At 67.0% G+C, this 54728-nt stretch carries 59 protein-coding genes (1 of these 59 running past the window's edge); 41 read left to right on the plus strand and 18 right to left on the minus strand.

Annotated elements, in window-relative coordinates; all coding sequences use genetic code 11:
* The coding region (locus tag AC2EBS_RS16080) for an ExbD/TolR family protein (RefSeq protein WP_484729642.1) at positions 1-179 on the plus strand (179 nt) is incomplete at its 5' end.
* A gap of 67 nt (positions 180-246) precedes the next feature.
* A complete protein-coding gene (locus AC2EBS_RS16085; RefSeq protein ID WP_484729459.1) occupies positions 247-1497 on the plus strand; it encodes a hypothetical protein in 1251 nt (416 codons plus the stop codon).
* A gap of 86 nt (positions 1498-1583) precedes the next feature.
* Here the strand turns inward: AC2EBS_RS16085 and AC2EBS_RS16090 are convergent, their stop codons facing one another.
* The 7 genes from AC2EBS_RS16090 to AC2EBS_RS16120 form a co-directional block, all read right to left on the minus strand.
* Positions 1584-2342, minus strand: coding sequence for a 3-hydroxyacyl-CoA dehydrogenase (locus AC2EBS_RS16090; RefSeq protein WP_484729460.1), 759 nt, complete (start codon positions 2340-2342; stop codon positions 1584-1586).
* A 94-nt stretch (positions 2343-2436) separates the two neighbouring features.
* Positions 2437-3090 (minus strand): adenylate kinase, encoded by a 654-nt coding sequence (adk, locus tag AC2EBS_RS16095; RefSeq protein ID WP_484729461.1) that lies wholly within the window; start codon positions 3088-3090, stop codon positions 2437-2439.
* Positions 3091-3232: 142 nt separating this feature from the next.
* A complete protein-coding gene (kdsB, locus tag AC2EBS_RS16100) occupies positions 3233-3994 on the minus strand; it encodes a 3-deoxy-manno-octulosonate cytidylyltransferase (protein WP_484729462.1) in 762 nt (253 codons plus the stop codon).
* Complete coding sequence (locus tag AC2EBS_RS16105) at positions 3991-4200, minus strand: Trm112 family protein (RefSeq protein WP_484729463.1); 210 nt, start codon at positions 4198-4200, stop codon at positions 3991-3993. The genes kdsB and AC2EBS_RS16105 overlap by 4 nt, the downstream gene beginning before the upstream one ends.
* 16 nt (positions 4201-4216) lie before the next feature.
* Positions 4217-5239 (minus strand): tetraacyldisaccharide 4'-kinase, encoded by a 1023-nt coding sequence (lpxK, locus tag AC2EBS_RS16110; protein WP_484729464.1) that lies wholly within the window; start codon positions 5237-5239, stop codon positions 4217-4219.
* 1 nt (position 5240) lies between these two features.
* Entirely contained in the window at positions 5241-5660 is a 420-nt protein-coding gene (locus tag AC2EBS_RS16115) for an ExbD/TolR family protein (RefSeq protein ID WP_484729465.1), read from the minus strand.
* A gap of 22 nt (positions 5661-5682) precedes the next feature.
* On the minus strand, positions 5683-6342 hold the full coding sequence (locus AC2EBS_RS16120; RefSeq protein WP_484729466.1) for a MotA/TolQ/ExbB proton channel family protein: 660 nt from the start codon (positions 6340-6342) through the stop codon (positions 5683-5685).
* Between the two features lie 200 nt (positions 6343-6542).
* Between AC2EBS_RS16120 and AC2EBS_RS16125 the strand changes: the two genes are divergently transcribed.
* Genes AC2EBS_RS16125 through AC2EBS_RS16135 form a run of 3 tightly spaced genes read left to right on the plus strand, consistent with a single transcriptional unit; the run spans position 6543 to position 8648 of the window.
* A complete protein-coding gene (locus AC2EBS_RS16125; protein ID WP_484729467.1) occupies positions 6543-6716 on the plus strand; it encodes a hypothetical protein in 174 nt (57 codons plus the stop codon).
* Positions 6709-8007 carry an exodeoxyribonuclease VII large subunit gene (gene xseA / locus AC2EBS_RS16130; protein WP_484729468.1) on the plus strand — a complete coding sequence of 433 codons (1299 nt, stop codon included), beginning with the start codon at positions 6709-6711 and terminating at the stop codon, positions 8005-8007. Before AC2EBS_RS16125 ends, xseA begins: the two co-directional genes overlap by 8 nt.
* A gap of 59 nt (positions 8008-8066) precedes the next feature.
* A complete protein-coding gene (locus AC2EBS_RS16135; RefSeq protein ID WP_484729469.1) occupies positions 8067-8648 on the plus strand; it encodes a superoxide dismutase in 582 nt (193 codons plus the stop codon).
* 92 nt (positions 8649-8740) lie between these two features.
* Here AC2EBS_RS16135 and AC2EBS_RS16140 read toward each other — a convergent pair whose 3' ends face one another.
* Entirely contained in the window at positions 8741-9211 is a 471-nt protein-coding gene (locus tag AC2EBS_RS16140; protein WP_484729470.1) for a DUF192 domain-containing protein, read from the minus strand.
* Positions 9212-9277: 66 nt separating this feature from the next.
* On the opposite strand from AC2EBS_RS16140, the gene AC2EBS_RS16145 reads away from it, so the two are divergent.
* From AC2EBS_RS16145 to AC2EBS_RS16185, 9 genes are all read left to right on the plus strand, one after another.
* Positions 9278-11551: a heavy metal translocating P-type ATPase gene (locus AC2EBS_RS16145; RefSeq protein ID WP_484729471.1), complete on the plus strand. Its 2274-nt coding sequence runs from the start codon at positions 9278-9280 to the stop codon at positions 11549-11551.
* Between the two features lie 13 nt (positions 11552-11564).
* The gene (ccoS, locus tag AC2EBS_RS16150; RefSeq protein ID WP_484729472.1) at positions 11565-11747 is read left to right on the plus strand and encodes a cbb3-type cytochrome oxidase assembly protein CcoS; all 183 of its coding nucleotides are present in this window, start codon (positions 11565-11567) and stop codon (positions 11745-11747) included.
* A 61-nt stretch (positions 11748-11808) separates the two neighbouring features.
* Complete coding sequence (gene ccoN, locus AC2EBS_RS16155; RefSeq protein ID WP_484729643.1) at positions 11809-13242, plus strand: cytochrome-c oxidase, cbb3-type subunit I; 1434 nt, start codon at positions 11809-11811, stop codon at positions 13240-13242.
* Between the two features lie 17 nt (positions 13243-13259).
* On the plus strand, positions 13260-13877 hold the full coding sequence (gene ccoO, locus AC2EBS_RS16160; RefSeq protein WP_484729473.1) for a cytochrome-c oxidase, cbb3-type subunit II: 618 nt from the start codon (positions 13260-13262) through the stop codon (positions 13875-13877).
* A gap of 12 nt (positions 13878-13889) precedes the next feature.
* Positions 13890-14069 carry a cbb3-type cytochrome oxidase subunit 3 gene (locus AC2EBS_RS16165; protein ID WP_484729474.1) on the plus strand — a complete coding sequence of 60 codons (180 nt, stop codon included), beginning with the start codon at positions 13890-13892 and terminating at the stop codon, positions 14067-14069.
* Positions 14066-14983 (plus strand): cytochrome-c oxidase, cbb3-type subunit III, encoded by a 918-nt coding sequence (gene ccoP / locus AC2EBS_RS16170; protein ID WP_484729475.1) that lies wholly within the window; start codon positions 14066-14068, stop codon positions 14981-14983. Before AC2EBS_RS16165 ends, ccoP begins: the two co-directional genes overlap by 4 nt.
* A 75-nt stretch (positions 14984-15058) precedes the next feature.
* Positions 15059-16453, plus strand: coding sequence for a cytochrome c oxidase accessory protein CcoG (gene ccoG / locus AC2EBS_RS16175; RefSeq protein ID WP_484729644.1), 1395 nt, complete (start codon positions 15059-15061; stop codon positions 16451-16453).
* A 42-nt stretch (positions 16454-16495) separates the two neighbouring features.
* On the plus strand, positions 16496-16738 hold the full coding sequence (locus AC2EBS_RS16180) for a hypothetical protein (protein WP_484729476.1): 243 nt from the start codon (positions 16496-16498) through the stop codon (positions 16736-16738).
* A gap of 8 nt (positions 16739-16746) precedes the next feature.
* Positions 16747-17028 (plus strand): hypothetical protein, encoded by a 282-nt coding sequence (locus AC2EBS_RS16185; RefSeq protein ID WP_484729477.1) that lies wholly within the window; start codon positions 16747-16749, stop codon positions 17026-17028.
* A 96-nt stretch (positions 17029-17124) separates the two neighbouring features.
* On the opposite strand, the gene fnr is transcribed toward AC2EBS_RS16185, so the two are convergent.
* Complete coding sequence (gene fnr / locus AC2EBS_RS16190; RefSeq protein ID WP_484729478.1) at positions 17125-17865, minus strand: fumarate/nitrate reduction transcriptional regulator Fnr; 741 nt, start codon at positions 17863-17865, stop codon at positions 17125-17127.
* Between the two features lie 185 nt (positions 17866-18050).
* Between fnr and hemN the strand changes: the two genes are divergently transcribed.
* The 3 genes from hemN (at position 18051) to icd (ending at position 21519) form a co-directional block, all read left to right on the plus strand.
* Positions 18051-19460, plus strand: coding sequence for an oxygen-independent coproporphyrinogen III oxidase (gene hemN / locus AC2EBS_RS16195; protein WP_484729645.1), 1410 nt, complete (start codon positions 18051-18053; stop codon positions 19458-19460).
* Positions 19461-19462: 2 nt separating this feature from the next.
* On the plus strand, positions 19463-20155 hold the full coding sequence (locus AC2EBS_RS16200) for a sulfite exporter TauE/SafE family protein (RefSeq protein WP_484729479.1): 693 nt from the start codon (positions 19463-19465) through the stop codon (positions 20153-20155).
* A 110-nt stretch (positions 20156-20265) separates the two neighbouring features.
* Positions 20266-21519, plus strand: coding sequence for an NADP-dependent isocitrate dehydrogenase (gene icd, locus AC2EBS_RS16205; RefSeq protein ID WP_484729480.1), 1254 nt, complete (start codon positions 20266-20268; stop codon positions 21517-21519).
* A 135-nt stretch (positions 21520-21654) separates the two neighbouring features.
* Here icd and AC2EBS_RS16210 read toward each other — a convergent pair whose 3' ends face one another.
* A complete protein-coding gene (locus AC2EBS_RS16210) occupies positions 21655-21897 on the minus strand; it encodes a cold-shock protein (protein WP_484729481.1) in 243 nt (80 codons plus the stop codon).
* A gap of 194 nt (positions 21898-22091) precedes the next feature.
* On the opposite strand from AC2EBS_RS16210, the gene clpS reads away from it, so the two are divergent.
* The 5 genes from clpS to AC2EBS_RS16235 all read left to right on the plus strand — a co-directional run bounded on the left by clpS (position 22092) and on the right by AC2EBS_RS16235 (position 27264).
* Entirely contained in the window at positions 22092-22463 is a 372-nt protein-coding gene (gene clpS, locus AC2EBS_RS16215; protein ID WP_484729482.1) for an ATP-dependent Clp protease adapter ClpS, read from the plus strand.
* Positions 22460-24784, plus strand: a complete 2325-nt coding sequence (clpA, locus tag AC2EBS_RS16220) for an ATP-dependent Clp protease ATP-binding subunit ClpA (protein ID WP_484729483.1) — start codon at positions 22460-22462, stop codon at positions 24782-24784. The genes clpS and clpA overlap by 4 nt, the downstream gene beginning before the upstream one ends.
* Positions 24785-24949: 165 nt before the next feature.
* Positions 24950-25198: a hypothetical protein gene (locus AC2EBS_RS16225; RefSeq protein ID WP_484729484.1), complete on the plus strand. Its 249-nt coding sequence runs from the start codon at positions 24950-24952 to the stop codon at positions 25196-25198.
* 123 nt (positions 25199-25321) lie between these two features.
* A complete protein-coding gene (locus AC2EBS_RS16230; protein WP_484729485.1) occupies positions 25322-26422 on the plus strand; it encodes a sensor histidine kinase in 1101 nt (366 codons plus the stop codon).
* Complete coding sequence (locus AC2EBS_RS16235; RefSeq protein WP_484729486.1) at positions 26419-27264, plus strand: LytR/AlgR family response regulator transcription factor; 846 nt, start codon at positions 26419-26421, stop codon at positions 27262-27264. The genes AC2EBS_RS16230 and AC2EBS_RS16235 overlap by 4 nt, the downstream gene beginning before the upstream one ends.
* Before the next feature lie 31 nt (positions 27265-27295).
* Here the strand turns inward: AC2EBS_RS16235 and AC2EBS_RS16240 are convergent, their stop codons facing one another.
* The 4 genes from AC2EBS_RS16240 to kynB form a co-directional block, all read right to left on the minus strand.
* Positions 27296-29107, minus strand: a complete 1812-nt coding sequence (locus AC2EBS_RS16240) for an aminopeptidase P family protein (protein ID WP_484729487.1) — start codon at positions 29105-29107, stop codon at positions 27296-27298.
* Positions 29108-29225: 118 nt separating this feature from the next.
* Positions 29226-30092 carry a tryptophan 2,3-dioxygenase gene (kynA, locus tag AC2EBS_RS16245; RefSeq protein WP_484729488.1) on the minus strand — a complete coding sequence of 289 codons (867 nt, stop codon included), beginning with the start codon at positions 30090-30092 and terminating at the stop codon, positions 29226-29228.
* Positions 30089-31387, minus strand: coding sequence for a kynureninase (gene kynU / locus AC2EBS_RS16250; RefSeq protein ID WP_484729646.1), 1299 nt, complete (start codon positions 31385-31387; stop codon positions 30089-30091). Before kynU ends, kynA begins: the two co-directional genes overlap by 4 nt.
* 80 nt (positions 31388-31467) lie before the next feature.
* Entirely contained in the window at positions 31468-32154 is a 687-nt protein-coding gene (kynB, locus tag AC2EBS_RS16255) for an arylformamidase (protein ID WP_484729489.1), read from the minus strand.
* A gap of 200 nt (positions 32155-32354) precedes the next feature.
* Here kynB and AC2EBS_RS16260 point away from each other — a divergent pair, with 200 nt between their 5' ends.
* The 15 genes from AC2EBS_RS16260 to AC2EBS_RS16330 all read left to right on the plus strand — a co-directional run bounded on the left by AC2EBS_RS16260 (position 32355) and on the right by AC2EBS_RS16330 (position 46166).
* On the plus strand, positions 32355-34673 hold the full coding sequence (locus AC2EBS_RS16260; RefSeq protein WP_484729490.1) for a bifunctional salicylyl-CoA 5-hydroxylase/oxidoreductase: 2319 nt from the start codon (positions 32355-32357) through the stop codon (positions 34671-34673).
* Positions 34670-35461 (plus strand): SDR family NAD(P)-dependent oxidoreductase, encoded by a 792-nt coding sequence (locus tag AC2EBS_RS16265; protein ID WP_484729491.1) that lies wholly within the window; start codon positions 34670-34672, stop codon positions 35459-35461. Before AC2EBS_RS16260 ends, AC2EBS_RS16265 begins: the two co-directional genes overlap by 4 nt.
* Positions 35458-36057, plus strand: a complete 600-nt coding sequence (locus AC2EBS_RS16270; protein WP_484729492.1) for a MarR family winged helix-turn-helix transcriptional regulator — start codon at positions 35458-35460, stop codon at positions 36055-36057. The genes AC2EBS_RS16265 and AC2EBS_RS16270 overlap by 4 nt, the downstream gene beginning before the upstream one ends.
* On the plus strand, positions 36054-36908 hold the full coding sequence (locus tag AC2EBS_RS16275) for an enoyl-CoA hydratase family protein (protein WP_484729493.1): 855 nt from the start codon (positions 36054-36056) through the stop codon (positions 36906-36908). The genes AC2EBS_RS16270 and AC2EBS_RS16275 overlap by 4 nt, the downstream gene beginning before the upstream one ends.
* A gap of 2 nt (positions 36909-36910) precedes the next feature.
* Positions 36911-38077: an acyl-CoA dehydrogenase family protein gene (locus AC2EBS_RS16280; RefSeq protein WP_484729494.1), complete on the plus strand. Its 1167-nt coding sequence runs from the start codon at positions 36911-36913 to the stop codon at positions 38075-38077.
* A 52-nt stretch (positions 38078-38129) separates the two neighbouring features.
* Positions 38130-39758 carry an AMP-binding protein gene (locus tag AC2EBS_RS16285; RefSeq protein ID WP_484729495.1) on the plus strand — a complete coding sequence of 543 codons (1629 nt, stop codon included), beginning with the start codon at positions 38130-38132 and terminating at the stop codon, positions 39756-39758.
* 41 nt (positions 39759-39799) lie between these two features.
* Positions 39800-40990, plus strand: coding sequence for an ABC transporter substrate-binding protein (locus AC2EBS_RS16290; RefSeq protein WP_484729496.1), 1191 nt, complete (start codon positions 39800-39802; stop codon positions 40988-40990).
* A gap of 16 nt (positions 40991-41006) precedes the next feature.
* Positions 41007-41927, plus strand: a complete 921-nt coding sequence (locus AC2EBS_RS16295; RefSeq protein WP_484729497.1) for a branched-chain amino acid ABC transporter permease — start codon at positions 41007-41009, stop codon at positions 41925-41927.
* Positions 41928-41934: 7 nt separating this feature from the next.
* A complete protein-coding gene (locus AC2EBS_RS16300) occupies positions 41935-42915 on the plus strand; it encodes a branched-chain amino acid ABC transporter permease (protein WP_484729498.1) in 981 nt (326 codons plus the stop codon).
* Entirely contained in the window at positions 42908-43687 is a 780-nt protein-coding gene (locus AC2EBS_RS16305; protein ID WP_484729499.1) for an ABC transporter ATP-binding protein, read from the plus strand. The genes AC2EBS_RS16300 and AC2EBS_RS16305 overlap by 8 nt, the downstream gene beginning before the upstream one ends.
* Complete coding sequence (locus AC2EBS_RS16310) at positions 43684-44400, plus strand: ABC transporter ATP-binding protein (protein WP_484729500.1); 717 nt, start codon at positions 43684-43686, stop codon at positions 44398-44400. Before AC2EBS_RS16305 ends, AC2EBS_RS16310 begins: the two co-directional genes overlap by 4 nt.
* The gene (locus tag AC2EBS_RS16315; RefSeq protein ID WP_484729501.1) at positions 44397-44858 is read left to right on the plus strand and encodes an acyl-CoA thioesterase; all 462 of its coding nucleotides are present in this window, start codon (positions 44397-44399) and stop codon (positions 44856-44858) included. Before AC2EBS_RS16310 ends, AC2EBS_RS16315 begins: the two co-directional genes overlap by 4 nt.
* 5 nt (positions 44859-44863) lie before the next feature.
* Positions 44864-45283 (plus strand): RidA family protein, encoded by a 420-nt coding sequence (locus AC2EBS_RS16320; protein ID WP_484729502.1) that lies wholly within the window; start codon positions 44864-44866, stop codon positions 45281-45283.
* A gap of 4 nt (positions 45284-45287) precedes the next feature.
* Complete coding sequence (locus AC2EBS_RS16325; protein WP_484729503.1) at positions 45288-45800, plus strand: class IV adenylate cyclase; 513 nt, start codon at positions 45288-45290, stop codon at positions 45798-45800.
* Between the two features lie 75 nt (positions 45801-45875).
* Positions 45876-46166, plus strand: coding sequence for a hypothetical protein (locus tag AC2EBS_RS16330; RefSeq protein WP_484729504.1), 291 nt, complete (start codon positions 45876-45878; stop codon positions 46164-46166).
* A gap of 54 nt (positions 46167-46220) precedes the next feature.
* Here the strand turns inward: AC2EBS_RS16330 and AC2EBS_RS16335 are convergent, their stop codons facing one another.
* From AC2EBS_RS16335 to AC2EBS_RS16345, 3 genes are all read right to left on the minus strand, one after another.
* Entirely contained in the window at positions 46221-46529 is a 309-nt protein-coding gene (locus tag AC2EBS_RS16335) for a P-II family nitrogen regulator (protein ID WP_484729505.1), read from the minus strand.
* Positions 46526-47479, minus strand: coding sequence for a sodium-dependent bicarbonate transport family permease (locus AC2EBS_RS16340; RefSeq protein WP_484729506.1), 954 nt, complete (start codon positions 47477-47479; stop codon positions 46526-46528). Before AC2EBS_RS16340 ends, AC2EBS_RS16335 begins: the two co-directional genes overlap by 4 nt.
* A gap of 100 nt (positions 47480-47579) precedes the next feature.
* Positions 47580-48455: a LysR family transcriptional regulator gene (locus tag AC2EBS_RS16345; RefSeq protein ID WP_484729647.1), complete on the minus strand. Its 876-nt coding sequence runs from the start codon at positions 48453-48455 to the stop codon at positions 47580-47582.
* Positions 48456-48605: 150 nt separating this feature from the next.
* Between AC2EBS_RS16345 and AC2EBS_RS16350 the strand changes: the two genes are divergently transcribed.
* The gene (locus tag AC2EBS_RS16350; RefSeq protein ID WP_484729507.1) at positions 48606-49784 is read left to right on the plus strand and encodes an acyl-CoA dehydrogenase; all 1179 of its coding nucleotides are present in this window, start codon (positions 48606-48608) and stop codon (positions 49782-49784) included.
* Between the two features lie 37 nt (positions 49785-49821).
* Positions 49822-50718, plus strand: coding sequence for a delta(1)-pyrroline-2-carboxylate reductase family protein (locus tag AC2EBS_RS16355; RefSeq protein WP_484729508.1), 897 nt, complete (start codon positions 49822-49824; stop codon positions 50716-50718).
* 24 nt (positions 50719-50742) lie between these two features.
* Here AC2EBS_RS16355 and AC2EBS_RS16360 read toward each other — a convergent pair whose 3' ends face one another.
* Positions 50743-51252 (minus strand): C40 family peptidase, encoded by a 510-nt coding sequence (locus tag AC2EBS_RS16360; RefSeq protein WP_484729648.1) that lies wholly within the window; start codon positions 51250-51252, stop codon positions 50743-50745.
* 541 nt (positions 51253-51793) lie between these two features.
* Between AC2EBS_RS16360 and AC2EBS_RS16365 the strand changes: the two genes are divergently transcribed.
* Positions 51794-53701 carry a propionate--CoA ligase gene (locus AC2EBS_RS16365; RefSeq protein ID WP_484729509.1) on the plus strand — a complete coding sequence of 636 codons (1908 nt, stop codon included), beginning with the start codon at positions 51794-51796 and terminating at the stop codon, positions 53699-53701.
* Between the two features lie 147 nt (positions 53702-53848).
* Positions 53849-54728, plus strand: partial view of a M3 family metallopeptidase gene (locus tag AC2EBS_RS16370; protein WP_484729510.1) — the beginning only. Its footprint extends 1154 nt past the window's final position; the window shows 880 of its 2034 coding nt (coding positions 1-880); its start codon is at positions 53849-53851; its stop codon lies beyond the right edge, outside the window.

Here is a 54728-nt window from a genome sequence, read left to right on the forward strand (position 1 = left end):
ACCACCAGGCGGTGGAGGCCAAGCTGGCCGAGGTGGCAGCCGAGCCCGATCAGAGCGAGGTGCACATCAAGCCCAACAAGCTGGTCGAGTACGGCAACGTCGCCGCGGTGATGGCCGCGGCCCAGCGCCTGGGCGTCAAGAAGATGGGCATGATCGGCAACGAGCAGTTCATCAACTGACGGTCAACGGATTGCACGAACGCGCTACCCGCGAGGGCAGCGCGTTTTTTCATAGGAGAGAGCACGCATGAAAGCGAAGATCCTCGCGTCGGCCACCCTCGGTGCTGCCGCGCTTCTGATGGGTACGCTGCCTGACGGTAGCCTGGGACTGGCGAGCGCCGTGGCGCAGGCCGACGCGGTGCGCCCAGAGGTGGGCAAGCATCTCAAGGATGCCGCGGCGCTGATCAAGAGCGGCAAGCACCGGGAAGCCCTGGCCAAAGTCCGCGAAGCCGAGGCCGTGGCGGGCCGCACGCCGGCCGAGAACAATGCCATCGAAGGCACACGCTTTTCGGCAGCGATGGGCGTGGGCGATGCAGACTCGATGGCCAAGGCCTACGAGGTGCTCAAGCCCCGCCTGGCCCCGGCGCAGCAGCTGCAATACATGGAGGCGATTGCCGGCACCTATCTGCGTGCGAACAATGGCGCCCAGGCCCTTGAGTGGTCCAACCGCTACTTTGCCGCCGGCGGCAACAGCCCGACGATGAAGACCGTGCAGACCCAGGCCCAGCTGCGTTCGGGCGATATGGGGGCGGTGCTGAAGGACACGCTGGCTGAAGTGCAGGCCGACGAAAAGGCCGGGAAGACGCCCAGCCAGGACAAGCTGAATCTGCTGCTCTACGCAGCCAACAAGAAGGGTGACGCCGCAGCGGAGTCGCTGGCGACCGAAAAGTTGCTGGCCTACTACCCGCGCAAGGAGCTGTGGTCGCAGATCCTCGGCGGCCTGCCCACCCGCAAGGGCTTCTCGCCCCGCTTCGGTCTCGACGTCTATCGCCTCAAGATGGTCACCGGCAATATGCGTGGTGCCGACGACTACATGGAGATGGCCCAGCTCGCAGCCCAAGCCGGCTTCCCTGAGGAGGGCAAGCAGATCGTCGAAAAGGGCCTGGCGGCCAACATCCTGGGCCAAGGTGCCGAGGGTGCACGCCACAAGCGCCTGCTGGATCTGATGGTCAGGAAGATTGGCGAGGCCAAGGCAGGCGAAGTAGAGGCATTGAAGGCGGCCAACGACTCCAAGGCCGGTGACGATCTGGTCAAGCTGGGTCTGGCCAAGGTGTTCCGCGGCGAGGGGCCCGCCGGTGTCAAGCTGATCGAGCAAGGCATCGCCAAGGGCAATCTCAAGCGTGCCGACGACGCGCAGCTCTACCTGGGTCTGGCGCACTACACGCTCGGCGATACGGCCAAGGCCCAGGCGGCGTGGCGTCATGCCAAGGGCAGTGACGGCTCGGGCGAACTGGCCCGGCTGTGGACCATTCACTCGCGCAGCAACGGCAAGAAGTAATCGAGGGCGAGGTGTCACGCCTCGCTGCTTGTGCCAAAACGAAACGGCCTCCCGAGGGAGGCCGTTTCCATTGGATTACGACGGGATTACTTCGGTGCCAGACGGATCGCACCGTCCAGGCGGATCACTTCGCCGTTGAGCATGTCGTTGGTGATGATCTGGTGGACCAGCTTGGCGTAGTCCTCGGGACGGCCCAGGCGCGACGGGAAGGGCACGCTGGCGGCCAGCGCGTCCTGCACTTCCTGCGGCATGCCGAACAGCATGGGCGTGCCGAAGATGCCCGGCGCGATGGTCATGTTGCGGATGCCGTTGCGCGCCAGGTCACGCGCGATCGGCAGCGTCATGCCGACGACGCCGCCCTTGGACGCCGAGTAGGCGGCCTGGCCGATCTGGCCGTCATAGGCCGCCACCGAGGCGGTCGAGATCAGCACGCCGCGCTCGCCGGTCGCTTCGGGCTCGTTCTTGCACATCGCCTCGGCGGCGAGGCGGATCATGTTGAAGGTGCCGATCAGGTTGACGTTGATGACCTCGGCAAAGGTGGCCAGCGGATGCGCGCCATCCTTGCCCACGGTCTTCACCGCGGGCGCGATGCCAGCGCAGTTGACCAGGCCCATCAGCTTGCCCAGCGCGACCGCCTTGGCGATGACGGCCTGGCCATCGGCCTCCTGGCTGACGTCGGCCTTGACGAAGGCGCCGCCGAGTTCCTTGGCCAGGTCTTCGCCGCGCTCAACCTGCAGGTCGGCGATGACGACCTTGGCACCTTCGCGCGCGAGCATGCGCGCCGTGCCCTCGCCCAGGCCCGATGCGCCGCCGGTGACGATGAAAACCTTGCCTGCGATGTCCATGAAGTCTCCTTGTTGGGTGACGTTGACGTAAACGTCAATTCTCGGCCAAAACAAAGGCCGCGCGAACGCGGCCTGGTGCCTGAGCGCGACGCGCTCAGCTCAGCGCGGCCAGCGCACGCGCGGTGATCTCATCGACGCTGCCGATGCCTTCGATACGGCGGTACTGGGGCGCCTGGGTGTCGCCGCTGGCGGCCCACTTCGAGTAGTAGTCGACCAGCGGGCGGGTCTGCGACTGATAGACCTCGAGGCGCTTCTTGACGGTGTCTTCCTTGTCGTCGTCGCGCTGGATCAGGTCCTCGCCGGTCTGGTCGTCCTTGCCTTCGACTTTGGGCGGGTTGAACTTGACGTGGTAGGTGCGACCCGAGGCCACATGGACGCGGCGGCCGCTCATGCGCTCGATGATGGCGCTGTCGGGCACGTCGATCTCCAGCACATAGTCCAGCTTGACGCCGGCGGCCTTCATCGCATCGGCTTGGGGGATGGTGCGCGGGAAGCCGTCGAAGAGGAAGCCCTTGGCGCAGTCTGCTTGAGCGATACGCTCCTTGACCAGGCCGATGATGATGTCGTCGCTGACCAGGCCGCCAGCGTCCATCACCTTCTTGGCCGCGAGACCCATCTCGGTGCCGGCCTTGACGGCGGCGCGCAGCATGTCGCCGGTCGAGATCTGCGGGATGCCGAATTTCTGGCAGATGTAGGCCGCCTGGGTGCCTTTGCCGGCGCCGGGGGCGCCAAGAAGAATCAGTCGCACGAGGTCTCCTCGGATATCTAAGAAACTGCGCCCGTCCGCCATGGGAGACGGCCGGGCAAAACTGCGGGCGAGGATAGCATGGGGAGGCTGGCATGCCCCTGACGGCAAACCCCGTCTGGAGCAAAGCAGATTTGCCTGCAGATCAGTCTTGTGTGCGCTGTGCGCGCACCAGCCCACGCACGCGCTCCAGATCCTCCGGCGTGTCCACGCCAGGCCCAGGGCGCTCGGCGCTGACATGCACGGCGATCCGCTCGCCATGCCAGAGCACGCGCAGTTGTTCGAGCGATTCGATCTGCTCCAGCGGGCTGGCATCCAGCGTGGGGAAACGTCGCAGGAAGCCCGCGTGATAGGCATACAGGCCGACATGCCGCAGCGCGCTGCCGGGCCGCGGCGCGCCAGCCGCACCATCGCGCCACCAGGGAATCGGCGCACGCGAGAAGTACAGCGCGGTGCCGCGCGCATCGGCGACCAGCTTCACCACATTCGGATTGGCGAACTCGGCGGCGTCTTCCAGCGCATGGGCGACCGTGGCCATCACGCAGTCGTGCCGCGCGGCCAGCGTTGCGGCGCAGGCGTCGATCATTGCCGGGGCGATCAGCGGCTCGTCACCCTGCACATTGACGACCATGTCGCGGCCGTCCAGCCCCAGCTTGACGCAGGCCTCGGCGAGGCGGTCGCTGCCCGAGGCATGCTCGGCACGGGTGAGCACGCCGGCCACCTGATGAGCCTCGCAGGCCGCCAGCACTTCGGGCGAATCGCTGGCCACCACCACACGACTGGCGCCGGACAGCGCGGCGCGGCGCGCCACGCGCACGATCATCGGCAGACCTTCGATATCGGCCAGCGGCTTGTTGGGCAGACGGGTCGAGGCCAGACGCGCCGGGATCAGTACGGTGAAGCTCATCCGGCAAGGTCCTGCGGCGTGACGGTGGACGGCGCATCCAGCGGGCGGGCTTCGCTCTCGAGCATAACCGGGATGTCATCGCGCACCGGGAAGGCCAGACGGTCCGCATGGCAGACCAGCTCGCGGCCATGCTCCTCGCTGCGCTGCAGTTCGAGGGGCCCCTTGCACAAAGGGCAGACCAGCATTTCCAGCAGTCGGTTGTCCATGATTGTCTTGGCGGGTTCAGTGGCGCAGCGCCGCCAGCTCCTGCAGCAACGCGCGCTCGAAAGATTCATCGGGACTGAAGTCTAGCGTCACCACCCAGGCGCGCGTCGTGCCGAGTCGCTCGGGGCGCAGCTTGACGGCGTCCTTCTCGGTGATCAGGACGTCGGTGGTGTCAGGCGGCCAAGGCAGGCTGGCGTAGTCATGGTGATCGGGCAGCGGGATGGGCACGATCTCCAGACCCTGATCGCGCAACATGGCGAAGAAGCGTTCGGGCTGCGCCATGCCGGCGGCGGCCGCGATTGGGCGGCCGCGCAGGCGCTGCAGCGCTTGCGGGTCCGCCGGCCTGCCGGCCCACCACTGCTGCAGCGCGACCGCGCCGGCCAGCTGGCGCCGGCTGCCGTACCCAGGCAGCGGTGTGCTGGCGCGCGCGGCGTTGTAGAGCACCAGCTGGGGCTCGTCGCTGAGCCGGCGCCGCTGACGCAGCGGCCCGGCAGGCAGCAGCCGACCATTGCCCAGGCCGCGTTCGTCGAAGACCAGGACGCTCAGCTGTCGCGGCAGGCGCCAGTGCTGCAGACCATCGTCGCTGATGATCAGCACAAGGTCGGGGTGCGCCGCCAGCAGGGCGCGCGCCGCCGCCACCCGGTCGCGCCCGACAGCCACCGGCGCGCCGCTGCGCAGATGGATCAGCAGCGGCTCGTCGCCGACATCGCCTGCCTTGCTGTCGCGGCTGACCAGTCGCGTGCCGTCGAACTGTGCGCCGTAGCCGCGCGAGATCACGCCTGCCTTGATGCCCTGGGACTTCAACGTGCTGATCAGCGCCAGTGTGGTCGGCGTCTTGCCGGCTCCGCCGACGATCCAGTTGCCAACCACCAGCACTGGCACCGGCAGCGACTCGACCTGTAGCCAGCCGCGCCGGTAGAGCAGCGCACGCAGCTCGCTCACAACACCGAACAGCGCGCCCAGCGGGCGCATCAGCTGGGCGAGCCAACCGCCGTCGCGCCAAGCCCGTTGCAGCGCAGCGGCCGCGCCCGAGCCGTTCATTTCAGGGGGCGGACTTGTTCTGCGCCGCGAAGGTCAAGCGCGCCAAGCCGGCACGCCGCGCCGCGTCCATCACGTTGATCACGGACTGGTGCGCCGCGCCTGCGTCGGCAGAAACGATCACCACCACGTCCGGCTGGCCGTTGGAGGCGCTGCGCAGCGCCGCAGCCAGCAGCTCGGGCGCGCGGCCGTCCACCGGCTGACGGTTGATCGCATAGCGCCCATCGGCCGACACCGCGACGATGATCTCGCGCGGGCGCTCCTTGAGTTGCTCGGCTTCGGCAGTGGGCAGCGTGACCTGCAACTCGGTGAACTTCGAATAGGTGGTGCTGAGCATCAGGAAGATCAGCACGACCAGCAGGACGTCGATGAAGGGGATCAGATTGATCTCGGGCTCATCGACCTTGCGCTGCCGGAACTTCATCGCTTCGTCCTTCCCCGGCGGCTCAGCCGCGCCGCGAGTTCTGTGCCAGCGCCGCGGCCTGGGCGGCGGCGGTGAAGCGGGTCAGGTGGCTCATGAATCGCTCGCTGGCCTGCTCGAGCTCCAGCACGTAGGCCTCGACGCGGCCGCGGAAGTGGCGATAGCACATCAGGGCCGGAATCGCGACGATCAGGCCGAACGCCGTGTTGTACAGGGCGATCGAGATGCCGTGGGCCAGCTGCGCCGGGTTGTTGCCCGTGGGGCTCTGGCTGCCGAAGATCTCGATCATGCCGACCACGGTGCCCAGAAGGCCGAGCAGCGGCGCTGCGGTGGCGATGGTCCCCAGCGTGTTGAGGTAGCGTTCCAGCTCGTGAATCGCAGCGCGACCGGCGAGCTCGAACTGTTGGCGCAGCCGCGCCTCGGGAATGCGCGGCTCGGCAATCACGGCGCGCAGGCCGCTGGCGAGCAGCTTGCCGAGCAGCGAGTTTTCGGCCAGCTTGTTGACCACGTCGGCGTTGGGCAGGCTGGTGGCAGTGACGCCCAGGACCTCATCCAGCAAAGTCGGCGGTGCGATCTTCGCCGCGCGCAGACTGGCGAAGCGTTCAATGATCAGGGCCAGGGCAAGCACCGAACAGATCAGCAGTGGCCAGATGGGCCATCCGGCGGCTTGTATGATCGAAAACAAGAGCTTCCTCCAATCGCTGCTGCAGCTGCTGTGGTGGCGCGCCGGGGGCGCAGGCTGGGCGCGATTATGGCTTGAACGGACGGGCCCACAAGACGAGTCGACGCTGGCGCGCTTGCCGGTATTCCCAGCGTTTGCCTTTCATCCACCGCGGCTGTGGATATCTTTGTGGGCAAGCCCACTGCGGCGCGCCGCAAGGTCCGATGAATCAAGCGTTTGAACAGATTGCCGCATTTTTGAGCATGAGAATCGAGTTGAAAAACAAGGGCTTGCCGCTCTGTGACGGTGCGGTGACAGCCGATATCGGCCGTTTGGCTCGTCACCATCGGGCTGTGGAGTTCTGCACCCGCGCCACAGCTGGGTTTGCGCATGATTGATGGCTTCAAGCCCGCGCCAAATCGTGTGGTGTGGAGCGTCGCCGGGCTGCTGACGGCGATCTCCGATGTCTTGCAGTCGCGCTTCGCCAGCTGCACGGTCCAGGGTGAGCTGGCCGGGTTCACTCGGGCCGCGAGCGGCCACTGCTATTTCAACCTGAAGGACGCCGAGGGCGAGGCGGCAAGCCTGCGCTGCGCGATGTTCCGGCGTGCCGCGGGCATGCTGGATTTCAGTCCGGGGGAGGGGCAGTTGGTGGAGTTGCGCGGCCGCCTGGCGCTGTACGAGCCGCGCGGCGAACTGCAGTTCGTCGTCGAGGCCATGCGGCGTGCAGGTGCAGGCGCGCTCTATGAGCAGTTCCTCAGGCTGAAGGCCAGGCTGGAGGCCGAGGGGCTGTTCGGCGCCGCGCGCAAGCGCGCGCTGCCCGTCTTTCCTCGCCGGCTGGGCGTGATCACCTCCACCGCTGGCGCGGCCCTGCATGATGTGCTCACCGCGTTGGCGCGCCGCGCGCCGCAGGTTGAAGTGATCGTGTATCCCAGCCTGGTCCAGGGAGAGCAGGCCCCACCGGCGCTGGCGCAGGCGCTGAGCCTGGCCAATCAGCGCGCCGAGGTCGATGCGCTGTTGCTCGTCCGGGGTGGCGGCTCGCTCGAGGATCTCTGGGCCTTCAACGATGAGCGTGTGGTGCGTGCTGTCGCGGCTTCGACACTGCCGGTGATCTGCGGCGTCGGCCACGAGACGGACATCACGCTGTGCGATCTGGCCGCGGACCTGCGCGCGCCCACGCCCACCGCCGCGGCGGAGCTGGCGGCGCCTGCACGGACCGTGGAACTGGAGCGGTTGCAGATGCTCGCACGCGCGCTGCAGCGACGGCTCGAGCAGCGGCTGGACAGCCTGGCGCAGCGACTGGACCGGGCTGCGCTGCGGCTGGCGCGGCCCAGCGACGCGCTGGCGCGCCAGCGCCGCCTGCTCGATCTGCTGGCGCAGCGTCGGGGCCAGGCGCTGCCGCGCGTGCTGGAGCGCCAGCAGTCCCGTCTCGACCAGCTGGGGCAGCGCCGGCAGCGAGCCGTTGCGAACACGTTGCAGCGTCAGGCGCTGCGCCTCGAAGCCCTGCAGGCACGCTTGCAGGCGCTCGACCCTCTCCGCGTGCTCGCGCGCGGCTACGCCTGGCTGGACGATGGCCAGGGTCGCGCGCTGAGTTCGGTCACTCAGCTTGCCGCCGGAGAGCAGGTGCGTGCCGTGCTCGCCGATGGCGAGGCCAGGCTGCAGGTACTCGCGACGAAGCCAGGGACTTGCTGAACCTACCTACAATCGCGGCCGTTAACGCACTCACTCAAACCCGTCGAACAGGAGTTGACATGGAACACACCTTGCCCCCGCTGCCCTATGCGAAGGATGCACTGGCTCCGCACTACAGCGCCGAGACGCTGGAGTTCCACCACGGCAAGCATCACAACGCCTATGTGGTGAACCTGAACAATCTGCAGAAGGGCACCGAGTTCGAGACCATGTCGCTGGAAGACATCGTCAAGAAGAGCAGTGGCGGCATCTACAACAACGCAGCGCAGATCTGGAACCACACCTTCTTCTGGAACTGCATGAAGCCCAATGGCGGCGGTGAGCCCAGCGGCGCGCTGGCTGCAGCGATTAATGCCAAGTGGGGCAGCTACGCGGCTTTCAAGGAAGCCTTCGTGAAGAGCGCGGTGGGCAATTTCGGTTCTGGCTGGACCTGGCTGGTCAAGAAGGCGGATGGTTCGGTCGACATCGTCAACACCGGCGCTGCCGGCACGCCGCTGACCACCGCCGACAAGGCGCTGCTGACCGTGGACGTGTGGGAACACGCCTACTACATCGACTACCGCAACCTGCGCCAGAAGTTCGTCGAGACTTTCCTCGACAAGCTGGTCAACTGGGAATTCGCTCAGGCTAACTACGCCTGAACCCCTGGCGCGTTGCAGCGCTGAAGCGCAAGGCCGGCATCTGCCGGCCTTTTGTTTTTGTCATGGCGCGGAGCGCTGCGCCGATGCGGCGCTCACTGTGGCCAGGGGCCGCCGCTGAGCCGTGCGCCCGGCTTGATGCCGCGCTTGGCGAACCAGCCTTGGTTCATCTCCAGCGCGAAGCGCACCGGTTTGGCCGAGCAGTGCGAGGTCTCCGTCATCGGCTGCATGTCGGCAATGTTGACGATGCTGCCATCGTCGGTGACGAAGGCGATGGACAGCGGTAGCAATGTGTTGCGCATCCAGAAGCATTGCTTTGCCGGCACATCGAAGACGAAGAGCATGCCCGCGTTGACTGGCATGCTCCGGCGATGCATCAGACCGATGGCGCGCTGCTCGTCGGTCTGAGCGACTTCGGCCTGGATCAGGTGCATGCCGGCGCGAAGCTGCACCGCCGGCAGACGCTGCGGCTCACCGGCCGGGGCGGGCTGTGCGCCTAGCGGCAAGCTGGGCAGCAGGAGGGCGACGAGGCTCAGGCAAAGGGCGATGGTCTTGATATGGATCATGTCTGCTCGGGCGAAAGTGCCTAGATTATGGGCTGTTGCCCCGCGCCTGCTGTGCTTGACTCGCCCATGACCGTTCCTCTACTCGCTGCCGCATCGGCGCCCCTGCAGGCAGGTGGCGCGGAGGTGATCGATGACGCACAGGCGCAGGCGGGCTTCAGCACCCGCGTCAGTGACGCCGAGGTGGTGTCGCAGTTGCGCATCTCGGGAATGCACTGTGCCGCCTGCGCCGGGATCATCGAGCAGGCCTTGCAGTCGCAGCCCGGTGTGCTCGCTGCCCAGGTCAACTCCGCGGCGGAGCGGCTGCAGCTTCGCTGGAATCCGGCTGCGACTAGGTTGAGTGAGCTGGTCGGTGCGATCGAGCGCGCGGGCTACGGTGCGGTGCCGGATTTGGCGGCGCCGGCACGCGAGCTTCGCGAGCGCGAGCATCGCCGCGCCCTGTGGAGGCTCTTCGTCGCCAGCTTCCTGATGATGCAGGTGATGATGCTCGCCTGGCCGATCTATGTGGCCGAACCCGGCGAGATGAGCAATGACCTGCGCGCCTTGCTGAACTGGGGTTCCTGGGTGCTCAGCCTGCCGGTGATGCTGTTTGCTGCCGGTCCTTTCTTCACTGCGGCCTGGTCGCAGCTGCGCCAGCGTCGGCTCGGCATGGACGTGCCGGTGAGCCTGGGCATGCTGGTGACTTTCGTCGCCAGCAGTGGTGCCACCTTCGACCCCGAGGGTGTGTTCGGCCACGAGGTCTATTTCGACTCCTTGACCATGTTCGTCGCCTTCCTGCTGGCGGGGCGCTATATGGAGCTGCGTGCCCGGCACCGCGTGGCGCGCGAACTGGAGCAGGCCACTGCAGGCCTACCCGAATCGGTGGAGCGCATCGAGCCCGATGGCCGTGTGTCGCGGCTGAGCCCGACGCAGTTGCGTGTCGGCGATCTGCTGCGTGTGGCCGCGGGACAGGCCTTTCCTGCCGACGGCCGCATCGAGCAGGGCGAGACCTCGGCCGACGAGGCACTGCTCACTGGCGAGTCCGAACCGGTGCTGAAGTCTGCTGGCGACGAGGCCGTGGCCGGCAGCATCAATCTGGCTGCGCCGGTGCTGCTGCGGGTGCAGCGCCTGGGCGCGGATACCCGTTTCGAGGCCATCGTGCGCCTGATGCGCGGCGCACTGACGGAGCGACCGCTCAGCCTGCGCATGGCCGATCGGGTGGCGGGCCCCTTCCTGTGGGTCGTGCTGATCCTCGCAGCAGGCGCGGCGCTGGTGTGGAGCCATATCGACCCCGATCGTGCGGTCTGGGTGGCGGTGTCGGTGCTTATCGTCACCTGTCCTTGTGCGCTGTCGCTTGCCGCGCCTTCGGCCTGGCTCAGCGCTGCGGGTGGGCTGGCGCGGCGCGGCCTGCTGCTGGCGCGGCTGGATCTGCTCGAGACGCTGGCTCGCGTCGACACCGTGGTGCTGGACAAGACTGGCACGCTGACCGAGGAGCGCATGCGCTTGCAGCAGAGCTGGCCGGCCGTGGATGCGCAGGACGCGCTGTTGCGCCGCGCGGCTGCGCTTGCGGCGCATAGCCGCCATGTCTTCGCGCGCGCCTTGGTCGAACACTGCCCGGTGGACGAGGTGGAGGTGCAGGCCTGGCGCGCTGTGCGTGAGCTGCCGGGCAAGGGCCTCGAGGCGCAGGATGCTGACGGCACGACCTGGCGTCTCGGCTCGGCGTCGTGGCTTGCCGGGGAGGGCGGCGCCGTTGGCCATCCGCAGGCGCAGCTGGTGTTCGGGCGTCCGGGCGAGCCGCTGCTTGCGCTGCAGTTCGGTGAGGCGCTGCGCGCCGATGCTCGCGAGGCGGTCGAGGATCTGAAGGCTCAGGGTCTCAAGGTGCTGCTGCTGTCTGGCGATTCGCCCGCCCGTGCCGCTGCGATGGCGTCTGCGGCGGGCATCGACGCGTCTCGCGGCGGCGCCTCTCCGGAGGACAAGCTGGCGGTGGTGGCCGATCTGCAGGCGAGAGGCCACTGCGTGCTGATGATCGGCGACGGCATCAACGATGCGCCGGTGCTGGCTCGCGCCGACGCCAGCCTGGCGATGGGGCAGGGCGCATTGATCGCCCGGGCTCAGGCGGACGGCGTGGTGCTGTCGTCTCGCCTGAGCGACATCGCCTTGCTGCGCACGCATGCACTGCGCACCCGCCGGGTGATCCGGCAGAACCTGGGCTGGGCGGCTGCGTACAACGCCGCCTGCATTCCCTTGGCCTTGGCCGGTTGGCTGCCGCCTTGGGCGGCTGGGCTCGGCATGGCGCTGAGCTCGCTGTTCGTGGTGCTCAACGCGGTCAGCTTGTCTCGTCTGCCGCCCCGCCAACAAGCTTGAAGAGCACCGTTCCATGGACATTCTGTATTTGCTGATCCCTCTGTCCGTTGTCCTGGTGCTGGCCATCGTCGGCATCTTCGGTTGGGCCATCCACAACGGCCAGATGGACGATCTGGAGCGTGAAGGCGAACGCATCTTCGAGGATGACCGGGAGGGGGTTGACCGCGATCAAGTCAATCCACGGGCGCAAAGCTGACAATTTTTTCGTTGCCAATCATTTCGGAATAGCAAGGAGCATCTCGATGGCTAGTGTTGCAATGCCAGGCGGGCCGGCGGGGCCCGTGTACGAAGACGGCGTAGTCCGCGCGTTCGCGCTGGCCGCCGTCCTATGGGGCGTGGTGGGCATGCTGGTCGGCGTGATCATTGCTGCCCAGCTCACATGGCCCGAGTTGAATCTGGGCATTTCTTGGCTGAGCTACGGCCGGCTGCGACCGCTGCACACCAACGCAGTGATCTTTGCCTTCGGCGGCTGCACCTTGTTCGCGACGGCCTACCATGTGGTGCAGCGCACGGGTCAGACGCGCCTGTTCGCTCCCGGCCTTGCATGGTTCACCTTCTGGGGCTGGCAACTGGTCATCTTGCTCGCGGCCATCACGCTGCCGCTGGGTCTGACCAGCGGCAAGGAGTACGCCGAGCTCGAGTGGCCGATCGACATCCTGATCGCCGTCGTGTGGGTGGCCTTCGCCGTGGTGTTCTTCGGCTCGGTGGGCATCCGCAAGATCCGCCACATCTATGTGGCGAACTGGTTCTTCGGTGCCTTCATCATCGCCGTGGCTCTGCTGCACATCGTCAACAGCGCCGCCATCCCGGTCAGCCTGACCAAGAGCTACTCGGCCTACGCGGGCGTGCAGGACGCGATGGTGCAGTGGTGGTACGGCCATAACGCGGTGGGCTTCTTCCTGACCGCTGGCTTCCTCGGCATGATGTACTACTACATCCCGAAGCAGGCCGGACGTCCGGTGTACAGCTATCGCCTGTCCATCGTGCACTTCTGGGCGCTGATCTTCACCTATATGTGGGCGGGTCCGCACCACCTGCACTACACCGCGCTGCCCGACTGGGCACAGAGCGTGGGCATGCTGTTCTCGCTGGTCCTGCTGGCGCCGAGCTGGGGCGGCATGATCAACGGCATCATGACCCTCTCGGGTGCATGGCACAAGCTGCGTGACGACCCGATCCTGAAGTTCCTGATCGTGTCGCTGTCCTTCTACGGCATGTCGACCTTCGAAGGTCCGATGATGTCCATCAAGACCGTGAATGCGCTGTCGCACTACACGGACTGGACCGTCGGCCACGTGCACTCCGGCGCGCTGGGCTGGGTGGGCCTGATCTCGATGGGCGCGCTGTATCACCTGATTCCGCGCATGTTCGGCCGCACCGAGATGTACTCGAAGCGGGCCATCGAGTTGCACTTCTGGATTGCGACGCTGGGCATCGTGCTCTACATCGCCGCGATGTGGATTGCCGGTGTGATGCAGGGTCTGATGTGGCGCGCAGTCAATCCTGACGGCACGCTGGTCTACACCTTCGTGGAGAGCGTGAAGGCGACCTTCCCCTTCTATGTGATCCGTCTGTGCGGTGGTCTGCTCTATCTGGGCGGCATGCTGATCATGGGCTGGAACGTGATCAAGACCGTGCAAGCCGGCAAGGCCGTGCCGGTGGCGGTTCCTGCCGTGCCTGCTCACGCCTGAACCGAGGGAGAACAACGATGGCTAACAAAAAAGTCGGTGGTCACGAGAAGATCGAGACCAACAATTTCCTCATGATCGTGTTGGTGCTGCTGACCGTGGCGGTCGGTGGCATCGTCGAGATCGTGCCGCTGTTCTTCCAGCGCTCGACCACTCAGGCGGTGGAGGGGCTCAAGCCTTACACGCCGCTGGAGTTGGCAGGTCGTGATGTCTACATCCGCGAAGGCTGCTATAACTGCCATTCGCAGATGATCCGCCCGTTCCGTGCCGAGACGCTGCGCTACGGCCACTACTCGACGGCAGGCGAGTTCGTCTACGACCACCCGTTCCAGTGGGGCTCCAAGCGCACCGGGCCTGACCTGCACCGCGTCGGTGGCAAGTACAGCGATGAATGGCATCGCATCCACCTGATCAATCCTCGCGATCTGGTGCCCGAGTCGAACATGCCTGCCTATCCCTGGCTGGCCGGTGCGGCACTGAATGCCGACGAGTTGGCGCCGAAGATGAAGGCGCTGCGCAAGGTCGGCGTGCCGTACAGCGATGCGGAAATCGACGGCGCTGCCGCGGCAGTGAAGGGCAAGACGGAAATGGACGCCGTCATCGCCTATCTGCAAGTGCTGGGCACCGCGGTGAAGTGACGAGGAGTTCTCATGGACGTCAATGAACTGAGATCCATCGTCACCGTGATCCTGCTGGTGATGTTCCTGGTCATCGTGGCCTGGACCTACAGCAAGAAGCGCGCGGCAAGCTTTGATGAATGCGCAGCCCTGCCGCTGCAAGACGACGAGCCGGCGGCCAGCAAGGCCGTGGCTGCGAGGAGCAAGCAATGAGTGATTTCATTTCGAATGGCTGGTCGGTCTTCGTGGCCGCTGCCACGGTCATCGGTCTGGTGCTGTGCCTGGTGCTGCTGATCATCGCCAGCCGCCGCAAGGTGATGGCTGACGACAACACCACCGGCCATGTCTGGGACGAGGACCTGAAGGAGATGAACAACCCGCTGCCACGCTGGTGGATGGGCCTGTTCGTGCTGACCGTGCTGTTCTCGGCGATCTATCTGGTGATGTATCCCGGTCTGGGCAGCCGTCAGGGCAGCTTGGGCTGGAGCAGCGCCGGCCAGTACAACGCCGAACAGGCCAAGGCCAATGCGGCTCTGTCCGAGGTCTACGGCAAGTTCGCCTCCATGTCGGCTGCCGATATGGCCAAGAACCCGCAGGCCATGGGTATCGGCGAGCGGCTGTTTGCCAACAACTGCGCCGGTTGCCACGGCTCCGACGCCAAGGGCTCCAAGGGTTTCCCGAACCTGACCGACAGCGACTGGCTGTATGGCGGCGCACATGAGGTGATCATTGAAACGATCAGCAAAGGCCGCACCGGCGTGATGCCGCCGATGGGTGCCGCACTGGGAGGTTCCGAGGATGTGCGCAATGTCGCGAACTATGTGCTGAGCCTGTCGGGCAGCCCGCACAACTCGATCGCCGCACAACTGGGTAAGGCCAAGTTCGGCGCCTGCGCTGCCTGCCATGGCGCAGATGGCAAGGGCAATCAGGCTCTGGGCGCGCCCAACCTGACCGACAAAATCTGGTTGCACGGCTGGGGCGAGGAGGCCGTCGTCGGCATCATCAATGCCGGCAAGAACAACATGATGCCGGCCCATGACAAGCGGCTCAGCGCCGACCAGATCCGCGTGCTGGCGGCCTATGTGTGGAGCTTGTCGCAGGGCGGCACTGCGCTCGCGTCCAACTGAGCTCGCTGAATGAGCAGTAGCAGCAAAGAGGGGGCCGCTGCGGCGGCCCCCGCCTCTGAGGACGCCGCAGTGCAGATGGTGTCCCTTTACCAGGCACAGAAGAAGATCTATGCGCGCGCCGTCACTGGCTGGTTCGCAACCTGGCGCTGGGCTCTGGTCTGGATCACGCAGCTGCTGTTCTACTGCCTGCCCTGGTTCGACTGGGGCAGCCGTCAGATCGTGCTCTTCGATCTGGCAGCGCGCCGTTTCTACATCTTCGGTCTGGTCCTGTATCCGCAGGACTTCATCTATCTCACGGCGCTGCTGCTGATTTCGGCCTACGCGCTGTTCCTCTTCACTGCCGTGGCCGGCCGCCTGTGGTGCGGCTATGCTTGCCCGCAGACGGTCTACACCGAGATCTTCATGTGGGTGGAGCGCAAGTTCGAAGGCGATCGCACCGCACGAATGAAGCTGGATGCGTCGCCGTGGAACGGCGAGAAGCTGCTGCGCAAGGGCGGCAAGCAACTGGCCTGGGTGGCTATCGCCTTGTGGACCGGCTTCACGTTCGTTGGCTACTTCACGCCAATCAAGACGCTGGCAGTCGAGGTGGCCGGCCTTGGACTCGGGCCCTGGGAGATGTTCTGGATCCTGTTCTACGGCTTCGCCACCTATGGCTTTGCCGGCCATATGCGCGAACAGGTCTGCAAGTACATGTGTCCCTATGCGCGCTTTCAGAGCGCGATGTTCGACAAGGACACACTGATCATCAGCTACGACGCCGAGCGCGGCGAGCCGCGCGGCTCGCGTAGCAAGAAAGCCGATCCCAAGGAACTCGGGCTCGGCTCCTGCATCGACTGTAATTTGTGCGTGCATGTCTGTCCGACCGGCATCGACATCCGCAAGGGCCTGCAGTACGAGTGCATTGGCTGTGCCGCCTGCGTCGATGTATGCGACAGCGTGATGGACAAGATGGGCTATGCCCGCGGACTGGTGCGCTACGACACCCAGAACGGGCTGTCGCAGCACCTCACTCGCAGCCAGGTGCTGCGCCGGATGTTCCGGCCGCGTGTTCTGATCTACACGTCCATACTGGTGGCCATCTGCGTGGCCGTGCTGACCAGTCTGTATCTGCGTACGCCGTTCAAGGTCGATGTGGTGCGCGATCGAGCGTCATTGGCGCGACTGGTCGAGGACGGCTACGTCGAGAATGTCTACCGGCTTCAGGTGATGAATGCGACCGAAGCTGGCCATCATTTCCGCATCACGGCCAGTGGCTTGCCTGGGCTGGTGACGAGCCGCCCGATCGAGCTGGATGTCGCGCCTGCCGAGGCCCGTTGGGTGTCGGTGGCTCTGCGCCTGCCGCCGGAGAGTGCTGCGCGTGCCGGTAGCGGCGCACATGAGATCCGCTTCCAGATCGAGCGGCGCGACCGGCCTGGTGTGGAGCCCGAGTACCGCATTGAAGAGAAGTCCACCTTTGTGGTGCCGCGCTGAACGAGCGCCCCGCACCCCAAGCTGACCGACAAGGAGATCGCGATGAGTGAGGCAGAGAAGAGCATGCAGCCCAAGCCCTGGTGGAACGAGCGCACCATGTGGCTGGTCGTCGGCGGTCCGCTCACCGTGGTGGTGGCGGGCTTTGTCACGCTGTTCATTGCGCTGCGCTACCCCGATCCTGTGCTCGACACCACGAGCCAGGCGGGCACGGCGGAAAAGGCCGGACCGGTGTCGATGCAACCGGCCGTCAAGGCCAGGAATCACGCCGCCACGGGTGGCCAGTGAGTGGCGCCATGCGGGAGGACCTCAGCGAAGTCCAGCCCCCGCCCAGTCCTCGCCGGCGGTTGCTGATGGTGGTGTTGTGGCCGTCGTTCATGATGGCCGGCGTGCTGGAGTTGCTGGTCTTCGCTCTCGTTGATCCCAGCGAGCTCGCGCACCTGGACAGACTGCAGCCGCTGCCCAACTCGGCGGTCTACACCGTCGCGTTTGTGCTGTTCTGGGCAATCGTGTCGCTTGGCGCAGGCATCTCGGTCTTGCTGGCTACATCGCCACCGGACGAAAAAGCGGGGGAGTGAGCGGGCGATCGAACGGCCTCCAAAGGCGGCAGTTCGCCGCCTCAGCTGTGCCCGCTGCAGCGGCGCAGGGGCTCGGGCCCAGCGCCCGGTGTCGAATCAGCAGGCGCTGCCGCTGTAGTTGACCAAGCGCTCGAGACCGGCCTGATCGACGATGGTGATCTGGCGCTGCTTGACTTCGAGCAGCCCCTCATCCTGGAAGCGCGAAAAGGTGCGGCTGACCGTCTCCAACTTCAGGCCGAGATAGCTGCCGATCTCCTCGCGCGTCATGCGCAGCACCAGGCTGGATGCGGAAAAGCCCCGCGCCTGAAGGCGCTGGGTGAGGTTGAGCAGGAAGGCGGCGAGTCGCTCCTCGGCTCGCATACTGCCCAGCAGCAGCATCACGCCATGGTCGCGCACGATCTCGCGGCTCATGATCTTGTGGAACTGATGCTGCAGGTCGGTGAACTCACGCGACAGGTTTTCCAGCTCGCTGAACGGGATCACGCAGACCTGCGAATCCTCCAGCGCGACGGCATCGCAAGAGTGTCGGTCGTTGCTGATGCCATCCAGACCGAGCAGCTCGCCAGCCATCTGGAAGCCCGTGACCTGATCACGCCCGTCTTCGGAAGAAACGCAGGTCTTGAAGAAGCCGGTTCGCACTGCATAGAGCGACTGGAAGGAGTCGCCGGCGCGGAACAGCGTGTCGCCCCGCGCCACGCTGCGGCGTGTCGCCACCAGGGCATCAAGTTGCTCCAGGTTGCTCTTGGACATGCCCACCGGCAGGCAAAGCTCGCGCAGATTGCAGCTCGAGCAGGCCACCTTGAAAGGCTCGATCTTGATGGGTGGAATCTGAGTCATGCTGCGCATTATGTTCTTGCCTCCACAAGGCGCCTGGTTGACCTCTGGTTCGGCGTTGGCTGCAGCTGTAGTCGGGCTAGTGAACATGATGCTCCTCAAAACGCAGAGCATTGTTGCCGTCCCTATGCGGGCCAAGCTTGACCAAGGTCAACGGGCGCTGGGCCGAGCTTGGCACAGTCTCGGCCATGGCTGCAAGTACTACAGAGATCCCCGCTGGCATCGATGAGGAGCTGTTGCGTCGCTTTGACGTCCCTGGTCCACGCTACACCTCCTACCCGACGGCCGATCGATTCGTTGAGGCCTTCACCGTCGAGCAGTACGAGCAGGCGCTGTCGCAGCGCGCCGGCGGCTCGCAGGTGGGCGGCGGCGCTCCGCTGTCTTTGTACGTGCACATCCCTTTCTGCGAATCGGTGTGCTACTACTGCGCGTGCAACAAGGTCATCACCAAGCATCATGAGCGTGCTGCCGAGTATCTGCAGGCGCTGAGCACCGAGATGACGCTCACCCGAGCGCGCCTGGGCCGGCAGGAAACGGTGTCGCAGCTCCATCTGGGGGGGGGGTCGCCTACCTTCCTCAGCGATGCTGAACTGGCGGGCTTGATGCACGAGATCCATGGTCACTTCAGGCTGGCACCAGGAGCCGAGGTCTCGATCGAAGTCGATCCGCGCACGGTCAGCCATGCTCGACTGGCACATTTGCGCAGCCTGGGCTTCAATCGGCTCAGCTTCGGAGTGCAGGACTTCGATGCCGACGTTCAGAAGGCGGTCCACCGGGTGCAGAGCTTCGACAGCGTCGCGACTTTGATGCAGGAGGCGCGTGCACTCGGCTTCGAGTCCACCAACGTCGACCTCATCTATGGTCTGCCGCAGCAGACGCCGGACTCCTTCGCGCGCACGATCGCGCAGGTCGCTGGCCTCAGGCCGGATCGGATCGCGCTGTATGGGTATGCGCATTTGCCGCAACGCTTCAAGCCGCAACGGCGCATCGATGCCAGCAAGCTACCCGTGGCCGCTGACAAGCTACACATGCTCTCAGCAGCGATCAGCGGCTTTCTGGGGCATGGCTACAGCTACATCGGAATGGATCACTTTGCCTTGCCCAACGATCCGCTTGCTGTTGCCAAGCGGCAAGGCCGCCTGCATCGGAATTTTCAAGGCTACAGCACCCAGCCTGACTGCGATCTGATCGGGCTGGGGGTGTCGTCCATCGGCCGCGTCGGCGCCACTTACAGCCAGAATGCCAAGACCCTGCCCGAGTACTACGACGCGCTGCGCCAGGGGCAGTTGCCCATTCAACGCGGCTTGGCGCTCAATCGCGATGACCTGCTGCGTCGCGCGGTGATCATGGCCTTGATGTGCCAGGGGCGGGTCGAGTTCGAGTCGATCGAACTGGCGCACTTGATCAAGGTGCGGGACTACTTTCACAAGGAGTTGGAGCAACTGCGCCAGTTGGAAGAGGCCGGCTTGGTGGAGTTGCTGCCCGCCTCGATCGAAGTGACAGCCAAGGGCTGGTTCTTCGTGCGTGCCGTGGCCATGGTGTTTGACCGTTATCTGCAGGCGGATCGCACGCGGGAGAAGTTTTCCCGCATCATTTGACAATGGATATTGCACTCGCAGGCTCTGCGCTGCTGATGGGTTTGGCTGGGGCGCCTCATTGCCTTGCCATGTGCGGTCCAGCGTGCGCCGGGCTGACGCATGGCGAACGTCGGGCGCAGCTGAGCCTCCATTTAGGAAGGCTGTTCAGCTATGCGGTGGGCGGTGCTGTCGCTGCGGCAAGCGTCGGCTTGATTGCCGACTTTGGCAAGGCCGCTGCCGTGTTGCGGCCGCTGTGGGTACTCGTCCACATGGCAGCGCTGATGTTGGGCATCTATCTGCTCTGGCGTGGTCGCCAGCCCGCCTGGATAGAGAACATTGGTCGCCGCCCGACCGCAGGCGTTGCGACGGTGTCGGTGACGGGCCTCGGTCGTGGTGCGGTCGCGTTGGGTCGTCCTGTCCGGGCTGGCGCTGCTGGATTGGCATGGCTGGCTTGGCCTTGCGGCCTGCTGCAGTCGGCATTGATGGTGGCCGCGCTCGCATCAGGGCCGCTGCAGGGTGCGCTGGTGATGGCTTGTTTCGCCGCCGCCTCTGGCCTTGGACTGCTGCTCGGACCGATGCTGTTGAATCGCTTGTTCGGCTTCGGAGAGGGCGGCATGCGTTGGGCGGTTCGCGTCGCCGGCCTTGGTTTGGTGCTCGCTTCCGGCTGGGCGCTGTCTCACGGCCTGTGGGAGCGCGTGGTCGAACTGTGCTCCTGACCAATTTCACATCACGCAAGGTCGCTTCCACATCAGGAAAGTGAAAGCCTCGCTGGCATAGAATCAGCAACCCGGCCAATTCCCCACGCTACAAGCGGAGACGACAAGTCATGTACCAACACATCAAGGTGCCCGAAGGTGGTCAGAAGATCACCGTCAATGCGGATTTCTCGCTGAACGTTCCCGACAACCCGATCATTCCTTACATCGAAGGTGATGGCACGGGTTTCGACATCACGCCGGTGATGATCAAGGTCGTGGATGCGGCGGTGGCTAAGGCCTACGGCGGCAAGAAGAAGATCCACTGGATGGAGGTCTACGCCGGCGAGAAGTCGACCAAGGTCTACGGGCCCGATGTCTGGCTGCCCGAGGAGACCCTGCAGGTGCTCAGGGACTATGTCGTCTCGATCAAGGGCCCGCTGACCACGCCCGTGGGTGGCGGTATCCGTTCGCTGAACGTCGCGCTGCGCCAGGAGCTGGATCTGTATGTCTGTCTGCGTCCGGTGCAGTACTTCAAGGGCGTGCCTTCGCCGCTGAAGGAGCCCGAGAAGACCAATATGGTCATCTTCCGCGAGAACTCGGAAGACATCTACGCTGGCATCGAGTACGAGGCCGAGAGCGACAAGGCCAAGAAGCTGATCAAGTTCCTCATCGATGAGATGGGCGTGAAGAAGATCCGTTTCCCGAACACCTCGGGCATCGGCATCAAGCCTGTGTCTCGCGAGGGCACCGAGCGTCTGGTGCGCAAGGCCATCCAGTACGCCATCGACAATGACAAGCCCAGCGTGACCATCGTGCACAAGGGCAACATCATGAAGTTCACCGAAGGTGGCTTCCGTGACTGGGCTTATGCCCTGGCCCAGAAGGAATTCGGTGCCGAGCTGATCGACGGCGGCCCGTGGTGCAAGTTCAAGAATCCGAAGACCGGCAAGGAAATCGTCATCAAGGATTCGATCGCTGACGCCTTCCTGCAGCAGATCCTGCTGCGCCCGGCCGAGTACTCGGTGATCGCCACGCTCAACCTGAATGGCGACTACGTGTCCGACGCGCTGGCGGCTCAGGTCGGCGGCATCGGCATCGCTCCGGGCGCCAACCTGTCGGACTCGGTGGCCTGCTTCGAAGCCACGCACGGCACGGCCCCGAAGTATGCCGGCAAGGACTATGTCAATCCGGGCTCCGAGATCCTCTCGGCCGAGATGATGCTGCGCCACATGGGCTGGAAGGATGCTGCTGACCTGATCATCTCCTCGATGGAGAAGGCCATCCAGAGCAAGAAGGTCACCTATGACTTCGCTCGCCTGATGGAGGGTGCGACACAGGTGTCCTGCTCGGGCTTCGGTCAGGTGATGATCGAGAACATGTGATCACTGCCTGGCGGGCGCGATGCGGCGCCCGCCACTGTTGACCGTTGTTGGCATCAGCCAGCACCAGGACCCCGCCGAGGCGAAAGCCTGGCGGGGTTTTCTTTCTCTAACGAGCCGGCGTGGGGCCGGCGCGACTCAGGCGCCGGACAGGCTGGGCTGGCCGGAGACTTCGTCCTCAGTCGGCGTGATGTTCTGCGCCAACTGGCCTTTGGGGCCTTGCACCAGCTCGAACAGGACCTTGCCGCCTTGGCGCAGCGTCTTGAAGCCTTCCATCTGGATGGCCGAGAAGTGCGCGAACACGTCCTCGCCGCCCGATTCAGGTTCAATGAAACCAAAGCCCTTGGCGTCGTTGAACCACTTCACAGTACCTTTTTCCATTTTCCTTCTCCATCCCGGTGTCTTTGCACCAATCCCATTCTCAAATTGCCGTCAAGCCCCTGTCAATTCGGTGCGTCCCCAGGGGGACGCATGCCGGCTCTATGCTTGCTCGGGATTCGATGGGTGCGCCCGACTGCCTGGACGGCATTGGGCTTGCAGCCTTAGGGCTGAGGCCCAATCTATAGAATCGAGACATGCCTGATACACCCCGTCAGCCACCCAAGCGACCTCGCGTACAGCCGCCCCGGCCCGGTTCTGGTCAGGACGATGCGGAAGGAACGACCATCCTTGAGCGCATTGCCCAGCGGACAGAGCCGCCGCGGCTGTATCAGGTGCTGCTGCTCAACGACGACTTCACGCCGATGGAGTTCGTTGTGATGGTGTTGCAGGAATATTTCCGGCTTGATTTGGATACTGCCACCCAAATCATGCTCAAAATCCACCACGAGGGTCGCGGTGTCTGCGGTGTGTTCACCAAGGACGTCGCAGCCACCAAGGTGGAACTGGTGCTTGCCGCTGCGAGGCGTGCGGGCCACCCTCTGCAGTGCATTATGGAGGCCGCATGATCGCGCAAGAGCTTGAAGTCAGCCTGCACATGGCGTTTGTCGAAGCACGCCAGCAGCGCCACGAGTTCATCACCGTGGAGCACCTGCTGATGGCGTTGCTGGACAACCCATCGGCGGCCGAGGTACTGCGTGCCTGCTCGGCCAATATCGACGATCTGCGCAAGAGCCTGTCGCAGTTCATCAAGGACAACACGCCGACCGTCGGCGGCACCGAAGAGGTGGACACGCAGCCGACGCTGGGTTTCCAGCGCGTCATCCAGCGCGCCATCATGCACGTGCAATCCACGGGCAGCGGCAAGAAGGAAGTCACCGGCGCCAATGTGCTGGTGGCGATCTTCGGCGAGAAGGACTCGCATGCCGTGTACTACCTGCACCAGCAGGGCGTCACTCGCCTGGACGTGGTGAACTACATCGCGCACGGCATCAAGAAAAGCGAGCCGCCCGAGCCTCCCAAGGGTCAGGAGGGCGGTGGCGGCGCGGAGAACGAGCGCGAGGAAGCCGAGGGCCAGGCGGCTGGCGGCAAGGGCTCGCCGCTGGAGCAGTTCACGCAGAACCTCAACCAGCTTGCCAAGGACGGCAAGATCGATCCGCTGATCGGTCGCGAGGGTGAGGTCGAGCGCGTGGTGCAGGTGCTGTGCCGTCGGCGCAAGAACAACCCGTTGCTGGTCGGCGAAGCGGGTGTGGGCAAGACGGCGATCGCCGAAGGTCTGGCCTGGCGCATTACCGAAGGCGATGTGCCCGACGTGCTTGCCGACAGCGTGGTCTATTCGCTGGACATGGGCGCGCTGCTGGCGGGCACCAAGTACCGCGGTGACTTCGAGCAGCGCCTGAAGGCGGTGCTGAAGCAGCTGCGCGAGCAGCCGCACGCAATCCTGTTCATCGACGAGATCCACACGCTGATCGGAGCCGGTGCGGCATCGGGCGGCACGCTGGATGCCAGCAATCTGCTGAAGCCGGCCCTGTCCAGTGGCCAGCTGCGCTGCATAGGCGCGACCACCTTCAGCGAGTACCGCGGCATCTTCGAAAAGGACGCGGCGCTATCGCGGCGCTTCCAGAAGATCGACGTGGTCGAGCCTTCGGTCGAGCAAACGGTCGAGATCCTCAAGGGCCTGAAGTCGCGCTTCGAGGAGCACCACAGCGTCAAGTACGCACTGGGCGCGCTGCAGGCAGCGGCCGAGCTGTCGGCCAAGTACATCAATGACCGACATCTGCCTGACAAGGCCATCGACGTGATCGACGAGGCGGGTGCCGCGCAGCGCATCCTGCCCAAGAGCAAGCAGAAGAAGACCATCACCCGAACCGAGGTGGAGGACATCGTCGCGAAAATCGCCCGCATCCCGCCGGCGTCCGTGTCCAGCGACGACCGTGGCAAGCTCAAGAGCCTGGACCGCGATCTGAAGAGTGTGGTCTTCGGCCAGGATCCGGCCATTGATGCGCTGGCAGCGGCGATCAAGATGGCTCGCTCGGGCCTGGGGCGTCCGGACAAGCCGATCGGCTCCTTCCTGTTCAGCGGCCCGACCGGTGTCGGCAAGACCGAGGTGGCCAAGCAGCTGGCCTATATCCTGGGCATCGAGCTGATCCGCTTCGACATGTCCGAGTACATGGAGCGCCATGCGGTGAGCCGCCTGATTGGCGCGCCTCCGGGCTATGTGGGCTTCGACCAGGGCGGCCTGCTGACCGAAGCGGTCACCAAGAAGCCGCACTGCGTGCTGCTGCTCGACGAGATCGAGAAGGCGCATCCCGATGTGTTCAACGTGCTGCTGCAGGTGATGGACCACGGCGCGCTGACCGACAACAACGGGCGCAAGGCCGACTTCCGCAATGTGATCATCATCATGACGACCAATGCGGGCGCCGAGACGATGAACAAGGCCACGATCGGCTTCACGACCGCGCGTGAACGCGGCGACGAGATGGCCGACATCAAGCGCCTGTTCACGCCCGAGTTCCGTAACCGCCTGGATGCGATCGTTTCCTTCCGTGCGCTGGACGAGGAGATCATCCTGCGTGTGGTCGACAAGTTCCTGTTGCAGCTCGAAAGCCAGCTGGCCGAGAAGAAGGTGGAAGTGACCTTCACCGATGCACTGCGCAAGCATCTGGCCAAGAAGGGCTTCGATCCGCTGATGGGTGCGCGACCGATGCAGCGACTGATCCAGGACACCATCCGTCGTGCGCTGGCCGATGAGCTGCTTTTCGGCCGACTTGTCGACGGCGGTCGCCTGACCGTGGACGTGGAAGAGGACGGCGAGGTCAAGCTGGACATCCAGCCCAACAAACCGCGCGACAGCAGGTCCAAGGTGGAGCCGGCCACTGCCGGCTGATCGACAGGCTCCCGGTTGAGGCCCGGCACGATGTGCCGGGCCTTTTCATTGCTGGCCATGCTCGTCCCACTTCGGGGGGCACTCTTAGGTCGTATGGCTTCTTTGTCAGGCTGCGCGCATAGTGCGTTCAGCGATGTGGTTCTGTCTGACGCAGGGAGCGAGGCCATGCACTTCGAAGAAGTCGATACAGGAGACTATCGGATCTACGCCGGGGCCATCGAGCGACCGCGTGCCTATGGCTATGTGGCGGCCGTGGTCGTCGTTCAGGTGCGTGGTGCCGCCAGTCGTCAGGAAACCTTCCGCGACGAGAGCCTGGCTGGCGGCTATGGCTGGCCGACGCCGGCGGATGCGCTGCGTTTTGCGATCAATGCGGGTCGAGATGTGATCATGTGCGGGCGCAAGTCGCTGTCCTGATCGCTTTCCTGATGGTGGCCAGGCGGCCGCGCCGCTGCGGCTGACGACGCTTTTTCTGTCATTCATCGCCTCGATGGCCTGCTTGGCTTGGGCAAGGCGCCGGGTGCGGCTATCGTGCCGGCCATGCAGTCCGAGTCCGCATCGCACCACGCGTCTGAATTGCCCAGCCACCGATTGGCGTGGCAGGGCTTTGTCGCCTCTCTGACGCCATGGCGCATCGGCCTGGCCCTGACGCTGGCGGTGCTGGCTGCGACGCTGCTCAACCCGATCTTCATCACGCCCTTCGTCGTTCTGCTGGGGCGCACGATCTTCATCGCGCTGCTGGCCCTGTTGGGCTTCTCTGCCGCCGGCCAGTGGCCGCGCCGATTGCCGCGCTGGGCGGCGCGCTGGCTGGTGCAGGTGCTGATCGTGGCGCTGATGGTGCCGCTGGGCACGCTGCTCGTCTACCTGGTCTCTGTGGGTGGGGACATCGACACGCTGCTCGCCAGTGAAGGACGCATCCTGGGCTTCATCTGGATCGCTGGCTCAGGCCTGCTGATCGGCCCCTTGCTGGCGATGGGGGCGCTGTACCGCCAGCGCGATGCCGAGGCGCGCAGCCAGGCGCTGCACTTCGAGCTCGAGCGCAGCGAGCTGGAGCGCCAGGCGCTGGACTCGCGGCTGCGTCTGCTGCAGGCCCAGGTTGAGCCGCATTTCCTCTTCAACACGCTGGCCAATGTGCGGGCGCTGGTCGAGACTGGTTCGCCGCAGGCCGGCCCGGTGCTGTCCAGCCTGATTGCCTACCTTCGTGCTGCGATGCCGCGCCTGCAGGACCAGACTGCCAGCCTGGGCGACGAGCTGGCCCTGGTGCGTGCCTATCTTGAACTAATGCATCTGCGCATGCCCGATCGCATGCAGTACCGCATCGAGGTGCCGGCCGCGCTGCATGGCCTGCGCTTTCCGCCGATGGCTTTGCTGACGCTGGTTGAGAACGCCGTACGCCATGGCATCGACCCCAGCGAGCAAGGCGGCAGCATCGAGGTCGGAGGGCGGCGCGATGGCGTCGACGGGCCGGTGCGCTTGTGGGTGGCCGACACTGGCGTCGGTCTCACGCGCCAGATGGGCAGCGGTACCGGGCTGCGCAACCTGCGTGAACGCCTGAGTGTCTTCTTCGGCAGCTCGGCGCGGCTGGACCTGGCAGAGAATGCACCTCATGGCCTGCGCGCCGAGATTGAGTTCCAGCCATGAGCAACCGCACCGAGAACCCTGTCGCTCCTACCGCGCTGATTGCCGACGACGAGCCCTTGCTGCGCGACAGCCTGGCGCGCGGTCTGGCGCAGGCCTGGCCCGAGCTGCGCATCGTCGGCCAGGCGCGCAACGGCCGCGAAGCGATCGAGCTGTTCGAGAAGCTGCAGCCGCAGATCGTCTTTCTCGACGTGCACATGCCCGGCATGAACGGTGTCGAGGCGGCGCGGCAGATCGCGCGTCGTGCGCAGCTGGTCTTCGTCACCGCGTATGAGCAGTACGCGGTGCAGGCCTTCGACCAGGGCGCGCTGGACTATCTGGTCAAGCCGATCGAACAGACGCGGCTGCAGGACACCGTGCAGCGCCTGCAGCAGCGTCTGGGCGATGCGGCGCAGACGGCAGGCCAGGACAGCCCCGCCCAGGCCCGTCTGGAGCAGGCCCTGGAACAGGCGCTGGCGCAGATCAGCGAGCGGCTCAAGCAGGGCAGTGGCGCAGACGAAGCGGGCAGCGGCAAGCCAGCGCCGCTGCAATGGCTGCGCGCCTCGGTGGGCTCGACGCTGAAGCTGATCCCAGTGGATCAGGTGATCTTCCTGCGCTCGGACGAGAAGTACACGCTGGTGGTCTGGCAGGAGGGCGAGGCGCTGATCCGCACGCCGATCCGCGAACTGGTCGAGCAGCTCGATCCGCAGACCTTCGCCCAGGTGCACCGCTCGGTGGTGGTGAACCTGCGCGCGATCAGCCATGTGACCCGCGGTCCCAACGAGACGGCCGATGTGCATCTGCGCGGCCGGCCGGAGATCCTGCCGGTCAGCCGCAGCTATCTGCACCTGTTCCGGCAGATGTGATGCAGGCGGCGGGCACGCGGCCCGCCAAGGTTTAGATTGCCTCGGTCCGCGCCTGCAGCCAGGCCAGTGCCTCGCCGCTCAGCAGCGGCGCCAGACGCGCGCGCACGGTCGCGTGGTAGTCGTTCAGCCAGGCGACCTCGTCGGCACGAAGCAGGCCCTTTTCAATGCAGCGCGTGTCGATCGGGCACAGCGTCAGGGTCTCGAAGGCCAGCATCTCGCCGAACTGGCCCTGCTCGGGCGTGTCCTTGACGACGTTGAGCACCAGATTCTCGATGCGCACGCCCCATTGGCCGGGCCGGTACACGCCGGGCTCGATCGAGGTGATCATGCCCGGCTCCATCGCCATCTGCGGCTCGGCCACCGCCTTGGAGATGCTCTGCGGGCCTTCGTGCACGTTCATGAAGTAACCCACGCCATGGCCGGTGCCGTGGCCGAAGTCGATGCCGTGCTCCCACAGCGGCACGCGCGCCAGGCTGTCCAGCATCGGGCTCAGCGTGCCGCGCGGGAACACCGCGCGCGACAGATTCATCGTGCCCTTGAGCACCAGCGTGTAGTCGCGCTTGTGCGCCGCGCTGACCGTGCCGATCGGCCAGACGCGGGTGATGTCGGTGGTGCCGCCCAGGTATTGCGCGCCCGAGTCGATCAGCAGCAGGCCGTTGCCTTCGATCACGGCATGCGACTCGGCCGTGGCGCGGTAGTGCGGCATCGCGCCATTGGCATTGAAGCCGGCGATGGTCGGGAAGCTCAGACCCACGAAGCCGGGCCGCTTGGCGCGCGCCGCGCTCAGGCGCTCGTCGATGGTGATCTCGGTGATGCGCTCGCCGCGCGCCATCGCGGCCTCGAACCAGGCGTAGAACTCGCACATCGCGGCGCCGTCCTGTGCCATCGCCTCGCGCACATGCGCGGCCTCGCCGACGGTCTTGCGGCTCTTGGCCAGCGTGCTGGGGTTGATCGCCTCGATCACCTTGACCTCGGCCGGCACGGCTTCGCGCAGACCCAGCGTGACGCGGCGTGGGTCGACCAGCAGCACCGCGTCGCCCGGCAGCGCGGCCAGCGCCGCGGCTGCCTGTGCGTAGTCGGCGATCGTCACGCCGTCAGCGGCCAGTCGCGCCTGCAGCTCCGCGGGGATCTTGCCGGCGCCGACGAAGAGGGTCAGGCCTTGCCCGTCCATCAAGACGTGCGCGAGGAAGACCGGGTTGTAGCTGACGTCCGCACCGCGCAGATTGAGCAGCCAGGCGACGTCGTCGACGGTGGAGATGAAGTGATGCGTGGCGCCCAGGCGCGTCATCGCGGCGCGCACCTGCGCCAGCTTGTCGGCACGCGACACCACGGCATGCGGCGGCAGATGCTCGTAGATGCTCGCGGCAGGCAGGTCGGGGCGGCCGTCCCAGGCGGCCTGCACCACATCCAGCTCGCTGCGCAGCGCGATGCCCTTGCGGCCCAGTGCATTGCGCAGCTGCTGCGCCAGCGCCAGACCCAGCACCTGGCCGTCCACCGCCAGGGCCTGGCCGAACTGCAGCTGCTCGCCTATCCAGTCGATGTAGTGCGTCGCCGCGCCGGTGGGTATCTTCACCAGCTCGATGCCGGTGCCGGCCAGTTCCACCTCGGCCTGCGTCCAGTAGCGGCTGTCGGCAAAGATCGCCGCGCGATCCAGCGTCACCACCAGCGTGCCCATCGAGCCGCTGAAGCCCGACAGCCACTGCCGCCCCTGCCAGCGCTCGGGCAGGTATTCGGACAGATGCGGGTCGGCCGAGGGCACGAGGGCCGCATGGGCGCCGGCCTGGCGCAGCGCGTCGCGCACGCGTTCGATGCGCAGGGTGATGGTCGAGGTGCGGGTGTCCATGGCAGCGGCTTTCGGCTGTCGGCGCCGCGCTTCGTGGGCGCGGCGCCGTCGTGGTTCGTGGATGTGGCCGAATTGTGTCAGAGCAGCCCCGGCGCCGCCGGGCCTGTGCGCGTCGGGCCTACAGCTCGGTGCGCAGCGCCCAGAGCTCGGGGAACAGCACCACGTCGAGCATCTTGCGCAGATAGCCCACGCCCGAGGTGCCGCCGGTGCCGCGCTTGAAGCCGATCACGCGCTCCACCGTGGTCAGGTGGCGGAAGCGCCAGAGCCGGAACGCGTCCTCCATGTCCACCAGTTCCTCGCCCATCTGGTAGAGGTCCCAGTGCGCCTTGGGGTCGCGATAGACGGCCAGCCAGGCGGCCTTCACCGCCTCGTCGGCCGCATAGGGCTGCGACCAGTCGCGCTCGGTGTGGCTGGCCGGCACGGCCAGGCCGCGGCGCGCCATCAGGCGCAGCACCTCGTCGTAGAGCGAGGGCGACTCGTAGGCGCTGCGCACCGCGGCCAGACGCTCGGGCTTGTGCTCGTGCGGGCGCAGCATCGCGGCGTTCTTGTTGCCCAGCATGAACTCGATCTGGCGGTACTGCCAGCTCTGGAAGCCGCTGCTGTTGGACAGATAGGGCCGGATCGCGCTGTACTCCGGCGGCGTCATCGTCGCCAGCACATCCCAGGCATGGACCAGCTGCTCCATGATGCGCGAGACGCGCGCCAGCATCTTGAAAGCCTCGGGCAGCCGGTCGCCGGCCACGCAGGCCACGGCGGCATGCAGCTCATGCAGCATCAGCTTCATCCACAGCTCGGAGCTCTGGTGCTGCACGATGAAGAGCATCTCGTCATGCGCCGGCGACAGCGGATGCTGGGCCGACAGCAGCTGGTCCAGCTGCAGGTAGTCGCCGTAGCTCATGTCGCGCGAGAAATCGAGCTGGGCACCTTCCTCCTTGACGATGCTCTCGGTGATGGACGCGCCGGCTGGTTGATGGGGGCAGCTCATGTCACGCTCGCTTTCTGGTTGAAGCGCGCCTCGCGCCATTCGCCGCTGGCCAGCACCTGGCGCAGATGCTCCACTGCGTCCCAGACCTCGGTGAAGCCGATGTACAGCGGCGTGAAGCCGAAACGCAGGATGTGCGGCACGACATCGAGCCGCGCCGGGTCACCAGCCCGGAAGTCGCCGATCACGCCGCGCGCGATCAGCGCCTGCACCACCGCATAGCCGGCCTCGTGCAGCGGTGCCGCCAGGCTCAGGCAAACCTGGCTGCCGCGCTGCGCAGCATCGCGCGGCGACGACAGGCGCACGCCAAGCTCGCCACAGCGCGCCTCGGCCAGCGCGATGAAGGCCTCGGTCAGCGTCACCGATTTCTTGCGCAATGCCGCCATGCCGCCCAGCGGCTCGGCCGCGAGCAGGGTGTCCACGCCACATTCCAGCGCGGCGCTCGCGAGGATCGAAGGCGTGCCGCAGAGGTAGCGGCGCATGCCGCCGGCCGGCTGGTAGTGGGGCGTGAACTCGAAGGGCGAGGCGTGGCCCATCCAGCCCGACAGCGGTTGCCAGAATCGATCGACATGCCGCGCATGCGCCCACACGAAGGCCGGCGCGCCGGGACCGCCGTTCAGGTATTTGTAGCCGCAGCCGATGGCGAAGTCGGCGCCGGCGCCGTTGAGGTCCACCGGGATCGCGCCGGCCGAATGCGCCAGGTCCCAGATCACCAGCGCGCCCGCGGCATGCGCCGCCGACGTCACCGCGGCCATGTCGTGCATATAGCCGCTACGGTAGTTCACCTGCGTCAGCATCAGCACTGCCACGTCGCCGTCCAGCGCTGCCGGCAGCTCGTCCTCGCGCTCGATCAGCTTCAGCGTCAGGCCGTGCTGCTGGCACAGGCTCTCGGCGATGTAGAGGTCGGTGGGGAAGTTGCTGCGCTCGGAGACGATGGTCTTGCGTTGCGGCGCATCGGCCTGCGCGATGCGGATCGCCGCGCTCAGCACCTTGTAGAGGTTCAGCGAGGTCGAATCCGCCACCACCAGCTCGCCCGGCGCCGCGCCGACCAGGCGCGCGATCTTGTCGCCGATGCGCGCCGGCATATCGATCCAGCCGGCGCTGTTCCAGCTCTTGATCAGGTCATTGCCCCACTCCTGCGTCACCACCTGCTGCACGCGGGCAGCGGTGGCCTTGGGCAGCACGCCCAGCGAGTTGCCGTCCAGGTAGATCACACCGGCGGGCAGGTCGAACTGCTCGCGCAGCGCGCGCAGCGGATCGGCCGCGTCCAGCGCCAGTGCCTGCTCTCTAGTCTCAATCTTCATTCGATATGCTCCATCGTTGCTCTAAGCCTCGGTGAATCCACTCAGCGGGGCCCGAGGAACTGGCTTTGCCAGGCCTACGGGCCCGCCCCCTCGAGGGGGCGCGCGTCAGCGCGTAGGGGGTGGGTCAGTTCTCGAAGAACAGCACGCACCGGCGAGGCACAGGCGCCGGCCAGCTTCAGCGGCAGCGCGATCAGTTCGTAGTCGCCCTCGGGCACCTCGTCGAGCACCAGGTTCTCCAGCACGCGCAGGTCCAGGCGCAGCAGGCGCTGGTGGGCATCAAGCGTCTTGCTGTCCGCGGGGTCCACCGAGGGCGTATCGATGCCCACCAGGCGCACGCCCTGCGCCGCCAGCCATTCCAGCGTCTCGGGTGCGTAGGCGGTGAAGTCCGGGTTCCACACCGTGTCGGCGCGCGCGCAGCAGCGCACCAGCACACGCGCTGGCAGGTCGCCCATCTGCACCGCCTGCTGCAGGTGCTCGATGCGGATCAGCGGCCCGCAGCCGATGGCATGGATCACTCGGCAGGGGCCCAGATAGGCCGCCAGGTCCACCGCGTCGATGGCCGGGGCGTCGTTCGCGTAGTGCAGCGGCGCGTCGGCGTGCGCGCCCACATGCGGCGACATCGTCACGGCGCTCAGGTTCACCGGGCAGCCGGGCGAAAGCCGGGCGGTCCAGCGCAGCGCATAGGGCTCGTCGCCGGGAAAGATCGGCGCCTCGGGCGCCACCAGCGGCGAGATGTCCCAGATCCTTGGTGCAGTCCTCATCGTGTTCCTCGAAAACGGCGCGCATCTTGGCCCGGTTGCTTCGGGCGTGGTGTCGGTTAATTCCAACAGCTTGCCCGAGCCCCCGCAATCCCGGCGGCCGACCTGCGGGATTGTCCTAGCGTCGGGTGCGGCAATTTAGTTGATGCTTCAACTATCGAAGCCTAAATCGAGTGCCTTCCGGGCTCGGAGCGAGACGCGATATGCGCATCACCTGCATCGGCGGCGGTCCCGCCGGCCTCTACTTCGCCTTGCTGATGAAGAAGCTCGACCCGCGCCACGAGATCACCGTGGTCGAGCGCAACAAGCCCTACGACACCTTCGGCTGGGGCGTGGTGTTCTCCGACGCGACCATGGATAACATGCGGCTGTGGGATCGCGAGAGCGCCGACGAAATCCAGCAGGCCTTCAACCACTGGGACGACATCGAGCTGCTCTTCAAGGGGCGGCGCATCCGCTCGGGCGGCCATGGCTTCGTCGGCATCGGCCGCAAGAAGCTGCTCAACATCCTGCAGGCGCGCTGCGAGCAGCTGGGCGTCAAGCTGGTGTTCGAGACCGAGGCCGATTCCGACGAGGACTATGCCGACGCCGACCTGATCATCGCCAGCGACGGCATCAACTCCCGCGTGCGCGGCAAGTACGCCGAGGTCTTCAAGCCCGACATCGTCACCCGTCCCAACCGCTACATCTGGCTGGGCACGCACAAGCTCTACGACGCCTTCACCTTCGACTTCCGCAAGACCGAGCACGGCTGGTTCCAGGCGCACATCTACAAGTTCGACGACCAGACCACCACCTTCATCGTCGAATGCCCGGAACATGTCTGGCAGGCCCACGGCCTGGACCAGGCCGATCAGCAGCAGTCGATCGCCTTCTGCGAGAAGCTCTTCGCCGAGAACCTGCAGGGCGAGAAGCTGATGACCAATGCGCGCCACCTGCGCGGCTCGGCCTGGCTGAACTTCCAGCGCGTGGTCTGCGAGCAGTGGTGGCTGAAGAACCGCCACGGCAGCCATGTGGTGCTGATGGGCGACGCGGTGCACACGGCGCACTTCGCGATCGGCTCGGGCACCAAGCTGGCGCTGGAGGACGCGATCGAGCTGACGCGCCAGTTCCAGCAGCAGGGCGATGCCGACATCGCCGCGGTGCTGCGTAGCTACCAGGAGGCGCGCCGCGTCGAGACGCTGCGCCTGCAGAACGCGGCCTGGAACGCGATGGAATGGTTCGAGGTCTGTGGCCAGCGCTACTGCGACCAGCTCGAGCCCGAACAGTTCATGTACTCGATGCTGACGCGCAGCCAGCGTATCAGCCACGAGAACCTGCGCCTGCGCGACAAGGGCTGGCTGGAGGGCTATGAGCGCTGGTTCGCCGAGCGCGCTGGCGTGAAACGGCCCGAGGCTGCGACGGCGGTGCCACCGATGTTCACGCCGTACAGCGTGCGCTCGGTGACGCTGAAGAACCGCGTCCTCGTCTCGCCGATGGCGCAGTACTCGGCGGTGGACGGCATCGCCGGCGACTACCACCTGATGCACCTGGGCGCTCGTGCCGTCGGCGGCGCAGGCCTGGTGATGGCGGAGATGACCTGCACCTCGCCCGATGCGCGCATCACGCCGGGCTGCCCGGGCCTGTGGACCGACGAACAGGGCGCCGCCTGGCGCCGCATCGTCGACTTCGTGCACCGCGAGAGCGACGCGAAGATCGGCGTGCAGCTGGGCCATGCCGGGCCCAAGGGCTCGACCAATGCGCCCTGGGATGGCGCCGGTGCCGACCAGCCCTTGCCCGCCGGCAACTGGCCGCTGCTGTCAGCGTCGGCCCAGCCCTATCTGCCCGATGGCCAGATCCCGCGCGCCATGACGCGTGCCGACATGGACCGCGTCACCGCCGACTTCGTCGCTGCCACGCGCCGCGCCGCCGCGGGCGGCTTCGACTGGCTGGAGCTGCACTGCGCGCACGGCTATCTGCTCTCGGCCTTCATCTCGCCGCTGACCAACCGGCGCGATGACGACTACGGCGGCAGCCTGGAGAACCGGATGCGCTATCCGCTGGAGGTCTTCGCCGCGGTGCGCGCGGCCTGGCCCGAGCAGCTGCCGATGTCGGTGCGCATCTCGGCGCACGACTGGGTGGACGGTGGCATCACGCCGGCCGACGCGGTGCAGATCGCCAAGGCCTTCAAGGCCGCCGGCGCCGACATGATCGACTGCTCGTCCGGCCAGGTCAGCCCGGAGCAGAAGCCTACCTACGGCCGCATGTACCAGACGCCGTTCGCCGACCGCGTGCGCCAGGAGGCCGGCATCGCCACCATCGCCGTCGGCGCGATCAGCGAGGCCGACCATGTGAACAGCATCATCGCCGCCGGCCGTGCCGACCTCTGCGCGGTGGCGCGGCCGCATCTGGCCAATCCGGCCTGGACACTCAGCGAAGCGGCCAAGATCGGCTTCGCCGAACTGGCCTGGCCCCGCCAGTACCGCACAGCCAAGTCGCAGCTGGAGGCCGGCTTCCAGCGCGAGAAGGCGGCCAAGGCATGAGCAGCAGCACTAATGCCGAACTGGCTGGCCTGCATGCCGTCGTCACCGGCGGAGGCTCGGGCATAGGCGCGGCGGTGGCGCGCGAGCTGCTGCGCCAGGGCGCGCGCGTCACGCTGATGGGCCGCTCGCACGAGCGCCTGCTCGCGCAGCGCGAGGCCCTGGCCAGCGCTGGCGCCACCGTGGCGCTGCAGGGCTGCGACGTGGCCGACGAGGCGCAGGTCGCGCGCGCCTTCGCCGCCGTGGTGCAGCAGCAGGGCGTCGTCGACATCCTCGTCAACAATGCCGGCCAGGTGCAGACCGCGCCGTTCGCGAAGACCTCGCTGGCGCAGTGGCAGCAGATGCTGCAGGTCAACCTGACCGGCTGTTTCCTCTGCACGCAACAGGTGCTGCCCGGCATGGCGGTGCGCGGCTTCGGCCGCGTCATCAATGTGGCCAGCACCGCGGCGCTCAAGGGCTATGCCTACGTCGCCGCCTACTGCGCGGCCAAGCACGGCGTGCTGGGCCTGACGCGTGCGCTGGCGCTGGAGATGGCCGGCAAGGGCGTCACCGTCAACGCGGTCTGCCCCGGCTATACCGATACCGAGATCGTCGCGCGCGCCGTCGATACCATCGTCGCCAAGACCGGCCGCGATGCCGAGGCGGCGCGGCGCGAGCTCGCCACCGCCAATCCGCAGGGCCGGCTGATCCGCCCCGAGGAGGTGGCGCACACGGTGGCCTGGCTGGCGCAGCGCGGCGCAGCGGCAATCAACGGCCAGGCCATCGCCGTCTGCGGCGGCGAGACAGCATGACAACGATGCAGCAAGACGACGAAGACTTCAGCAGCCCCGACCTCGAGTCGCGGCTGGGCGACGACGACCATCAGGCGATCAAGATCTGGCTGCGCCTGCTGACCTGCAGCACGCGCATCGAAGACCAGATCCGCAACCGCCTGCGCCGCGACTTCGGCACCACGCTGCCGCGCTTCGACCTGATGGCGCAGCTGGAGCGCCATCCGGAAGGTCTGACGATGCGCGCACTGTCGCAGCGCCTGATGGTCACCGGCGGCAACGTCACCGGCATCACCGACCAGCTCGAAGCCGAGGGCTTGGTGCAGCGCGTGCCGCACCCCAGCGACCGGCGCAGCTTCAGCGTCAAGCTCACGCCGGCCGGCCGCCGCCAGTTCAAGCGCATGGCTGCCACGCACGAGGGCTGGGTGGTGGAGCTGCTGGCCGGCTGGACGCCGACGCAGAAGACCCAGGTCTACGAGCTGCTGGCGGTGCTGAAGAAGCATCTGGCGGGCCTGGATGCTGCAAGCGCGGCAGAGGCCGAGCCTGCGGCACCTGCTGCCGCCGCGGGGAAGACCGCAAGAACAACGAAGAAGACCAAGGAGAAGACCCCATCATGAGCCGAGCCATAGCCGCCCCTCTTGCCAGCGGCAACCGCCAGAGCCTGCAGGGCTGGCAGCCGCAGCATTTCCTCTGGCGCCAGGAAGCCGGCGGCGTCGGCGTCATCACGCTGAACCGCCCCGAGCGCAAGAACCCGCTGACCTTCGAGTCCTATGCCGAGCTGCGCGACCTGTTCCGCCGCCTGGCCTATGTGGACGAGGTCAAGGTGATCGTGGTGCAGGGCGCGGGCGGCAACTTCTGCTCCGGCGGCGATGTGCACGAGATCATCGGCCCGCTGACCAAGATGGCCATGCCCGATCTGCTGGCCTTTACCCGCATGACCGGCGATCTGGTCAAGGCGATGCGCGCCTGCCCGCAGCCCATCATCGCGGCGATCGACGGCGTCTGCGCCGGCGCCGGCGCGATCATGGCGATGTCGGCCGATCTGCGCGTCGGCACCGCGCGCAGCAAGACGGCCTTCCTGTTCACGCGCGTCGGTCTGGCCGGCTGCGATATGGGCGCCTGCGCGATCCTGCCGCGCATCGTCGGCCAGGGCCGCGCGTCCGATCTGCTCTACAGCGGCCGTTCGCTGGGCGGCGACGAGGCCTATCAGTGGGGCTTCCTGAACCGCCTGCATGAACCCGAGGCGCTGGAAGCCGCGGCGCTGGCCTGGGCCGCCGAGCTGGCCGCCGGCCCCAGCTTCGGCCATGCGATGACCAAGAAGATGCTGCACCAGGAATGGGCCATGGGCGTGGACGAGGCGATCGAGTCCGAGGCGCAGGCGCAGGCGATCTGCATGATGACGCAGGATTTCCACCGCGCGTATCACGCCTTCGTCGCCAAGCAGAAGCCCGTCTTCGAAGGAGACTGAGCATGAGCGCAAGCCTGTCCCATCTCGACTGGCCCTTCTTCGACGACAAGCACCGCGAGCTCGCCGCCGGGCTGGAGGCCTGGTGCAGCGCCCATCTGGCGCATGGCCATGGTGACGATGTCGACGCCGAATGTCGCCGCCTGGTGCGCGCGCTGGGCGAGGGCGGCTGGCTGCGTCATGCGGTGGCCGGCACGGCTTTAGGCGGCGCGGCGGAGGCAGTCGACACGCGCAGCATCTGCCTGCTGCGCGAGACGCTGGCGCGCCACAACGGGCTGGCCGATTTCGCTTTCGCGATGCAGGGCCTGGGATCGGGCGCGATCTCGCTGGCCGGCTCGGGCGAGCAGCGCGCACGTTATCTGCCGCGCGTGGCGCGCGGCGAGGCGCTGGCGGCCTTCGCGCTGTCCGAGCCCGAGGCCGGCTCCGACGTCGCGGCGATGCAGTGCGCCGCGGTGGACGTGGGCGATGCCTATGTCATCAACGGCGAGAAGACCTGGATCTCCAACGGCGGCATTGCGGACTTCTACGTGCTGTTTGCGCGCACCGGCGAAGGGCCTGGCGCCAAGGGCATCTCAGCCTTCATCGTCGACGCTGAGCAGCCCGGCTTCGAGATCGCCGAACGCATCGATGTGATCGCGCCGCATCCGCTGGCGCGGCTGCGCTTCACCAATTGCCGCGTGCCTAAGAGCCAGCGCATCGGCTCCGCCGGCGAGGGCTTCAAGATCGCGATGCGCACGCTGGATGTGTTCCGCACCTCGGTGGCTGCCGCGGCGCTGGGCTTCGGCCGGCGCGCGCTCGAGGAGGGCCTGGCCCATGCGCGCGAACGACGCATGTTTGGCGCCACGCTGGCCGATCTGCCGCTGACCCAGGCCAAGCTGGCCGACATGGCCTGCACCGTGGACAGCGCGGCGCTGCTGGTCTATCGGGCCGCCTGGGCTCGCGACCAGGGCCGCACGATCACGCGCGAGGCGGCGATGGCCAAACTGATGGCCACCGAAGGCGCGCAGAAAGTCATCGACGCGGCCGTGCAGCTGTTCGGCGGCCGCGGCGTGAGGAGCGGCGAGATCGTCGAATCGCTCTACCGCGAGATCCGCGCGCTGCGCATCTACGAAGGTGCCAGCGAGGTGCAGCAGCTGATCATCGGCCGCGATTTGTTGAAGCACGGCGCCTGAGCCACAAGCTCGCCGGCGCCGGCCTTGTCCCAGACTCTCGGAGACGGACCCCATGGCCTACACCGCCCATGTCGATACCTTCGCCCGCGACCGGCTGCCGCCGCGCGAGCTGTGGCCTGAGCTGCGCTTCGATCTGCCCGAGCTGCAGTTTCCCGAGCGCCTGAACTGCGCCAGCGAGCTGCTCGACCGTTGGGTGGCGCAGGGCCAGGGCGATCGCCTGTGCATCCAGGGTGCCGGCGGGCTGCGCTGGAGCTATGCCGATCTGCAGGCCCAGGCCAACCGCATCGCCCATGTGCTGGTGCGCGAGATGGGCGTGCAGCCCGGCAACCGCGTGCTGCTGCGCGGCGCCAACAGCCCGATGATGGCGGCCTGCTGGTTCGCGGTGCAGAAGGCCGGCGCGATCGCGGTGGCGACGATGCCGCTGCTGCGCGCCAAGGAGCTGGGCCAGATCATCGCCAAGGCCGAGGTCAGCCACGCGCTGTGCGACGCGCGCCTGGCCGACGAGCTGGCCACGGCGCAGGCCGAGCATGCGCAGCTGCTGCGCAGCGTGCAGCACTTCAACAGCACGATGGCCGAAGGCCTGGAGGCGCGCGCCGCGGCGATGCCGGCGGACTTCGCCACCGTGGACACGGCGGCCGAGGACTGCAGCCTGATCGCCTTCACCTCCGGCACCACCGGCCAGCCCAAGGGCACGATGCACTTCCACCGCGATGTGCTGGCGATCACGCGCTGCTGGCCGCCGCACTGCCTGCGGCCCACGCCGGACGATGTGTTCATCGGCAGCCCGCCGCTGGCCTTCACCTTCGGCCTGGGCGGCCTGCTGCTGTTCCCGATGAGCGTGGGCGCATCCACGGTGCTGCTGGAAAAGGCCTCGCCCGACGCGCTGCTGCCGGCGATCGCGCAGTACCGCGCCAGCGTCTGCTTCACCGCGCCGACCGCCTATCGCGCGATGGCGGCCCAGGTCGGCCAGCACGAGCTCGGCTCGCTGCGCAAATGCGTCAGCGCCGGCGAGGCGCTGCCGGCGGCGACGCGCCAGCTGTGGAAGACCAGCACCGGCATCGAGATGATCGACGGCATCGGCGCCACAGAGCTGCTGCACATCTTCATCTCGCACGACGAGAGCAATGCCCGTGGCGGCGCCACCGGCAAGCCGGTGCCCGGCTACCAGGCCTGCGTGATGGACGACGAGGGTCGGGTCTTGCCCCCCGGCCAGGTGGGCAAGCTGGCGGTCAAGGGGCCGACCGGCTGCCGCTACCTGGCCGACGAGCGCCAGCGCGAGTACGTCAAGAACGGCTGGAACCTCACCGGCGATGCCTACCTGGTCGATGCCGACGGCTACTTCGTCTACCAGGCGCGCACCGACGACATGATCATCTCCGGCGGCTACAACATCGCCGGCCCGGAAGTGGAGGGTGCCTTGCTGGCCCATCCTGAGGTGGCCGAGTGCGCGGTGATCGGCGTGGCCGACGAGGAGCGCGGCCAGATCGTCAAGGCCTTTGTCGTGCTCAGGCCCGGTTTCGCCGCGGACGAAGCGACAGTCAAGCGATTGCAGGAGCACGTCAAGGCGACGATCGCGCCCTACAAGTACCCCCGTGCGATAGAGTTCCGCGCCAGCCTGCCCCGCACCGAGACGGGCAAGCTGCAGCGCTTCAAGTTGCGGCAGGAAGCACAGCAGCAGTAGCCGCAGCACCGTCCCCCTCCATTCCCAACCAGGAGACACGCATGATGAGCACACGCAAGAAGGCCCGCTTCTTCCTCTGCACGGCGGCCGCTGCCGCCACGCTGGCGCTGCAGCCCGCCTGGGCCGCCGACAAGGTCAAGGTGGGCATGCTCAGCACGCTGTCCGGCCCCGGCGCCGGCCTGGGTGTGGACATCCGCGACGGCTTCAACCTCGCGGTCAAGCATCTGGGCGGCAAGTTCGGCAACCTGCCGGTCGAGGTGATCACCGCCGACGACCAGGCGAACCCCGACGTCGCCAAACAGACCACCGAGCGCCTGCTTAAGCGCGACAAGGTCGACTTCATGACCGGCATCGTGTTCTCCAACGTGATGCTGGCCGTCGGCCCCACGGTGTTCGCGTCCAAGACGCCCTATGTCAGCGCCAATGCCGGTCCCTCGCAGTACGCGGGCGAACAGTGCAATCCTTATTTCTTCAACGTCGCCTGGCAGAACGACAACCTGCACGAGGCGGTGGGCAAGACGGTGATGGACAAGGGCTTCAAGAAGGTCGTGCTGCTGGCGCCCAACTACCCGGCGGGCAAGGATGCGCTGACCGGCTTCAAGCGCTACTACAAGGGCGCGGTGGCTGACGAGATCTACACCAAGCTCGGCCAGCTGGACTACTCGGCCGAGCTGGCGCAGGCGCGCGCCGCCAAGCCCGATGCGATGTACATCTTCCTGCCCGGCGGCATGGGCATCAACTTCATCAAGCAGTTCGTCGGCGCCGGTCTCTCGAAGGACATCACGCTGTTCGGCCCCGGCTTCTCGGCCGACGAGGATGTGATCAAGGCGGTGGGCGACCCGATGCTGGGCATGTTCAACAGCTCGCAGTGGGCGCACGACATGGACAACGCCGCGAACAAGAAGTTCGTCGCCGACTTCCAGAAGGACTACGGCCGCCTGCCTTCGCTCTATGCCAGCCAGGGCTATGACGCGGCCATGCTGATCGCCGCCGCGGTGCGCGACGTCAAGGGCAAGATCGAGGACAACGAGGCGGTGCTGAAGGCGCTGAAGGCTGCCAAGTTCGAATCGGTGCGCGGGCCCTTCAAGTTCGGCAACAACCAGTACCCGATCCAGGACTACTACCTGCGCGTCATCACCAAGGACAGCCAGGGCCGCGTGACCAACAAGACGCTGGGCAAGATCTTCAGCAACCACGCGGATGCCTACGCCTCCGCGTGCAAGATGAAGTGACGAGGCGCCGCGCGCTGTGGACTGGATATTGATCACCGAGCAGGCCCTGAACGGCCTGCAGTTCGGGCTGATGCTGTTCCTGCTGGCCGCCGGGCTGACGCTGGTGTTCGGCATCATGGACATGATCAACCTGGCCCACGGCTCGCTCTATATGGTGGGCGCTTACCTGGCCGCGGCGGTGGCGCAGGCCAGCGGCTCCTTCGCGGTGGCGGTGCTGGCGGCTGTGGCCGGCACTGCGGTGGTGGGCATGCTGCTGGAGGTGTCGCTGCTGCGCCGGCTCTACAGCCGCGACCACCTGTCGCAGGTGCTGGCCACCTTCGCGCTGATCCTGATCCTCAACGAGAGCGTGCGCATCATCTGGGGCGAGCAGCCGCTGATGCTGAACACGCCGGCGGCGCTGTCCGGCCCGGTGGAACTGCTGCCTGGGCTGATGTATCCGAGCTACCGTCTGCTGATCATCGGTGTGGGCCTGGCCGTCGCGTTGCTGCTGTATCTGCTGGTGACGCGTACCCGCGTCGGCATGTGGGTGCGCGCCGGCGCCTCGAACCGCGCGATGGCCACCGCGATGGGCGTGAACATCCAGCGTCTCTTCACGCTGGTGTTCGGCTTCGGCGCCGCGCTGTGCGCAGTGGCCGGCTCGCTGCTCGGGCCGCTGCTGGCGGTGCAGGTAGGCATGGGCGAGAGCATCCTGATCACCGCCTTCGTCGTCATCGTGATCGGCGGCATCGGCTCGATCCGCGGTGCGCTGGTCGGTTCGCTGCTGGTCGGCCTGGTGGACACCGCGAGCCGCACGCTGCTGCCCATGGCGCTGCGCCAGCTGGCCTCGCCCGAGGTGGCGTCCAACCTGGGGCCGGCGCTGGCTTCGATGCTGATCTATGTGCTGATGGCGGCGGTGCTGTTCTGGAAGCCGCAGGGTCTCTTCCCGGCGCGCGGCTGAGATGACGATGCAAACCGAACGCCAATCGCAACTGCACCATGCCGGCCCGGCGCGCTGGCTGCTGGCGCTGCTGCTCGTCGCGGCGGTGGCGCTGCCCTGGGTGCTGAAGGCTTTCGAGCTGGAGTTCTATACCGGCGTGGCGACGCGGCTGATGATCTTCGCCATCGCCGCGTCCAGCCTGAACCTGATCCTCGGCTTCGGCGGCTTGGTCAGCTTCGGCCATGCGGCCTATCTTGGCCTGGGCGCCTACACGGTGGGCATCTTCGCCGATGCCGGCGTGCAATCGGCCTGGATCGCCTGGCCGGTGGCGATGCTGGTGTCAGGTCTTGCTGCCGCTGCGATCGGTGCAGTGAGCCTGCGCACCCGCGGCGTGTACTTCATCATGATCACGCTGGCCTTCGCGCAGATGTTCTATTACCTGGTCGTCTCGCTGAAGGCTTATGGCGGTGACGACGGCCTGCCGCTGCCGCAGCGCTCGACGCTGCTGCCGGGCCTCACCGATCTGCAGGTGGACGAGCAGTTCTATCTCGTTGTGCTGGCGATCACAGTGGCGGTGCTGTGGGGCCTGCAGCGTCTCGTCAACTCGCCGCTGGGCTGGCTGCTGCAGGGCGCCAAGGAGAACGAGCAGCGCATGCTGGCCGTCGGCGCGCCGGTGTTCGCGGTGCGCTGGCAGGCCTTCGTCGTGGCTGGCGCGCTGGCCGGGTTGGCGGGCGCGCTGCTGGTCAATCTGAACGGCATGGCCAGCCCGCACATGCTGCACTGGTCGCAGTCGGGTCAGCTGATGATCATGGTCATCCTCGGCGGCGCCGGCACGCTGTGGGGTGGTGCGCTGGGCGCGGCGGCGCTGCTGCTGCTGGAGGAAGTGTTGGCTGGATACACGATGCACTGGCAGCTGGGCCTGGGCGTGCTGTTGCTGCTGGTGGTGCTGTTCGCGCCGCGCGGCCTGGCGGCCCTGCGCTTCAAGCGGGGAGGACGCGGCCATGGCTGAAGTGCAAGCAGGGCAGGGCGAGCTGCTGCAGGTGCAGGGCCTGGTGAAGCGCTTCGGCGCGCTGGCCGCCACCGACGAGGCCACGTTCAGCGTGCGCGAAGGCGAGGTGCATGCGCTGATCGGCCCCAACGGCGCCGGCAAGACCACGCTGATCCACCAGATCTCCGGTGCGCTGGCGCCGGACGCCGGGCGCATCGTCTTCGCCGGCCAGGAGCTGACCCATGCCGGCATGGCCGCGCATGTGCGCGCGGGGCTGGTGCGCTCGTACCAGATCACCAGCATCTTCAAGCCCTTCAGCGTGCGCGACAACTTCGCATTAGCGGTGCAGGCGCGCCGTCCGGATCTGCCCTCGTGGCGCCGCATCGCGTTGCGCGACGACGCGGCTTATGCCGAGGCGGAGGCGCTGCTGGCGCGCGTGGGTCTGACCGCAAAGGCGGATCGGCCCGCCGGCAGCCTGGGCCATGGCGAGCAGCGCCAGCTGGAGGTGGGCCTCGCGCTGGCCGCGCGTCCGCGCCTGCTGCTGCTGGACGAACCGATGGCGGGCATGGGCCCCGATGAATCCGAGCGCATGGTCGAGCTGCTGCAGTCCTTGCGCCAGGAGCTCACATTGCTGCTCGTCGAGCACGATATGGACGCGGTGTTCCGCCTGGCAGACCGCATCTCCACGCTGGTGTTCGGCCGCGTGATCGCCACCGGCACGCCCGACGAGGTGCGCGCGCACCCGGCGGTGCGCAAGGCCTATCTGGGTGATGAACTGGAGAGCGCGCTGTGAGCGGCGAGGCTTTGCTCGAAGTGAGCGGCCTGCAGGCCGCCTATGGCAGCAGCCAGGTGCTGTTCGGCATCGACCTCGCGGTGCGCAGCGGCGAGGTCGCCACGCTGCTGGGCCGCAACGGCATGGGCAAGAGCACCACGCTGCGCTGCCTGGTCGGCTGGATGCAGCCCAAGGGCGGGCGCATCCGCTTCGCCGGCGAGGACGTCACCGGCTGGAGCGCCGACCGCATCGCGCGGCTGGGCTTGGCCGTGGTGCCCGAGGGGCGCCAGGTCTTCCCCAACCTCAGCGTGCTGGAGCATCTGCAGGCCTTTGCCGCGAACCGCAGCGGCGCGGCAGAGCCCTGGGATCTGGAGCGCGTGTTCGCGCTCTTCCCGCGGTTGAAGGAACGCCAGGCGAATATGGGCAACCAGCTCTCCGGCGGCGAGCAGCAGATGCTGGCCATCGCCCGCGCGCTGATGACCAATCCGCGCCTGCTCGTGCTCGACGAGGCCACCGAGGGGCTGGCGCCGCTGATCCGCGAGGAAATCTGGCACTGCCTGGCGACGCTGCGCGCGGCGGGCCAGACCATCCTCGTCGTTGACAAATACGTCAAGCGCCTGATTGCGCTGGCCGACCACCACTGCATCGTCGAGCGCGGCCGTGTGGCCTGGGCCGGCGACTCGGCGGCGCTGGACGCCGACCCTGCGCTGTGGCATCGCTACCTTGGAATATGAACTCCCCCACTCAAGCTCCCCACTTTGTCTACGAGCGCCATGAACTGGTGCGCTTCGGCCATTGCGACCCGGCCGGCATCGTGTTCTTCCCTCGTTACCACGAGATGCTCAATGCGGTGGTCGAGGACTGGATCACCGACAGCCTGGGCGTGGACTACGCGCAGCTGCTCGGCCCGCGCCGCATCGGCCTGCCGACGGTGGACCTGAAGAGCGAATTCAAGTCGGTCAGCCGCATGGGCGACTGGCTTGCTCAGCGCGTGGCCATCATCAAGCTGGGCCGCAGCTCGCTGCGCCTGGACATCCGCTTCGTCGGCCGCGACGACGGCGTCGAGCGCGCCCGCTTCGAGCAGGTGCTGGTCTGCACCTCGCTGGACAGCCATCGATCCCAAGCCTTCCCGCCCGATCTGCGCGCTGCGCTGGAGCGCGCTGCCGCCGCCACTGGCGCAACCGGAGCCTGAGCACCATGACGACGCCAACGAACGCCTCCACCAAGCAAGTGCTGCAACCCGCCGGCTGGGCGCAGCCGCGCGGCTATGCCAACGGCGTGGCCGCCAGCGGCCGCCAGGTCTTCGTCGCCGGCCAGATCGGCTGGAACGCGCAATGCCAGTTCGACAGCGACGACTTCGTCGCGCAGGTGCGCCAGGCGCTGCTGAACATCAAGGCGGTGCTGGCCGAGGCCGGTGCTGGCCCTGAACACATCACGCGCATGACCTGGTACCTGATCGACAAGCGCGAATACATCGCCCGCGGCCGCGAGGTCGGCGCGGTCTACCGCGAGGTGCTGGGCCAGGAATACGGCATCGCAATGAGCGCGGTGCAGGTGGCCGGCCTGATGGAAGACCGCGCGAAGGTCGAGATCGAGGTGACCGCGGTGGTGGCCTGAGCTCGTGGCGCGCAACGTCGAGATCAAGGCGCGCGTCAGCGACCGTGCGCTGCTCATCGAACGCCTGCGCTCGCTCACCGGGCTGGAGCCGGCGGAGATCTCTCAGGACGACACCTTCTTTCCCTGTCCGCAAGGCCGGCTGAAGCTGCGCGCCTTCGCCGATGGCAGCGGCAAGCTGATCTTCTACCGACGCGCGGACCAGACGGGGCCGAAGGAGTCCTTCTTCGTGGTGAGCGAGACACCCGATGCGCAGAGCCTGCGGGAGACGCTGGGTCAGGCCTTGGGCGTGGCAGGGCGGGTGCGCAAGCAGCGCGCGCAGTACCTGATCGGCCGTGCGCATGTCCATCTGGACCATGTGCAAGGCTTGGGCGACTTTGTCGAGATCGAGGTCGTGCTCGATGAGCAGGAGCCTCTCGCTGCGGGCGAGCTGCAGGCCTACCGGCTGATGCGTCAGCTGGGCATCCGCGAGGCAGAGCTGGTCGAAGCGTCCTACCGGGACCTGCTGGCTGCACGGTAGGCGCGGGCGGCTGCAGCGTTGTCAACGGCAGCTGCAGCCCGGCGTTCAAGGTCCATGGCCTTGAGGGGATGGCAGATGAAGAGTGGATGGGCAATTGCGGTCGGCCTGAGCCTGGCGCTGGCGCACCTCGTGGCGCAGGCGGTCGATGCACGCGAGCGCGGCTTCATCAGCCGCGGCATGCATGAGGGCGAGGTGATCCACCGCATCGGCAAGCCCGACCATGAGGCCATGGTGCGCAGTGTCAAGGGGCAGCCGGAAGAGAAGACCTGGACCTACTTCCCTGCTGCGCGCGACCCGCAGACGCTGACCATCCTGACGCTGCGCGGCGGCGTGGTGGTCGAGATCGAGCGCAAGATCTCGCGCTAGTGCGAGCGCGGCATCTGGGGCGTTCGCCCCAGGCCAGGTCGATCGACGGCGCGATCAGTAGCGCTCAGCGCGCAGCACGCTCACATCGCTGAAGTACATGACCACGCTGAAGTCAGCGCTGTACTTGTCCAGCACCGCGTCCGCGATCGCATCGGCCACGGCTGCATCGCAGATGACCTTGATCTCTATGGTGCGGTTGGCCTCCCAGTCGCCATCACGCTCGCCTTCCGGAAATGCGCCGCGCACCTCGCTGATGGTCCAGACATGGGCTTGATGGCGCTTGAGTTCGGCCAGCAGCCGTGGCTCGAGCGCAGCCTCGGCCACCAGCGTGAGTTTGGTCTTGGGGTGGTGCTTGTTGCTCATCGCGTGAAGTACGGGGCCAGATGCAGGTACAGCGGGATGCCCACCAGCAGATTGAAGGGAAAGGTCACGCCCAACGCACAGGCGATGGCCAGACCGGTGTTGGCTTGGGGCACAGCCACGCGCAGTGCGGCGGGTGCGGCGATGTAGCTGGCACTGGCCGCCAGCGTGGCCAGCAAGGCCACGCCGCCGACCTGCAGCCCCAGCAGCTTGCCGGTGGTCGCACCGGCCAGGGCCAGCAGCGGCGGCAGGGCGCAGCCCAGCAGCACGAGCTTGATGCCGTGGCGCTTGAGCGCACCCAACTGACCACCGGCGACCAGGCCCAACTCCAGCAGGAACAGCGCCAGCACACCCTTGAAGGGATCGATGAACACGGCCTTGATCGGGGCCACGCCCCCATCGCCAGCCACGGCGCCGATCAGCAGCCCCCCCATCAACAGCAGCACGCTCTTGCCCAGCAGCACCTCGTGGGCCAACAGATCCCAGCGGATACGCGAGCCGCTGGCGGCATCGGCGCGCTTGAGCGCCAGTCGGGCGAGCACGATGCCCACCACCAGGCCCGGCGCCTCCATCACGGCCACCCAAAGGGCGGCATGCGATTCAAAGGCCAGGCCGGCCTGTTGCACGGCGGCCAGGGCCACGGCAAAGGTCACGACGCTCACCGAGCCGTAGTGTGCGGCCAGGCCCGCGGCGTCGACGGGCCGCAAGCCCGCCAGGCGCAGCAGGGGCGTGACCACCAGCGGAACCATGGCGCCCAGGGCCATCACGGCCAGCACCTGCGGCAGCAGGTCCATCAGGGGCTGCCGGCTCAGCTCCAGTCCGCCCTTGAGTCCTATGGCCAGCAAGAGATAGATGGTGAGGGTCTCGTACAGGGCCTCGGGCAGTCGCAGATCACTCTTGACCACACGGGCGAAGACCCCGAGCGCGAAAAACAAGACGACGACATCGAACATGGGTGCGCATTGTCGCGCAGCCGCCAACGCCCCTGCGCCGCCGCGCTTCGGTTCTGGGGCCGACGCAACTTCGGGCGCTCGGCGCCAATCAAGAAGCGGCTCAGCTTCGCAGCCGAGCCGCCAGGAATGCCTCCCGCAATGCCGGTGCCGAATCCCGTCGCCAGGCGGCGAATACAGCCGAGGGTGCGATGGCTTCGACCAGCGGCTTGAACACCGCGCCCTGGATGCCGGCCTGCTTGAAGGAGGCGGGCACGATGGACACACCCAGCCCCTGGCCGACCAGCGAGACCACCGAGAGCCAGTGCCGGCCCTCGTGCTGCAAGCGCGGGTAGAAGCCCTGGCTGCGACACATCTCGATGATGCGTGCGTGATAGTCGGGCGAGCCCTTGCGCGAGAATAGAATGAAGGGCTGATCGCTCAACGAAGCCAGCGCCACCTGGCGCTTGTTCGCCATCTTGTGCCCGGCTGGCAGGCAGGCCAGAAAGGGCTCGCTGTAGAGCGGGCTGCTGGCCAAGCCCGGCGGCAGGCGGTCGGTGTGCAGCAGCGCCAGATCCAGTTCTTCGTGGAGCAGGGCCTCGATCTGGTCCTGGGAGTTCAGTTCCACCACCACCACCTCGACCTTGGGGTGCTGTGCCTGGAAATCCTGCAGCCAGCCGGCCAGGCCATGGAACAGGGTGGAACCGACGAAGCCCAGGCGCAGCCGCCCGACTTCGCCGGCCTGCACCTCGCGGGCCAGCGCGCAGGCGTCCTCGGCGCGGTTGAGCAGGGCCTGGGCGCTGAGGCGAAAGGCGTCGCCGGCTGGCGTCAGGCGCACGCCTTTGCTGTCACGGTCGAACAGGCGCGCCCCGACATGGGCTTCGAGCTGCTGGATTGCCACCGAGAGCGGTGGCTGCGAGATCGCCAGGCGCTGCGCGGCGCGGCCGTAGTGCAGCTCTTCAGCCAGTGCGATGAAGTAGCGCAGGTGGCGAAATTCCAGTCGGCTGGCTGAGCTCATAGTTGTTGCGAATCGTCGGAGTCGAATCCTGAATTGGACACGAATCGTTGCTACGGGAATACTGTCGTCAGCGCCGCCCTGTCGCGGCTGATCGACATACACGACTGAACGCCGCATCGAGGAGAACGATCCATGGCATCCAAGGCAAGCTTCCACTGGGACGATCCGCTGCTGCTGGACCAGCAGCTCAGCGAGGACGAGCGCGCCGTGCGCGATGCCGCGCGTGCCTACTGCCAGGACAAGCTGGCGCCGCGCGTGCTGGAAGCCTTCCGTCACGAGAAGACCGATGCCGCGATCTTTCGCGAGATGGGCGAACTGGGCCTGCTGGGCCCGACGATCCCCGAGCAGTACGGCGGTGCCGGCCTGAACTATGTGTCCTACGGCCTGATCGCCCGCGAGGTGGAGCGCGTCGATTCGGGCTATCGCTCGATGATGAGCGTGCAGAGCTCGCTGGTGATGGTGCCGATCAACGAGTTCGCCAACGAGGCGACCAAGCAGAAGTACCTGCCCAAGCTGGCCTCGGGCGAGTACATCGGCTGCTTCGGCCTGACCGAGCCCAACCATGGCTCCGACCCCGGCTCGATGATCACGCGCGCCAAGAAGGTGGATGGCGGCTACAGCCTCAGCGGCGCCAAGATGTGGATCACCAACAGCCCGATCGCCGACGTGTTCGTGGTCTGGGCCAAGGACGATGGCGGCCAGATCCGCGGCTTCGTGCTGGAGAAGGGCTGGAAGGGCCTGAGCGCGCCGGCCATCCACGGCAAGGTGGGCCTGCGCGCGTCGATCACCGGCGAGATCGTGATGGACAACGTGTTCTGCCCCGAGGAGAACGCCTTCCCCGAGGTGCGCGGTCTGAAGGGCCCGTTCACCTGCCTGAACAGCGCGCGCTACGGCATCGCCTGGGGTGCGCTGGGCGCGGCCGAGGACTGCTGGCACAAGGCCCGTCAATACACGCTGGACCGCAAGCAGTTCGGCAAGCCGCTGGCCGCCAACCAGCTGGTGCAGAAGAAGCTGGCCGACATGCAAACCGAGATCACGCTGGGCCTGCAGGGCTGCCTGCGCCTGGGCCGCATGAAGGACGAGGGCACCGCCGCGGTGGAGATCACCTCGATCATGAAGCGCAACAGCTGCGGCAAGGCACTGGACATCGCCCGTACCGCGCGCGACATGCTGGGCGGCAACGGCATCAGCGACGAGTTCGGCATCGCCCGCCATCTGGTGAACCTGGAAGTGGTGAATACCTACGAGGGCACGCACGACATCCACGCGCTGATCCTCGGCCGCGCGCAGACCGGCATCGCGGCGTTCTGAGCGCGCGTCACGGCCCACGCGGCTGGCTGCAGCGCCGATGCTGATCCTCGACGCCGAACAGACGCGCCAGCGCCTGCCCTATGCAGCGCTGCTGCCGGCGCTGGCCGCGGCGGCGCGGCGCCTGGCGGCGGGTGCGATCCAGGCGCCCGAGCGTCTGGTGCTGCCGCTGCCCGAAGGGGCTCGCTATCTCGCGATGCCGGCTGCCGACGAGCGGCTGGCGATTGCCAAGCTGATCACCGTGCATCCGGGCAATCCGGCCCAGGGCCTGGCGGCGATACGCGGCCAGGTGCTGGCCAGCGATGCGCGCAATGGCGAGGCGCTGGCGCTGCTCGACGGCCCCACGGTGACGGCGCGCCGCACCGCGGCGCTGTCGATGCTGGGGCTGCGCGCCTTGCAGCCAAGGCCGGTGCGGCGGGTCGCGCTGATCGGCGCCGGTGTGCAGGCGGCCGAGCATGCGCGGGCGCTGCAGGACTGCCATCCCGGCGTCGAGCTCCGCCTGGCCAGCCGCAGCACGGACAAGGCGCAGGCGCTGGCCAGCCAGCTGCGCGCCGAAGGCATTGCTGCCGTGGCTCTACCCGATGTTCGCTCGACGCTGGACGGCGCTGATGCGGTGATCACGGCGACGACCAGCCGCGTGCCGGTGCTGCCGGAGCAACTCGACGACGCGACGCTGATCGTCGCCATCGGCGCCTTCACGCCGGAGATGGTCGAGGTGCCGGCAGCCGTGGTGCGTGCGCGGCAGGTCGTCGTCGACACGCTGCAAGGCGCTCGCCACGAGGCTGGCGACCTGATCCAGGCGGGCATCGATTGGGCGCGGGTGCTGCCCTTGGCTCAGGCGCTCGATGCGCCGCCGACTGGTGCAGCGCTGCTCTTCAAGACCGTCGGCCATGCGGCCTGGGACCTGGCGGCGGTCGAGGTGGCGCTGGCCGGCTGACAGTCGCTCGGCAGGGCCGCACGACTATTGAGCGCTCGTGCCCTTGGCCGCCGCGGCGGCTGCCGCTGCGGCCGCCGAGTCGCTGCCGGCAGCAGCGGGCGCTCGGCGCGCGCCGGTGTAGCGCTTGGTCCAGTAGGCCTCGCGCATGTCTTCCACCCGCACCTTGGTGCCGCTGCGCGGCGCGTGGATGAACTTGCCATCGCCGACGTAGATGCCCACATGCGAGAAGGTCCGCCGCATCGTGTTGAAGAACACCAGATCACCCGGCTTCAGGTCTTCCTTCTTGATCGGCACCAGGCTGGACAGCTTGGCCTGTTCGTCGGCGCGTCGCGGCAGCACCAGCCCCAGACTCATCTCGAAGATGTGGCGGGTGAAGCCGCTGCAGTCGAAGCCGGTTTCTGCCGAGTTGCCGCCGCGGCGGTAGGGCACGCCGAGGAAGTTCATTGCCGACAGCACCAGATCCGAAGCATGGTCGCGCACCTGGTCGAGCAGGGCAGGGCTGTCGGCGCCGCTGCCGGACTGCCCACTCCACAGCCCGCGCTCGCGCAGGAAACGGCTGATCGGGTCGCTGCTCAGCGGTGCGACGCTGCTGGCAGCACTCTCGGGCAGCACGGCGGTCTGCTGCTGCGCTTGCCCGGGCTGCGGCGAGGCCGTCGCGCTCTGCGCGCGGGCAAGCCCGGTTGCAGCCAGCGCGAGCGTGCAGGCCAGCAGGACCGCGCTGGCGCGGCCGGCCTTGGATGGCTGACGGCAGAAGGGGGAGACGGTGCCGGCGGGCATGGCCGGCGAGTGTCGCGGCGTGGGATTCAGGGTGTCAAGCAAGGCTGGGCCCGGCCAGGGTTAGCCCGGTGTCGGCCGGAAGCGGGTTGAAGCTCAATGGCCGGATTGGAGCACAGCTACCCGCCGCCCCGGGCAAGCGGGGCTGACTTGGCGCAAGCAGGCGTAACGGCACCGGGGCCAGCCGCTTGGCGGGCGCCGGGGGTCAGGCTATCGTCAGCCCGGCGGCATGAAATGCTCGCTTCTTGAATTCATCATCAATAATTACGGGCGACCCGCCCCCTGCGCAGAGAGGCATCCGATGGCTATGGGCAGCACCAGCTATTCCGACTTCTACCGTCGCTCGATCGAGGATCGCGACGCCTTCTGGACCGAGCAGGCCGGGCTGATCGACTGGCAGACGCCGTTCAGCCAGGTCTGCGACTACAGCCGGCCGCCCTTCGTCAACTGGTTCGTCGGCGGCAAGACCAATCTCTGCCACAACGCGGTGGACCGCCATGCGGCCAAGCGGCCTGAGGACCGCGCGCTGATCTGGGTCTCGACGGAAGTGGACAAGGAGATCGTCTACAGCTTCGCCGAGCTGCAGCGCGAGGTCGAACGCATGGCCGCCATCCTGCTGGCGCAGGGTGTCACGCAGGGCGACCGCGTGCTGATCTACATGCCGATGATTCCCGAGGCGGCCTTCGCGATGCTGGCCTGCGCGCGCATCGGTGCGATCCACTCGGTGGTGTTCGGCGGCTTTGCCAGTGTTTCGCTGGCCAGCCGCATCGACGACGCCCAGCCCAAGCTCGTCGTCAGCGCCGATGCGGGCAGCCGCAGCGGCAAGGTCGTGCCCTACAAGCACCTGCTCGACGAGGCGATCCATCTGGCCCAGCACAAGCCCAAGTCGGTGCTGATGGTCAACCGCGGCCTGGCGCCGTTCGACGCCGTGGCCGGCCGCGACCTGGACTACGCGGCGCTGCGCCAGCAGCACCTCGACGCCCGTGTGCCTTGCACCTGGCTGGAGTCCAGCACGCCCAGCTACACGCTCTACACCAGCGGCACCACTGGCAAGCCCAAGGGTGTGCAGCGCGACACCGGTGGCTATGCGGTGGCTCTGGCCGCGAGCATGAAGCACATCTACTGCGGCAATGCGGGCGAGACCTACTTCAGCACCAGCGACATCGGCTGGGTGGTGGGCCACAGCTACATCGTCTACGGGCCGCTGATCGCCGGCATGGCGACCATCATGTACGAGGGCCTGCCGATCCGGCCCGACGCCGGCATCTGGTGGAGCCTGGTGGAGAAGTACAAGGTGACGGTGATGTTCAGCGCGCCGACCGCGGCGCGCGTGCTGAAGAAGCAGGACCCGGCGTTTCTCTCCAAATACGACCTCAGCAGCCTGCGGGCGCTGTTCCTGGCCGGTGAGCCGCTGGACGAGCCGACGGCCACCTGGATCGCCGACGCAATCAAGAAGCCCATCATCGACAACTACTGGCAGACCGAGACCGGCTGGCCCATCCTGGCGGTGTGCAACGGCGTGGAGCAGGCGCCGACCAAGTTCGGCTCGCCAGGCAAGGCCGTCTATGGCTACGACGTACGGCTGATCGACGAGAACACTGCCGCGGAGATCACCGAGCCGGGCAAGAAGGGCGTCATCGCGGTCGAAGGCCCGCTGCCACCGGGCTGCCTACAGACCGTTTGGGGTGACGACGAGCGCTATGTGAAGACCTATTGGTCCAGCATCCACGGCCGCACGATGTACAGCACCTTCGACTGGGGCGTGAAGGATGCCGATGGCTACTTTTTCATCCTCGGCCGTACCGACGACGTGATCAACGTCGCCGGCCATCGCCTGGGCACGCGAGAGATCGAGGAGAGCATCGCCAGCCATCCGAACGTCGCCGAGGTGGCGGTGGTCGGCGTGGCCGACCAGCTCAAGGGCCAGGTGGCGATGGCCTTCGCGGTGCTGAAGGATCCGAACCGCGCCGCCACGCCCGAGGACGCGCTGATGCTTGAAGGCCAGATCATGAAGCTGGTGGACGAGCAACTCGGCGCAGTGGCGCGGCCGGCGCGCGTGCGCTTCGTCAGCGTGCTGCCGAAGACGCGCTCGGGCAAGCTGCTGCGCCGCGCCATTCAGGCGGTCTGCGAGGCGCGCGATCCGGGCGACCTGACCACGATCGAGGATCCGACCGCGCTGCAGCAGATCAAGGAACTGGTCAAGGGCTGACCCGGCGGCAACCGCCGCTCGTGCCGCGCTTTCGGCGCTCTGTCGCAGCGCCGGGCGACCTCGCCGCGCGCCCGCTGCACAATCGCGCCCGCACGCCCCTGCCGCCGGCAACCCGCCGGGGATGCGGCGTGCTTGGACGGAGAAGCGATGACCCAAGCGCCGCACATCAGCCGCATCGGCAAGCACAAGCCGCTGCTCACCTTCGTTGGCGCCCTGGCCCTGGCCTGGGCGCAACTGCCTGCACTGGCCGCCGCGACGGCGGCAGCGACTGCGCTGCCGACGCCGGCCCTGCCGCTGTTCAGTTCGGCAGGCGAGGTCAAGAGCGCTTGCGACGCCGGGCTCGAGCAGGCGCGCAAGCGTCTGGCCGTGCTGGAGAAGCGCAAGGTCGATGCCGGCTGGCTGGCCGCCTACGACGCTTTCTATGCGTTCCAAGAAGACACGCAGAACCCGCTGGACTTCATGCAGTACGTGCATCCGGACTCCGCGGTGCGCGATGCGGCCCAGGCCTGTGCGCTGCGCTGGGCCGACTTCAATTCCAGCCTGGGACAGAACGCCAAGCTGTATCGGGCGCTGAAGAGCGCCCCGGCCAAGGATGCGATCGACCGCGAGCTGGTGCGTGTCAGCCTCGGCGCATTCGAGGATTCCGGTGTCGCGCTGCCGCCCAAGGCCCGCGCGCGCGCCAAGCAGCTGCTGGACCGCATCGCCGAGCTGGACCAGCAGTTCAACAAGAACATCCGTGACGCCGGCACGCGCGTGGCGTTCAGCGAGGCCGAGCTCAAGGGCGTGCCCGAGAGCGTGTGGAAGAACGCCAAGCGCGACGGACAGGGCCGCATCCTGCTGGGCGTCGACTATCCGAGCTATGTGCCGGTGATGCAGAGCGCCGAGAGCGGCGCGGCGCGCGAGCGCATGTGGCTGGCCAAGACCAACGAGGGCGGCCAGGCGAACCTGAAGCTGCTGGCCGAGATCGTGCAGGCGCGCCAGGAGTACGCGTCGCTGTTCGGCTTCAAGAACTACGTGGACTTCAATC

Source organism: Roseateles sp. T103, assembly GCF_057219915.1.

What these genes read in the sequence shown, in the direction of transcription:
- AC2EBS_RS16085 (WP_484729459.1), top strand. Translation starts at nt 247, where the DNA reads ATGAAAGCGAAGATCCTCGCGTCGGCCACCCTCGGTGCTGCCGCGCTT.
- AC2EBS_RS16090 (WP_484729460.1), bottom strand. Translation starts at nt 2,342, where the DNA reads ATGGACATCGCAGGCAAGGTTTTCATCGTCACCGGCGGCGCATCGGGC.
- kdsB (WP_484729462.1), bottom strand. Translation starts at nt 3,994, where the DNA reads ATGAGCTTCACCGTACTGATCCCGGCGCGTCTGGCCTCGACCCGTCTG.
- AC2EBS_RS16105 (WP_484729463.1), bottom strand. Translation starts at nt 4,200, where the DNA reads ATGGACAACCGACTGCTGGAAATGCTGGTCTGCCCTTTGTGCAAGGGG.
- lpxK (WP_484729464.1), bottom strand. Translation starts at nt 5,239, where the DNA reads ATGAACGGCTCGGGCGCGGCCGCTGCGCTGCAACGGGCTTGGCGCGAC.
- AC2EBS_RS16115 (WP_484729465.1), bottom strand. Translation starts at nt 5,660, where the DNA reads ATGAAGTTCCGGCAGCGCAAGGTCGATGAGCCCGAGATCAATCTGATC.
- AC2EBS_RS16125 (WP_484729467.1), top strand. Translation starts at nt 6,543, where the DNA reads ATGAATCAAGCGTTTGAACAGATTGCCGCATTTTTGAGCATGAGAATC.
- xseA (WP_484729468.1), top strand. Translation starts at nt 6,709, where the DNA reads ATGATTGATGGCTTCAAGCCCGCGCCAAATCGTGTGGTGTGGAGCGTC.
- AC2EBS_RS16135 (WP_484729469.1), top strand. Translation starts at nt 8,067, where the DNA reads ATGGAACACACCTTGCCCCCGCTGCCCTATGCGAAGGATGCACTGGCT.
- AC2EBS_RS16140 (WP_484729470.1), bottom strand. Translation starts at nt 9,211, where the DNA reads ATGATCCATATCAAGACCATCGCCCTTTGCCTGAGCCTCGTCGCCCTC.
- AC2EBS_RS16145 (WP_484729471.1), top strand. Translation starts at nt 9,278, where the DNA reads ATGACCGTTCCTCTACTCGCTGCCGCATCGGCGCCCCTGCAGGCAGGT.
- ccoS (WP_484729472.1), top strand. Translation starts at nt 11,565, where the DNA reads ATGGACATTCTGTATTTGCTGATCCCTCTGTCCGTTGTCCTGGTGCTG.
- ccoN (WP_484729643.1), top strand. Translation starts at nt 11,809, where the DNA reads ATGCCAGGCGGGCCGGCGGGGCCCGTGTACGAAGACGGCGTAGTCCGC.
- ccoO (WP_484729473.1), top strand. Translation starts at nt 13,260, where the DNA reads ATGGCTAACAAAAAAGTCGGTGGTCACGAGAAGATCGAGACCAACAAT.
- AC2EBS_RS16165 (WP_484729474.1), top strand. Translation starts at nt 13,890, where the DNA reads ATGGACGTCAATGAACTGAGATCCATCGTCACCGTGATCCTGCTGGTG.
- ccoP (WP_484729475.1), top strand. Translation starts at nt 14,066, where the DNA reads ATGAGTGATTTCATTTCGAATGGCTGGTCGGTCTTCGTGGCCGCTGCC.
- ccoG (WP_484729644.1), top strand. Translation starts at nt 15,059, where the DNA reads ATGGTGTCCCTTTACCAGGCACAGAAGAAGATCTATGCGCGCGCCGTC.
- AC2EBS_RS16180 (WP_484729476.1), top strand. Translation starts at nt 16,496, where the DNA reads ATGAGTGAGGCAGAGAAGAGCATGCAGCCCAAGCCCTGGTGGAACGAG.
- AC2EBS_RS16185 (WP_484729477.1), top strand. Translation starts at nt 16,747, where the DNA reads ATGCGGGAGGACCTCAGCGAAGTCCAGCCCCCGCCCAGTCCTCGCCGG.
- fnr (WP_484729478.1), bottom strand. Translation starts at nt 17,865, where the DNA reads ATGACTCAGATTCCACCCATCAAGATCGAGCCTTTCAAGGTGGCCTGC.
- hemN (WP_484729645.1), top strand. Translation starts at nt 18,051, where the DNA reads ATGGCTGCAAGTACTACAGAGATCCCCGCTGGCATCGATGAGGAGCTG.
- AC2EBS_RS16200 (WP_484729479.1), top strand. Translation starts at nt 19,463, where the DNA reads ATGGATATTGCACTCGCAGGCTCTGCGCTGCTGATGGGTTTGGCTGGG.
- icd (WP_484729480.1), top strand. Translation starts at nt 20,266, where the DNA reads ATGTACCAACACATCAAGGTGCCCGAAGGTGGTCAGAAGATCACCGTC.
- AC2EBS_RS16210 (WP_484729481.1), bottom strand. Translation starts at nt 21,897, where the DNA reads ATGGAAAAAGGTACTGTGAAGTGGTTCAACGACGCCAAGGGCTTTGGT.
- clpS (WP_484729482.1), top strand. Translation starts at nt 22,092, where the DNA reads ATGCCTGATACACCCCGTCAGCCACCCAAGCGACCTCGCGTACAGCCG.
- clpA (WP_484729483.1), top strand. Translation starts at nt 22,460, where the DNA reads ATGATCGCGCAAGAGCTTGAAGTCAGCCTGCACATGGCGTTTGTCGAA.
- AC2EBS_RS16225 (WP_484729484.1), top strand. Translation starts at nt 24,950, where the DNA reads ATGCACTTCGAAGAAGTCGATACAGGAGACTATCGGATCTACGCCGGG.
- AC2EBS_RS16230 (WP_484729485.1), top strand. Translation starts at nt 25,322, where the DNA reads ATGCAGTCCGAGTCCGCATCGCACCACGCGTCTGAATTGCCCAGCCAC.
- AC2EBS_RS16235 (WP_484729486.1), top strand. Translation starts at nt 26,419, where the DNA reads ATGAGCAACCGCACCGAGAACCCTGTCGCTCCTACCGCGCTGATTGCC.
- AC2EBS_RS16240 (WP_484729487.1), bottom strand. Translation starts at nt 29,107, where the DNA reads ATGGACACCCGCACCTCGACCATCACCCTGCGCATCGAACGCGTGCGC.
- kynA (WP_484729488.1), bottom strand. Translation starts at nt 30,092, where the DNA reads ATGAGCTGCCCCCATCAACCAGCCGGCGCGTCCATCACCGAGAGCATC.
- kynB (WP_484729489.1), bottom strand. Translation starts at nt 32,154, where the DNA reads ATGAGGACTGCACCAAGGATCTGGGACATCTCGCCGCTGGTGGCGCCC.
- AC2EBS_RS16260 (WP_484729490.1), top strand. Translation starts at nt 32,355, where the DNA reads ATGCGCATCACCTGCATCGGCGGCGGTCCCGCCGGCCTCTACTTCGCC.
- AC2EBS_RS16265 (WP_484729491.1), top strand. Translation starts at nt 34,670, where the DNA reads ATGAGCAGCAGCACTAATGCCGAACTGGCTGGCCTGCATGCCGTCGTC.
- AC2EBS_RS16270 (WP_484729492.1), top strand. Translation starts at nt 35,458, where the DNA reads ATGACAACGATGCAGCAAGACGACGAAGACTTCAGCAGCCCCGACCTC.
- AC2EBS_RS16275 (WP_484729493.1), top strand. Translation starts at nt 36,054, where the DNA reads ATGAGCCGAGCCATAGCCGCCCCTCTTGCCAGCGGCAACCGCCAGAGC.
- AC2EBS_RS16280 (WP_484729494.1), top strand. Translation starts at nt 36,911, where the DNA reads ATGAGCGCAAGCCTGTCCCATCTCGACTGGCCCTTCTTCGACGACAAG.
- AC2EBS_RS16285 (WP_484729495.1), top strand. Translation starts at nt 38,130, where the DNA reads ATGGCCTACACCGCCCATGTCGATACCTTCGCCCGCGACCGGCTGCCG.
- AC2EBS_RS16290 (WP_484729496.1), top strand. Translation starts at nt 39,800, where the DNA reads ATGATGAGCACACGCAAGAAGGCCCGCTTCTTCCTCTGCACGGCGGCC.
- AC2EBS_RS16300 (WP_484729498.1), top strand. Translation starts at nt 41,935, where the DNA reads ATGCAAACCGAACGCCAATCGCAACTGCACCATGCCGGCCCGGCGCGC.
- AC2EBS_RS16305 (WP_484729499.1), top strand. Translation starts at nt 42,908, where the DNA reads ATGGCTGAAGTGCAAGCAGGGCAGGGCGAGCTGCTGCAGGTGCAGGGC.
- AC2EBS_RS16315 (WP_484729501.1), top strand. Translation starts at nt 44,397, where the DNA reads ATGAACTCCCCCACTCAAGCTCCCCACTTTGTCTACGAGCGCCATGAA.
- AC2EBS_RS16320 (WP_484729502.1), top strand. Translation starts at nt 44,864, where the DNA reads ATGACGACGCCAACGAACGCCTCCACCAAGCAAGTGCTGCAACCCGCC.
- AC2EBS_RS16330 (WP_484729504.1), top strand. Translation starts at nt 45,876, where the DNA reads ATGAAGAGTGGATGGGCAATTGCGGTCGGCCTGAGCCTGGCGCTGGCG.
- AC2EBS_RS16335 (WP_484729505.1), bottom strand. Translation starts at nt 46,529, where the DNA reads ATGAGCAACAAGCACCACCCCAAGACCAAACTCACGCTGGTGGCCGAG.
- AC2EBS_RS16340 (WP_484729506.1), bottom strand. Translation starts at nt 47,479, where the DNA reads ATGTTCGATGTCGTCGTCTTGTTTTTCGCGCTCGGGGTCTTCGCCCGT.
- AC2EBS_RS16350 (WP_484729507.1), top strand. Translation starts at nt 48,606, where the DNA reads ATGGCATCCAAGGCAAGCTTCCACTGGGACGATCCGCTGCTGCTGGAC.
- AC2EBS_RS16355 (WP_484729508.1), top strand. Translation starts at nt 49,822, where the DNA reads ATGCTGATCCTCGACGCCGAACAGACGCGCCAGCGCCTGCCCTATGCA.
- AC2EBS_RS16365 (WP_484729509.1), top strand. Translation starts at nt 51,794, where the DNA reads ATGGCTATGGGCAGCACCAGCTATTCCGACTTCTACCGTCGCTCGATC.